The 56,776-nt window shown below is 32.8% G+C and carries 63 protein-coding genes and 1 pseudogene (1 of these 64 cut by a window edge); 47 read left to right on the top strand and 17 right to left on the bottom strand.

Annotation, left to right across the window (positions count from 1 at the left end):
• The 7 genes in view from OQH62_RS05710 to OQH62_RS05680 are tightly spaced (at most 50 nt apart) and all read left to right on the top strand, a layout consistent with a single transcriptional unit that may run on beyond the window.
• Positions 1-508 carry the 3' portion of a polyprenyl synthetase family protein gene (locus tag OQH62_RS05710; protein ID WP_266015073.1) on the top strand. 332 nt of this gene lie to the left of the window's left edge, so the window shows 508 of its 840 coding nt (coding positions 333-840); its start codon lies off the left edge, out of view; it ends in the stop codon at positions 506-508.
• Positions 509-517: 9 nt separating this feature from the next.
• A complete protein-coding gene (gene tkt, locus OQH62_RS05705) occupies positions 518-2,410 on the top strand; it encodes a transketolase (RefSeq protein WP_266015071.1) in 1,893 nt (630 codons plus the stop codon).
• Positions 2,411-2,414: 4 nt separating this feature from the next.
• Positions 2,415-3,530, top strand: coding sequence for an ABC transporter permease (locus OQH62_RS05700; RefSeq protein ID WP_266015068.1), 1,116 nt, complete (start codon positions 2,415-2,417; stop codon positions 3,528-3,530).
• Between the two features lies 1 nt (position 3,531).
• A complete protein-coding gene (locus OQH62_RS05695) occupies positions 3,532-4,254 on the top strand; it encodes an ABC transporter ATP-binding protein (protein WP_266015065.1) in 723 nt (240 codons plus the stop codon).
• Between the two features lie 3 nt (positions 4,255-4,257).
• Positions 4,258-5,148 (top strand): MlaD family protein, encoded by an 891-nt coding sequence (locus OQH62_RS05690; protein ID WP_266015062.1) that lies wholly within the window; start codon positions 4,258-4,260, stop codon positions 5,146-5,148.
• 1 nt (position 5,149) lies between these two features.
• Positions 5,150-5,758: an ABC-type transport auxiliary lipoprotein family protein gene (locus OQH62_RS05685; RefSeq protein ID WP_266015059.1), complete on the top strand. Its 609-nt coding sequence runs from the start codon at positions 5,150-5,152 to the stop codon at positions 5,756-5,758.
• A gap of 50 nt (positions 5,759-5,808) precedes the next feature.
• Positions 5,809-6,315, top strand: coding sequence for a flagellar FLiS export co-chaperone (locus OQH62_RS05680; protein ID WP_266015056.1), 507 nt, complete (start codon positions 5,809-5,811; stop codon positions 6,313-6,315).
• Between the two features lie 3 nt (positions 6,316-6,318).
• On the opposite strand, the gene ung is transcribed toward OQH62_RS05680, so the two are convergent.
• Positions 6,319-7,023 (bottom strand): uracil-DNA glycosylase, encoded by a 705-nt coding sequence (gene ung / locus OQH62_RS05675; protein ID WP_266015052.1) that lies wholly within the window; start codon positions 7,021-7,023, stop codon positions 6,319-6,321.
• A 130-nt stretch (positions 7,024-7,153) separates the two neighbouring features.
• Here ung and aspA point away from each other — a divergent pair, with 130 nt between their 5' ends.
• From aspA to OQH62_RS05520, 31 genes are all read left to right on the top strand, one after another.
• A complete protein-coding gene (aspA, locus tag OQH62_RS05670; protein WP_266015049.1) occupies positions 7,154-8,590 on the top strand; it encodes an aspartate ammonia-lyase in 1,437 nt (478 codons plus the stop codon).
• A 17-nt stretch (positions 8,591-8,607) separates the two neighbouring features.
• Positions 8,608-9,951 (top strand): hypothetical protein, encoded by a 1,344-nt coding sequence (locus OQH62_RS05665; RefSeq protein ID WP_323670646.1) that lies wholly within the window; start codon positions 8,608-8,610, stop codon positions 9,949-9,951.
• A gap of 112 nt (positions 9,952-10,063) precedes the next feature.
• Positions 10,064-10,675, top strand: a complete 612-nt coding sequence (gene lpoB, locus OQH62_RS05660) for a penicillin-binding protein activator LpoB (protein ID WP_266015043.1) — start codon at positions 10,064-10,066, stop codon at positions 10,673-10,675.
• A 131-nt stretch (positions 10,676-10,806) separates the two neighbouring features.
• Positions 10,807-11,115, top strand: a complete 309-nt coding sequence (gene rplU, locus OQH62_RS05655) for a 50S ribosomal protein L21 (RefSeq protein WP_266015096.1) — start codon at positions 10,807-10,809, stop codon at positions 11,113-11,115.
• A 9-nt stretch (positions 11,116-11,124) separates the two neighbouring features.
• On the top strand, positions 11,125-11,379 hold the full coding sequence (gene rpmA, locus OQH62_RS05650) for a 50S ribosomal protein L27 (RefSeq protein WP_266015040.1): 255 nt from the start codon (positions 11,125-11,127) through the stop codon (positions 11,377-11,379).
• A 260-nt stretch (positions 11,380-11,639) separates the two neighbouring features.
• Positions 11,640-12,662: a GTPase ObgE gene (obgE, locus tag OQH62_RS05645; RefSeq protein WP_266015037.1), complete on the top strand. Its 1,023-nt coding sequence runs from the start codon at positions 11,640-11,642 to the stop codon at positions 12,660-12,662.
• A 99-nt stretch (positions 12,663-12,761) separates the two neighbouring features.
• Positions 12,762-13,127, top strand: coding sequence for a hypothetical protein (locus tag OQH62_RS05640; RefSeq protein WP_266015034.1), 366 nt, complete (start codon positions 12,762-12,764; stop codon positions 13,125-13,127).
• Positions 13,128-13,129: 2 nt separating this feature from the next.
• Positions 13,130-13,417 carry a hypothetical protein gene (locus OQH62_RS05635; protein WP_266015031.1) on the top strand — a complete coding sequence of 96 codons (288 nt, stop codon included), beginning with the start codon at positions 13,130-13,132 and terminating at the stop codon, positions 13,415-13,417.
• Between the two features lie 77 nt (positions 13,418-13,494).
• Positions 13,495-14,253 carry a glutamate 5-kinase gene (proB, locus tag OQH62_RS05630; RefSeq protein ID WP_266015028.1) on the top strand — a complete coding sequence of 253 codons (759 nt, stop codon included), beginning with the start codon at positions 13,495-13,497 and terminating at the stop codon, positions 14,251-14,253.
• A 183-nt stretch (positions 14,254-14,436) separates the two neighbouring features.
• A complete protein-coding gene (gene fmt / locus OQH62_RS05625; RefSeq protein WP_266015025.1) occupies positions 14,437-15,354 on the top strand; it encodes a methionyl-tRNA formyltransferase in 918 nt (305 codons plus the stop codon).
• Positions 15,317-15,970 carry a biotin--[acetyl-CoA-carboxylase] ligase gene (locus OQH62_RS05620; protein WP_266015023.1) on the top strand — a complete coding sequence of 218 codons (654 nt, stop codon included), beginning with the start codon at positions 15,317-15,319 and terminating at the stop codon, positions 15,968-15,970. Before fmt ends, OQH62_RS05620 begins: the two co-directional genes overlap by 38 nt.
• Positions 15,967-16,752, top strand: coding sequence for a ParA family protein (locus tag OQH62_RS05615; RefSeq protein WP_266015020.1), 786 nt, complete (start codon positions 15,967-15,969; stop codon positions 16,750-16,752). The genes OQH62_RS05620 and OQH62_RS05615 overlap by 4 nt, the downstream gene beginning before the upstream one ends.
• A 3-nt stretch (positions 16,753-16,755) precedes the next feature.
• Positions 16,756-17,601 (top strand): ParB/RepB/Spo0J family partition protein, encoded by an 846-nt coding sequence (locus OQH62_RS05610; protein ID WP_266015017.1) that lies wholly within the window; start codon positions 16,756-16,758, stop codon positions 17,599-17,601.
• Positions 17,602-17,672: 71 nt separating this feature from the next.
• Positions 17,673-18,098, top strand: coding sequence for a FoF1 ATP synthase subunit B' (locus tag OQH62_RS05605; protein ID WP_266015014.1), 426 nt, complete (start codon positions 17,673-17,675; stop codon positions 18,096-18,098).
• Between the two features lie 10 nt (positions 18,099-18,108).
• Positions 18,109-18,612, top strand: a complete 504-nt coding sequence (locus OQH62_RS05600) for a F0F1 ATP synthase subunit B (protein WP_266015011.1) — start codon at positions 18,109-18,111, stop codon at positions 18,610-18,612.
• Entirely contained in the window at positions 18,612-19,136 is a 525-nt protein-coding gene (locus OQH62_RS05595) for a F0F1 ATP synthase subunit delta (protein ID WP_266015008.1), read from the top strand. The genes OQH62_RS05600 and OQH62_RS05595 overlap by 1 nt, the downstream gene beginning before the upstream one ends.
• Before the next feature lie 11 nt (positions 19,137-19,147).
• Positions 19,148-20,653 (top strand): F0F1 ATP synthase subunit alpha, encoded by a 1,506-nt coding sequence (atpA, locus tag OQH62_RS05590; RefSeq protein WP_266015005.1) that lies wholly within the window; start codon positions 19,148-19,150, stop codon positions 20,651-20,653.
• A gap of 8 nt (positions 20,654-20,661) precedes the next feature.
• Positions 20,662-21,540, top strand: a complete 879-nt coding sequence (gene atpG / locus OQH62_RS05585) for an ATP synthase F1 subunit gamma (protein ID WP_266015002.1) — start codon at positions 20,662-20,664, stop codon at positions 21,538-21,540.
• A gap of 24 nt (positions 21,541-21,564) precedes the next feature.
• On the top strand, positions 21,565-22,962 hold the full coding sequence (gene atpD, locus OQH62_RS05580) for a F0F1 ATP synthase subunit beta (protein ID WP_266014999.1): 1,398 nt from the start codon (positions 21,565-21,567) through the stop codon (positions 22,960-22,962).
• A 3-nt stretch (positions 22,963-22,965) separates the two neighbouring features.
• Entirely contained in the window at positions 22,966-23,361 is a 396-nt protein-coding gene (gene atpC, locus OQH62_RS05575; RefSeq protein ID WP_266014997.1) for an ATP synthase F1 subunit epsilon, read from the top strand.
• A complete protein-coding gene (locus OQH62_RS05570; protein WP_266014995.1) occupies positions 23,358-23,909 on the top strand; it encodes a MotA/TolQ/ExbB proton channel family protein in 552 nt (183 codons plus the stop codon). Before atpC ends, OQH62_RS05570 begins: the two co-directional genes overlap by 4 nt.
• 1 nt (position 23,910) lies before the next feature.
• On the top strand, positions 23,911-24,300 hold the full coding sequence (locus OQH62_RS05565; RefSeq protein WP_266014992.1) for an ExbD/TolR family protein: 390 nt from the start codon (positions 23,911-23,913) through the stop codon (positions 24,298-24,300).
• The gene (locus tag OQH62_RS05560; RefSeq protein WP_266014990.1) at positions 24,301-25,077 is read left to right on the top strand and encodes a TonB C-terminal domain-containing protein; all 777 of its coding nucleotides are present in this window, start codon (positions 24,301-24,303) and stop codon (positions 25,075-25,077) included.
• Positions 25,078-25,100: 23 nt separating this feature from the next.
• Positions 25,101-26,309 (top strand): Tol-Pal system protein TolB, encoded by a 1,209-nt coding sequence (gene tolB, locus OQH62_RS05555; protein ID WP_266014987.1) that lies wholly within the window; start codon positions 25,101-25,103, stop codon positions 26,307-26,309.
• A 77-nt stretch (positions 26,310-26,386) separates the two neighbouring features.
• The gene (gene pal, locus OQH62_RS05550) at positions 26,387-26,887 is read left to right on the top strand and encodes a peptidoglycan-associated lipoprotein Pal (RefSeq protein ID WP_266014984.1); all 501 of its coding nucleotides are present in this window, start codon (positions 26,387-26,389) and stop codon (positions 26,885-26,887) included.
• A 3-nt stretch (positions 26,888-26,890) separates the two neighbouring features.
• A complete protein-coding gene (locus OQH62_RS05545) occupies positions 26,891-27,826 on the top strand; it encodes a tetratricopeptide repeat protein (RefSeq protein ID WP_266014981.1) in 936 nt (311 codons plus the stop codon).
• A 10-nt stretch (positions 27,827-27,836) separates the two neighbouring features.
• Complete coding sequence (locus tag OQH62_RS05540) at positions 27,837-28,385, top strand: FKBP-type peptidyl-prolyl cis-trans isomerase (protein ID WP_266014978.1); 549 nt, start codon at positions 27,837-27,839, stop codon at positions 28,383-28,385.
• 47 nt (positions 28,386-28,432) lie between these two features.
• Positions 28,433-29,308: an ACP S-malonyltransferase gene (locus OQH62_RS05535; protein ID WP_266014975.1), complete on the top strand. Its 876-nt coding sequence runs from the start codon at positions 28,433-28,435 to the stop codon at positions 29,306-29,308.
• The gene (locus tag OQH62_RS05530; RefSeq protein ID WP_266014971.1) at positions 29,305-29,991 is read left to right on the top strand and encodes a 5'-methylthioadenosine/adenosylhomocysteine nucleosidase; all 687 of its coding nucleotides are present in this window, start codon (positions 29,305-29,307) and stop codon (positions 29,989-29,991) included. The genes OQH62_RS05535 and OQH62_RS05530 overlap by 4 nt, the downstream gene beginning before the upstream one ends.
• Positions 29,988-30,734 (top strand): tRNA 2-thiocytidine biosynthesis TtcA family protein, encoded by a 747-nt coding sequence (locus tag OQH62_RS05525; RefSeq protein WP_266014968.1) that lies wholly within the window; start codon positions 29,988-29,990, stop codon positions 30,732-30,734. The genes OQH62_RS05530 and OQH62_RS05525 overlap by 4 nt, the downstream gene beginning before the upstream one ends.
• Before the next feature lie 2 nt (positions 30,735-30,736).
• Complete coding sequence (locus OQH62_RS05520) at positions 30,737-31,258, top strand: cysteine hydrolase family protein (protein ID WP_266014963.1); 522 nt, start codon at positions 30,737-30,739, stop codon at positions 31,256-31,258.
• Between the two features lie 4 nt (positions 31,259-31,262).
• Here the strand turns inward: OQH62_RS05520 and OQH62_RS05515 are convergent, their stop codons facing one another.
• The 16 genes and pseudogenes from OQH62_RS05515 to OQH62_RS05440 form a co-directional block, all read right to left on the bottom strand.
• Entirely contained in the window at positions 31,263-31,949 is a 687-nt protein-coding gene (locus OQH62_RS05515) for a nucleotidyltransferase family protein (RefSeq protein WP_266014960.1), read from the bottom strand.
• The gene (locus tag OQH62_RS05510; RefSeq protein ID WP_266014958.1) at positions 31,937-32,542 is read right to left on the bottom strand and encodes a D-sedoheptulose 7-phosphate isomerase; all 606 of its coding nucleotides are present in this window, start codon (positions 32,540-32,542) and stop codon (positions 31,937-31,939) included. The genes OQH62_RS05515 and OQH62_RS05510 overlap by 13 nt, the downstream gene beginning before the upstream one ends.
• On the bottom strand, positions 32,539-33,852 hold the full coding sequence (locus tag OQH62_RS05505) for a hypothetical protein (RefSeq protein ID WP_266014956.1): 1,314 nt from the start codon (positions 33,850-33,852) through the stop codon (positions 32,539-32,541). The genes OQH62_RS05510 and OQH62_RS05505 overlap by 4 nt, the downstream gene beginning before the upstream one ends.
• Before the next feature lie 36 nt (positions 33,853-33,888).
• Positions 33,889-34,908 (bottom strand): dehydrogenase, encoded by a 1,020-nt coding sequence (locus tag OQH62_RS05500; protein ID WP_266014954.1) that lies wholly within the window; start codon positions 34,906-34,908, stop codon positions 33,889-33,891.
• A 6-nt stretch (positions 34,909-34,914) separates the two neighbouring features.
• The gene (locus tag OQH62_RS05495; RefSeq protein WP_266014952.1) at positions 34,915-35,415 is read right to left on the bottom strand and encodes an FkbM family methyltransferase; all 501 of its coding nucleotides are present in this window, start codon (positions 35,413-35,415) and stop codon (positions 34,915-34,917) included.
• A gap of 20 nt (positions 35,416-35,435) precedes the next feature.
• Entirely contained in the window at positions 35,436-35,738 is a 303-nt protein-coding gene (locus OQH62_RS05490) for a hypothetical protein (RefSeq protein ID WP_266014950.1), read from the bottom strand.
• A gap of 11 nt (positions 35,739-35,749) precedes the next feature.
• On the bottom strand, positions 35,750-36,685 hold the full coding sequence (locus tag OQH62_RS05485; protein WP_266014948.1) for an NAD-dependent epimerase/dehydratase family protein: 936 nt from the start codon (positions 36,683-36,685) through the stop codon (positions 35,750-35,752).
• Between the two features lie 41 nt (positions 36,686-36,726).
• Positions 36,727-37,762 (bottom strand): annotated as a pseudogene (locus OQH62_RS05480) (GDP-mannose 4,6-dehydratase).
• Positions 37,763-37,857: 95 nt separating this feature from the next.
• Positions 37,858-38,013 (bottom strand): hypothetical protein, encoded by a 156-nt coding sequence (locus tag OQH62_RS05475; RefSeq protein ID WP_266014946.1) that lies wholly within the window; start codon positions 38,011-38,013, stop codon positions 37,858-37,860.
• Positions 38,014-38,030: 17 nt separating this feature from the next.
• A complete protein-coding gene (locus OQH62_RS05470) occupies positions 38,031-38,951 on the bottom strand; it encodes a hypothetical protein (protein ID WP_266014943.1) in 921 nt (306 codons plus the stop codon).
• The gene (locus OQH62_RS05465) at positions 38,948-40,000 is read right to left on the bottom strand and encodes a GDP-L-fucose synthase family protein (RefSeq protein WP_266014940.1); all 1,053 of its coding nucleotides are present in this window, start codon (positions 39,998-40,000) and stop codon (positions 38,948-38,950) included. The genes OQH62_RS05470 and OQH62_RS05465 overlap by 4 nt, the downstream gene beginning before the upstream one ends.
• The gene (locus OQH62_RS05460; RefSeq protein ID WP_266014937.1) at positions 39,993-40,559 is read right to left on the bottom strand and encodes a dTDP-4-dehydrorhamnose 3,5-epimerase family protein; all 567 of its coding nucleotides are present in this window, start codon (positions 40,557-40,559) and stop codon (positions 39,993-39,995) included. Before OQH62_RS05460 ends, OQH62_RS05465 begins: the two co-directional genes overlap by 8 nt.
• 21 nt (positions 40,560-40,580) lie before the next feature.
• Positions 40,581-42,620, bottom strand: a complete 2,040-nt coding sequence (locus OQH62_RS05455; RefSeq protein ID WP_266014934.1) for a hypothetical protein — start codon at positions 42,618-42,620, stop codon at positions 40,581-40,583.
• The gene (locus tag OQH62_RS05450; protein WP_266014931.1) at positions 42,580-45,921 is read right to left on the bottom strand and encodes a CDP-glycerol glycerophosphotransferase family protein; all 3,342 of its coding nucleotides are present in this window, start codon (positions 45,919-45,921) and stop codon (positions 42,580-42,582) included. The genes OQH62_RS05455 and OQH62_RS05450 overlap by 41 nt, the downstream gene beginning before the upstream one ends.
• Positions 45,918-47,162, bottom strand: coding sequence for a hypothetical protein (locus tag OQH62_RS05445; protein ID WP_266014928.1), 1,245 nt, complete (start codon positions 47,160-47,162; stop codon positions 45,918-45,920). Before OQH62_RS05445 ends, OQH62_RS05450 begins: the two co-directional genes overlap by 4 nt.
• A gap of 9 nt (positions 47,163-47,171) precedes the next feature.
• Positions 47,172-47,582, bottom strand: coding sequence for an adenylyltransferase/cytidyltransferase family protein (locus tag OQH62_RS05440; protein WP_266014925.1), 411 nt, complete (start codon positions 47,580-47,582; stop codon positions 47,172-47,174).
• Positions 47,583-47,865: 283 nt separating this feature from the next.
• Between OQH62_RS05440 and glf the strand changes: the two genes are divergently transcribed.
• The 9 genes from glf to OQH62_RS05395 all read left to right on the top strand — a co-directional run.
• The gene (gene glf, locus OQH62_RS05435) at positions 47,866-48,960 is read left to right on the top strand and encodes a UDP-galactopyranose mutase (RefSeq protein WP_266014922.1); all 1,095 of its coding nucleotides are present in this window, start codon (positions 47,866-47,868) and stop codon (positions 48,958-48,960) included.
• Positions 48,957-50,309, top strand: a complete 1,353-nt coding sequence (locus tag OQH62_RS05430) for a glycosyltransferase family 2 protein (protein WP_266014919.1) — start codon at positions 48,957-48,959, stop codon at positions 50,307-50,309. Before glf ends, OQH62_RS05430 begins: the two co-directional genes overlap by 4 nt.
• Positions 50,306-50,893 (top strand): hypothetical protein, encoded by a 588-nt coding sequence (locus OQH62_RS05425; RefSeq protein WP_266014916.1) that lies wholly within the window; start codon positions 50,306-50,308, stop codon positions 50,891-50,893. Before OQH62_RS05430 ends, OQH62_RS05425 begins: the two co-directional genes overlap by 4 nt.
• On the top strand, positions 50,880-51,230 hold the full coding sequence (locus OQH62_RS05420) for a hypothetical protein (protein WP_266014914.1): 351 nt from the start codon (positions 50,880-50,882) through the stop codon (positions 51,228-51,230). The genes OQH62_RS05425 and OQH62_RS05420 overlap by 14 nt, the downstream gene beginning before the upstream one ends.
• Entirely contained in the window at positions 51,196-53,364 is a 2,169-nt protein-coding gene (locus OQH62_RS05415; RefSeq protein ID WP_266014911.1) for a glycosyltransferase family 2 protein, read from the top strand. Before OQH62_RS05420 ends, OQH62_RS05415 begins: the two co-directional genes overlap by 35 nt.
• A 7-nt stretch (positions 53,365-53,371) precedes the next feature.
• Positions 53,372-54,184 carry a hypothetical protein gene (locus tag OQH62_RS05410; RefSeq protein WP_266014909.1) on the top strand — a complete coding sequence of 271 codons (813 nt, stop codon included), beginning with the start codon at positions 53,372-53,374 and terminating at the stop codon, positions 54,182-54,184.
• A complete protein-coding gene (locus OQH62_RS05405; RefSeq protein WP_266014907.1) occupies positions 54,184-54,984 on the top strand; it encodes a hypothetical protein in 801 nt (266 codons plus the stop codon). The genes OQH62_RS05410 and OQH62_RS05405 overlap by 1 nt, the downstream gene beginning before the upstream one ends.
• Complete coding sequence (locus OQH62_RS05400; protein WP_266014905.1) at positions 54,977-56,158, top strand: hypothetical protein; 1,182 nt, start codon at positions 54,977-54,979, stop codon at positions 56,156-56,158. Before OQH62_RS05405 ends, OQH62_RS05400 begins: the two co-directional genes overlap by 8 nt.
• A partial coding sequence (locus OQH62_RS05395; RefSeq protein WP_266014904.1) for an N-acetylneuraminate synthase family protein occupies positions 56,139-56,776 on the top strand: 638 nt, incomplete at its 3' end. The genes OQH62_RS05400 and OQH62_RS05395, both read left to right, overlap by 20 nt.

The raw sequence follows: 56,776 nt of genomic DNA, 5'->3' as shown, positions 1-56,776 counted from the left end.
ACAAGCATTTTTTTTGCTTTCGAATTTAAATTTAAAACCGCAAATTATTGTAAATTTAGTGCGAACTTTAGCTTATAATGCAGGACTTAATGGTATGGTCATAGGACAAGCTCTTGATTGTCATTTTGAAAAAAAGAAACTTGACATAGACCAGATTCAATTTTTGCATACTCATAAAACAGCAAAACTTATCGCTGCAAGTTTAAAAATGGGATGTGAGCTTTGTGAGGTTGAAGAAAAGCAAAGTCAGGCTTTGTATAATTTTGGTTTAAAAATTGGGCTTTTATTTCAAATTAATGATGATATAAATGATGCTACCAATATCCAAGCCCAAAGTGGCAAACCGACACAACACGATGTTGATAAGAATTCTTTTGTGAATTTATTAGGATTAGAGCAAGCATACGAATATAAATACAATTTATTTAATGAATGTAAAGAAAATTTATATCAATTTGATGAAAAACTTGCAAAGATGATCGGGGATTTATTGCAACAGTATCTATAAAGGAATATAATGGAGATATTAGAACAACAGGCAAATACTTTACGATTTTTAAGTGCTGATATGATAGAAAAAGCAAAATCAGGACATCCCGGTGCTTCTTTAGGTTTAGCTGATATTCTAACAATTTTAAGCCTCCATCTAAGACATAATCCTAAAAATCCTACTTGGCTTAATCGCGACAGGCTTATTTTTTCAGGAGGACACGCAAGTGCTTTGTTGTATAGTTTTTTATATCTGAGTGCTTATGATATAAGTTTAGAGGATTTGAAGAAATTTAGACAGCTTCATTCTAAAACGCCCGGACATCCTGAAATTACTACCTGTGGTGTAGAGATTGCAACAGGACCTTTAGGGCAAGGAGTTGCAAATGCTGTAGGTTTTGCAATGGCAGCAAAAAAAGCTCAAGCTTTCTTAGGAGATGAACTTATTAATCATAAAGTTTATTGTTTTTGTGGAGATGGAGATTTGCAAGAGGGCATTTCTTATGAGGCGTGTTCTTTAGCTGGACTCCATAAACTCGATTCGCTTGTTCTTATTTATGATAGTAATGATATTTCAATAGAAGGCGATATCAGTCTCGCTTTTAATGAAAATGTAAAGGCTCGTTTCCAAGCGCAAGGTTTTGAAGTACAAGAGATAGATGGACATAATTATAAGGCTATTGACAAGGCTTTTTCGCAAACAAAAGAAACGACAAAACCAAGTCTTATTATCGCAAAAACATTAATTGCAAAAGGAGCTTTAGAGCTTGAGGGAAGTCATAAGAGCCACGGAGCACCTTTAGGCGAGGATTTAATCAAAAGGGCGAAAGAAAAAGCAGGTTTTAATGCTAATGAGAATTTTATTGTTCCAAATGAAGTAAAAATTCGTTTTGAAAGTGCAGTTGAACTTGGGGATTTGGAAGAAGCGAAATGGAAAGATTTGCTTGAAAAATCAGGTAAAAAAGAGCTTTTAAAAAGACTTATAGAACCTGATTTTACACAGCTTTCTTTTCCTGATTTTACAGGTAAAGATTTGGCTACAAGAGAAAGCAATGGAGAAATCATCAATGTTTTAGCCGATAAATTAGAAGGTTTTTTAGGAGGGAGTGCAGATTTAGCCCCTTCAAATAAAACAGAACTGAATAGTTTCGGGGATTTTAGTAAAGGAAAAAATATCCATTTTGGTGTAAGAGAACACGCTATGGCAGCGATAAATAATGCTTTTGCGAGATACGGCTTATTCCTTCCTTTTTCAGCCACTTTTTTTGTTTTTAGTGAATACTTAAAACCAGCAGCGAGAATGGCTGCTTTGATGAAATTGAAACATTTTTTTATTTTTACTCACGACAGTATAGGTGTTGGTGAAGATGGTCCAACACACCAGCCCATAGAACAATTAAGCACTTTTAGAGCTATGCCAAATTTCTTAACTTTTAGACCTGCTGATGGGGTAGAAAATGTTAAAGCGTGGCAAATCGCTTTACAGAATCAAGGGCCAAGTGCTTTTGTGTTATCACGTCAAAAACTCCGGGCTTTAAATTCAAGTATTTTTGGCGATGTTTGTAACGGAGCCTATTTGCTGAAAGAAAGTGAAAATCCAAAATACAGTTTGCTTGCAAGTGGAAGTGAGGTAAGTCTTTGTTTGCAAGTAGCACAAGAACTTGAAAAACAAGATATAGCTTGTAATGTTATTTCTATGCCTTGTTTTGAGCTTTTTGAACAACAAAGTAAGGAATATAAAAACAGAATACTTCAAGGTAAGGTTATAGGCGTAGAAGCTGCACGTTCAAATGAACTTTATAAATTTTGTGATGAACTGTACGGGATAGAAAATTTTGGAGAGAGTGGAAAAGATAAGGATGTATTTGAATACTTTGGTTTTAGTGTAGTCAAATTACTTGATTTTGTATTAAAAAGCTAGAAGTATGAATGCTCAATTCAAATTGCATACTCAAGTTGATGAAGACAGACTTGAAATTTTTGGAGTTTGGGATAAAACTAGTGTAGGACAAAAAAGTGCAAAAGAAATCATTTCTCAACTTTCAAGTAAAAAGCTTTTTTTAGATTTTAGACACTTACAGGATATTGACACAGCCGGAGTAAGATTTTTCCTTGCTTTGGAGTATGATTTAAAACTCCGTAATATTTCTATTCAAAGATTGTTTTTGCATTCTCGTTTCCAAGCGCTTTTTGAGCTCTGTGAAAAAAATTATAAAAGAATTGACACAGCTTTTAAGCAAAAAAAGAATTTCAAGGAATCGATAAATGAATTGACCTTTAGAACTTATATTGATATTTTAAAACAATTTATTTCTTTTGTTGGTGCCTTTTTTTTGACTTTTTTAGCTTGTATAAAAAATCCTCGTCGTTTTCGTTTTATTTCTTTTGTATATCATATCGAAAATTCTGCTTTTAAAGCTCTTCTTATTGTGGGTTTGACAGCGCTTTTAGTAGGGATTGTTTTGGCTTATCAGGCAGCGTATCAGCTTTCACAATTTGGAGCAAATATTTTTATTGTTGATTTGATGGGAATTTCTGCCACGAGAGAGTTAGCACCTTTGATAAGTGCTATTATAATAGCTGGAAGAAGTGCAAGTGCTTATACCGCACAAATTGGTGTAATGAAAATTACTGATGAAATAGCTGCTATGAATACTATGGGTTTTTCTTCTTTTGATTTTATTATTCTCCCACGTGTAATGGCTTTAGTTGTATCTATGCCTTTGATTGTTGTTGTAAGTGATGCTCTTAGTATCGTAGGAGGAATGATTGTTGCAAAGATAAGTCTTGATATTAGTTTTGAGGAATTTTTACGACGATTTAAAGAAGCTGTAGATATAACACATATTTTTATAGGATTAGCAAAGGCTCCAATTTTTGGTTTATTGATAGGTTTGATAGCGTGTTTTAGAGGTTTTGAAGTGAAAAATACAACTCAAAGTGTAGGTACATTTACAACAAAAAGCGTTGTGAATGCTATATTTTGGGTTATAGCTTTTGATGCACTTTTTTCTGTAATGCTTACTCAAGCAGGTTTGTAAGATGGTTATCAAAGCAGAAAATATTACAACTCGTTTTGGCGATAAAGTCATTCACGATAATATAAGTTTTATTGTAAAAGAGAATGAAATCTTTGGAATTTTAGGAGCAAGTGGAAGTGGGAAGTCTGTACTTTTAAAACAAATGTTGCTTTTAGAACATTTTGATAAAGGAGAATATGAAATTTTAGGTTTTAAATTAAGAAATATCAATCAAAAGGATGCTATGATTTTATGTAGGCAATGGGGTGTTGTTTTTCAATTTGCCGCTTTATTTAGCTTTCTTTCTGTTTATGAAAACATAGCCTTTCCTTTAAAAGAGTATACAAAACTTAGCGATGAAGCTATTGCTGAAATAGTGAGAATAAAGCTTAGAATGGTAGGACTTGATGAAAAAGTTTTAGAGTACAGTCCAAGTCAATTAAGCGGAGGTATGCAAAAAAGGGTAGCTATGGCACGTGCTTTAGCTCTTGATAGTAGATTGCTGTTTTTAGATGAACCAAGTTCGGGGCTTGATCCTTACAGTTCTCGAGAATTTGATGAGTTGATACTTTCTTTAAAACATAGTTTCAATTTGAATGTTGTTTTAGTTACACACGACAAAGAAAGTATGAAGACTGTACTTGAGAGATTTTTAATTATAGATGATAAAAAAGTGGCATTTTGCGGTACATATGAGGAATTAAAAATACAAAATGAAAGACTTTTTAAAAGGTTTATGGAGTGATTTATGGAAAACAAGGCAAATTATTTTTTTGTAGGAATATTTGTTTTTGGAGTCTTTTTTGCTAGTGTAGTTTTTATTTTTTGGTTTGGTGGATACTCGCAAAGAGCAGATTTTGAATACTATAAAATTCGCACAAAAGATTCTGTTTCGGGATTAAGTTTAAAAGCTCCAGTGAGACTTTTAGGGGTTGAGGTTGGAAGTGTTGAAAAGATAAATATAGCTTTAAGTGATGATTTGGAAGTTGATATACTTATTAAAGTAGAAAAAGACACGCCTATCAAAGAAGACACGGTGGCAACTTTGGAGCTTCAGGGTATTACAGGATTGAAATTTATCCAGCTTCAAGGTGGATCTAAAGAAGCAAGAAAACTTAGTGAGCTTTCAAAGGATTCAATCCCTGTTATACAATTTAAAGAGAGTTTTTTAACGGCTATTAATAAACAAAGTGAGCATATTTTTTCTCTTGTTAAAACTGCCGATGATAAAACAAAAGAGCTTTTAAGTGAAAAAAATTTAAAAAATTTTGAAGTGCTTTTGCATAATTTGGCTCAAATAAGCACTGATTTTAAAGCCCATTCTAAAATTTTAAATGAAAATATAAATACCTTAACCCTAAAACTTGCAATGGCAACAGATGAATTTATAAATACAACAAAAAATGTGAATTTTATGCTTAGAAATTTGGATACAGCAACCTCGAATTTTTCTTCTTTTTTTAAAAAAGCCAACTCAAAATTTGAAGCTTATGATGAGCTTCGTTCTTCTTTAAGTCAAAATTTGCAACTCTTACAAATTTTGCTTTTAGAGGGCAATAGAGTACTTGTGAGTTTGCAAAGAAGTCCTTCTGATATTTTTTTTAAAGCAAATAAAGCAAAAAATGCTCCTGGAGAATAATATGAAAGTGGTCTTAAAAAGTAGTTTCGCGGTTGCGGTTTTATTTTTCAGCGCGTGTTCTTTTCAAAATCAAGCTATTGATACAACACAATTTTTTTTGTTGCAAAGTAATTATAAAAACTTTCAGAGAGATTTTAAGCCTACACATAAAATTCTTAAGATTGCAACTTTGAATCCGCCTTTGTATTTGAATACCAAAAATATTATTTATACAGAGAAGCAGCGAATGAATGCTTATGCATCTCATTTTTGGGCTGATACTCCAAGCAATCTGTATCGTTTTTTATTGCTGCAAAAATTTGATCAGAGCAAGATTTTTAAAGCTGTTGTAACTCAAGAAAGTTCGGTTGAATCTGATTTTCTTTTAGAGAGTAGGGTAAATGCTTTTGAGCAGTATATAAACGGAAAACAAAATTATGCTTTTATTTCTGTGAGTGTTAATTTACTTGACGGCAAAAAGAAAGGTTTTGTGGCATATAAAAATTTTCTTTTGAAAGAAAATATTGCCCATTTAAATCCTACAAGCGTGTTTGAAGCTTTTGAAAAAGCTTCAAATATATTGGCAGATGAAATAGTTTTATGGGTGGCTTGTGTGTTGGAAGAAAAATAGGAACGATTTTTGCTTTCTTAATTGAAAGTTTCATTAAGAAAGGTGAAAAAATGAACAATGAACTAGACATATTGAAAAAACATTTTGGAGAAATTCAAGGTGTGAGTGAATTTAAAGCTACTCAGCTGTGCTCCCAGATTAATGATATTAATGATTTTGTCGGTGCTTTGCAAGTTTTAGAACTGACTTTAAAAAAAATTCATCAGAGCCTTAGTGAGCGGATTCTTGGCACAAAGCTTGATGATATGCAAAAAAGAAGTATCGATGCAAGTGTTTCACAGCTTATACAAAATTGTTCTTTTATGGGTACTGCTTTGTTTGGAAATATTTTTAATGTTTATGCAGGAAAAGAGCTTTTTGAATTTGAGATCGCAAACCCTCTCTTTATACTTGAAAAAAATGGTTTTGAAGGTGTCGTAGCTTATATTGAAGATAAAAGAGAAGAGATAGTTGCGATTTTATCTAAAATAGCAGAAGCACTTCTTCAAAATGAAAGTGCAAATAATGCGAATATGTATAGCGAAGGAATAGATTATACTAAACTTTTTAGTTTGTAGAATTTAATCAAAACTTGAAAGATCCCAATTTATAGGTTCTTTGCCTAATTTTTTTAATAGGGCATTTGTTTTTGAAAAGTGAGAGCATCCTAAAAAACCTGTTTTGGCAAGTGGGCTAGGATGGGCTGCTTCTAAGATAAAATGTTTATTTGTATCGATAAAAGCAGCTTTGCTTTTTGCGAAATTTCCCCAAAGTAGAAAAATCAAACCTTGTTTGGCAGCGCTTAATTTTGCTATTACGGAGTTAGTAAATTCTTGCCAACCCCAAGTACTATGACTTGCTGCTTTGTTAGCTTCAACACTTAATACAGCATTTAAAAGTAAAACTCCTTGTTTTGCCCAGGGAGTTAAATCTCCATTTTTATGAGGAGTAATGCCTAAATCATTATGAAGTTCTTTGTAGATATTTAAAAGACTTGGTGGAATTGTAACATTTTTAGGAACAGAAAAGCTTAATCCCATAGCTTGATTTGGTTGATGGTAAGGGTCTTGTCCTAAAAGCACAACTTTGAGAGTATCTAAAGGAGTAAGATTGAAGGCATTAAAAATAAGTTTTGAAGGTGGATAAATCACAGCACCTTGATCGCGGGCTTTTATATAGTGTTTTTTAAGATCTAGAAAATAAGTTTTATTGAATTCTTCTTCTAAAAATTCTTTCCAATCTTCATTCATTTTGACATCTTCTTTTTTGATTGTGATTTCTTTCATAGTGTTTTCCTTGTACGTTTGTATTGTACTCTAAAGGTTCTTAAAAGAAAGCAAAAGTTTTGATTAACTTCTTATTAATTGTAAAAGAATATCTTTGATTTTTTTGCAAAGTTTAAAAAAGGGGTATTAAATGGGAAAAAGAAAAGAGCACGATTTTATAGGTGAGCTTGAAATTTCTGATGAAGTGTATTATGGAATACAAACCTTTAGAGCGGTTGAAAATTTTGATATTTCTCACGTAAGATTGAAAGATTTTCCTCGTTTTATTCGTGCTTTTGCAAGAGTAAAAAAAGCAGCAGCTATGGCAAATTATGAGCTTGGTTTGCTTGATAAGAATTTGCAAGATGTCATCATAAAAGCTTGTGATATGATTTTGCAAGGCGGGTACTATGAACACTTTGTGGTTGATATGATACAAGGTGGGGCTGGAACAAGTACAAATATGAATGCTAATGAAGTTATTGCTAATATAGGATTAGAGCTTCTTGGATATAAGAAAGGTGAGTATCAATACCTTCATCCAAATGATCATGTTAATCTCTCTCAAAGTACAAATGATGCCTACCCAACAGCTCTGAGAATGGCTTTGTATGATTATTTGAGCGATTTAGCAAAGGCTATGGAGTATTTGCAAAAAGCTTATGAGAGAAAAGCGCTTGAATTTAAAGATATTATTAAAATGGGAAGAACTCAACTTCAAGATGCTGTACCTATGACTTTAGGACGCGAATTTCAAACCTTTGCTGTGATGATAGCTGAAGATATACAAAGGGTTTTGGGAGCAAGAAAACTTGTTCTTGAGATTAATCTAGGTGGAACAGCCATAGGAACAGGGATAAATTCTCATCCTGATTATCCAAAAACTGTGGAGAGAAAACTGCGAGAAGTAACTGGACATAATTTTAGCGTAGCTAAAGATTTAATAGAAGCTACTCAAGATACAGGAGCGTATGTGCAAATTAGCGGAGTACTCAAAAGGGTAGCAACAAAACTCTCTAAAGTTTGTAATGATTTACGACTCTTAAGCTCTGGTCCAAAATGTGGTTTTAATGAAATTAACCTTCCTAAGATGCAGCCGGGAAGTTCTATAATGCCCGGAAAAGTAAATCCTGTAATTCCAGAAGTTGTCAATCAGGTGTGTTACTGTGTTATTGGTGCTGATGTTACTATAACCTTTGCAAGTGAAGGTGGGCAGCTTCAGCTCAATGTTTTTGAGCCTGTTATAGCGTATAATCTTTTTAATTCTATTGTTATGCTTGAAAAAGCTCTGCACACATTAGCTGATAAGTGTATAGATGGTATTAGTGCAAATGAAAAAGTGTGTTCTGATTTTGTTTATAATTCAATAGGTATAGTTACAGCACTTAATCCTTATATAGGTTATGAGAATTCAGCTTCTATTGCTAAAGAATCGATGGCTTCAGGCAAAAAAGTTTCTGATATAGTTCTTGAAAGAGGACTGTTGAGTAAAGAGCAAATTGATGAGCTTTTAAGTCCCACTTCTATGCTCAATCCTCATATGTCTAAGATTTCAATAAAAAATCAACTTTCCAAAAAAAATACATAGTTAGAGTTTATAAAAGAATAGAGATGAGAGTTGTATTGCTTCTTTATCTTCCTTTTTTGTTTCTTGCCTGCACTAATAATCAATTACAAAATGAGAATTTTGACAAAGCTTTGCTGTATAAACTTTGTCAAGAGGATTTTTTACAACAAAAGAAATCAAAAAAACCAGAGAATGATAGCATTTATTTAGGTTTAAATGTTGCTTTAATAGCAAGAAATTGTGGTGATTTTGTTAGAAGCAATGCTTTGTTAGACAAAGTTGAAGAATCATACAAATATGAGGTAGATTTAGAAAATTTGACTACGAAAAGTGCAAAATTAATACTGAAGACTTTCATTAATGAAAATATTTTTGCTTATCAAGGTTCTTTGTATGAAAGGATTATGGTAAATATTTACAAGGCATTAAATTTTATGAATTTGAATGATTTTACAAATGCGAGAGTCGAAATCAATAGGGCTTTGATGCGTCAAGAAAAGGCTAAAGAATATTTTGCAAAAGAAATAGCCTTAAGTCGTGAAAAATTTGATGAGCTTAAAAGAGATTCAGGTTATCTCAATGAGAATTTTCAAAATCTTTCACAACAGTATGCATCTTTATTTAGGGAATTTCATACAAGCGAGAATTTTATAAATGGCTATGCAAGTTATATTGCTTCTGTGTTTTTCTTTTTAGAAAGAGAATATAAAAGATCAGCTGATTTGCTCAAAGAGCTTGTTTTTGCCCATCCTGAGAATGTAGAATTACAAAAAGAATTTCAAATTTTTGAAAAAAGAGCAAATGCTATAAATGGAGACGATAAAGAAAAATATATTTTTTTAATCTATGAAAATGGTTTGGGTGTTGTAAAAGATTCTTTTGAGCTTACTTTGCCTTTTTTGATTGATGGAAAAATTATTCCTTTGAGTGTAGCTTTACAAACTTTAAAAAAACGAGAAGGGTCTTTTGAATTTTTAGATATTAATGGTATTCTTACAACGCAAATTGTCAATTTAGATGATGTGGTTGCAACGGAATTCCAACTTACTCTCTTGACGATGATTACAAAAGCTTTCATTCAGACTTTAACAAAGGCTTCGCTGAATTTTTTCGTAGCTAACAGTGATTCGAATGGGGCTTTGTTTAACTTTATGGGTGTATTGGCAACAGTGCTGACAAATAAAAGTGATGTACGTTCTTGGAGAGCTTTACCTCAAAGCATTTCAGTAGCAATGCTTAAGAATTCAAAAACCATAGTTCTTAAAAATCCACAAGGTCGTGAAATTTTTAATACAGAACTTGATGAAAAGAAAAATGCTCTTATTATAGTGCGTTCTTTTTCGCCTTTTTCACCTTTGAATGTAAGTATTATCCAAAAGTAGGAATGATAATGAAATCTTATTTGTACGTGTTTTTATAAGATAAAATCTCAATATAGTGTATAAAACCTATGAAAGATTTTCAAAAACGATTTCAATTTTTAAAGGAGAAGAAATGAAGTACACAATTTATCTCATATCTATCGTCGCAGTTTTTTTCTTGAATGCTTGTATGCAAAATGTTTATACCGATGGTAAAGCAAGTCAAACAAAACAAGGTAAAGCATTAACTTTAGGGCTTGATAGAGAGGATTTTGAAAAGACTGCCGAAATAATGATACAAAGTATGTTAAGCGATCCTGCTTTTTCTACTATTCAAAGAAAAGTTGTTGCCATAGGCAGAGTGGTCAATGATACTCCACAAAGAATTGACACAGAAAAGCTTACAGCAAAAATTACTCAAGCTCTAAGAAAATCCGGTAAATTTATCCTTACTTCAGCTGTTAGTGCAGGTGGAGCTCTTGATAGTATGAGCGAACAAATAAGGCAGTTGCGAGAGAATGAAGAATTTGATCAAAATACAAATGCAAAACAAGGGAGTTTGGTGTTGCCCGATTTTTCTTTAGCAGGCAAGATTAGGCAGGACACGGCAAAACTTTCCAAGGGGACAATTCAAGTAGAATACTTTTTTTTATTAAGACTTACTGACTTAAATACCGGACTTGTATTGTGGGAGGAAGAGCAAACTATTGATAAAACAGGTTCTGCTAAATCAGTTACTTGGTAAAAAGTTTTTAGAAAAACTTTAACAAAAAATTAAAGAAAATTTCTGTACAATCAAAGTTTTTTATAGCCACTAAAGCTTTCAAATCCATTTCAAGGTGCTTTATGGTAACTTACCAAATCAAGGAAAAAGCAATGTATGCTATTTTTAAACACAGCGGAAAGCAGTATAGAGTCAGTGTTGGCGATGAGCTTAAACTTGATCGTTTTGAAGCTGAAAATAAATCGAGTATAGAAATAAGCCAAGTGCTTGTGCTCAATGATAAGGACTTAAAGGTAGGTACGCCTTTTATAGAAGGCGCAAAAGTTGTCTTAGAGGTGATAGCTCACGGAAAAGACAAAAAGGTTATTATTTTTAAAAAGAGACGTAGAAAAGATTCAAAACTCAAACGTGGTTTTAGAAGACAATTTACACGTGTTAAAGTTACAAGTATCAAAGCTTAAGGAGTACAAATGGCACACAAAAAAGGTCAGGGTTCAACTCAGAATAATCGCGATTCTATAGGTCGACGTTTAGGAGTGAAAAAATTTGGCGGTGAATTTGTCCGAGCAGGAAATATCATTATTCGTCAAAGAGGTACAAGCACTCACGCAGGTAATAATGTAGGTATGGGAAAAGATCACACTCTTTTTGCTCTTATTGACGGTTTTGTGAAATTTGAAAGGAAAGATAAAGACAGAAAAAAAGTTTCTGTTTATCCTGCCTAATCATAAAAAGACTTAAGTCTTTTTATGATTTTACAACTGCTTTTACTTTTTTTAATTCCATTTCATAGTTTTAGTTATTGCAAAAATAAGAGAATGTAAAAATTACAGTTATCTTTAATGAGAGTTTAATGCTATATCAAATCAGAGTGTTATGAATTTCTTTAAAAACAGCTATGAAAAAAGAATTTTGTGGTATTAGTATCATTGTAACTCTTTTTAGTACAGTAGTTTATAATTTTGGAAACTGTTTGAGGTAAGAGATGTTTATTGACAGTATAAAGCTTGTATTACAATCCGGAGATGGCGGTAAAGGTGCTGTGAGTTTTCGTCGTGAAAAACACGTGCCCTTAGGTGGTCCTGATGGCGGAGATGGCGGAGATGGCGGAGATATATATTTTATTTGCGATAATAATACACACACTTTAGCTCATTTTAAAGGTAAAAAAATACTTTGCGCAGGGAATGGTTGTGACGGGACAGGTCGCAATAAAAAAGGCAAAAGAGGTATAAATTTAGAACTTGTTGTTCCGCAGGGTACACAAATCATCGATTCTCAAAGTGGCGAACTTCTGCTTGATCTGACAAAAAAAGGACAAAAGGAGTTGTTTTTAAAAGGTGGCAAAGGAGGACTTGGAAATACGCATTTTAAAAATTCTATAAATCAAAGACCTGAGTACGCTCAAACAGGGTTAAAAGGTGTAAATAAAGAGGTACGTTTAGAGCTTAAACTTATTGCTGATGTAGGTTTAGTTGGTTTTCCAAACGCAGGAAAATCGACACTTATTTCTGTGCTTTCTAATGCAAAACCTGAAATTGCAGATTATGAATTTACAACACTTACACCAAAACTTGGGTTAGTTAATGTTGATGAGTATCATTCTTTTGTGATGGCTGATATACCGGGTATTATTGAGGGAGCTAGTGGAGGAAAGGGTCTTGGTTTGCAATTTTTAAAACATATAGAAAGGACAAGATTTTTGCTTTTTTTGCTTGATCCTTTAAGAGAGCAGAGTTTAAAACATCAGTTTCTTACCCTCTGCTTAGAATTAAAAAAATTTTCGCTCAATCTTGCACAAAGACCTTTTGGAGTAATGATTTCAAAAAGTGATGTGCGAAATTTTGGTGAGAATTTTGCAGATAAAATTCAGAAAGAGAGTTTGGAATTAAAAGAGTTTTTACAGGATCAGCAACGTTTTGTTTTAGCTGTTTCAAGTCTTGAAAAAACAGGACTGAATGAATTACAATTCAATCTTTTTAATGAATTACAACACATCAAAGTCTAAAATTAAAATCTCTTAGTATCCCCCTTCCCCGCATAGGGCTTGTATTGATTTTGTGATTGTGTTAAGCTTATTATTTATTATTGATAAAAAGGAGAAAAAATGGCTTGTTTTACAGCAGTTATCCCAGAACTTGCCTTAGTGTATGTTATAAAAAAGAAAGTAGAGAAAAAAGAGGCTTTAGAAAATAAAGCTCATACTATTGCTTTAAGCACAAAACTTTCTTGGCTTATTACTATGCTTTGGGGAGGTGTATTCCTTCTTTGTATTGAACATCTTTGGCACGGTGAAATTGTCCCGTGGTTTCCTTTTTTAACAGCGATGCAAAATCCCCAAGACACACAGGCTATGTTTGTAGAGATTCTTACTATAGGAACTTGTATAGATTTGTTTATTCCTTTAGTTTGGTTTGTAGCTTGTTTTCTGATAGAAAAAGCTAATTATAAGCAAACAAGATACGGAGCATAATTATGTGTTTAATGCTTACAACCTTAGCTGGAGTAATTTCAGCTTTATTGTGGTATTTTAAAGATGAAAAAAATATTTACAGACTAGGAACACTTGCTTTAATGTATTTTGGTGCATCGTTAATGTGGTTTGTCGATTCTTGCTTTGCTTTAAGCAAAGGCGAAGCTTTTTTAGATTTGACTGTTGATGATGTTCTACTTGGTTTTGTGATTATAACTTGTGGGCTTTTGATTTATTTTATAATTGTAGTTTTTAAGGGTCCTAAAAGAATTTTTCAATCTCCTCAATAAAACTTTTATTATTAAGGCTTTTATCTCTATTTTAAGTAAAATTGCTTATAATCAAAGTCTTAGATTAAGGACAGGATATGCAAAAAATAGTTGTAAAAGTCGGTTCTCATATCATTAGTGAAAATCATACCATTAGCGAACAAAGAGTGAAGAATCTAGTTGATTTTCTTGTGCTTTTAATGCAAAAGTACAAGGTCATTTTAGTTTCTTCTGCTGCGATTTCTACCGGGCAAACAAAAATCAATTTAAATCGGGATACTCTTGTAAATAAACAAGTTTTAGCTGCTATTGGACAGCCTTTTTTGATGGGAATTTACAATCATTTTCTTGCTAAAGCAGGAAAGCTCGGTGCGCAAATTTTACTTACAGCAAAAAATTTTGATTCTAGAAAAGCAACAAAGCTTGCTAAAAATACCATTGAAGCTATACTTCAACAAGGAATTTTGCCTATTATTAATGAAAATGATGTTGTTGATACAGGAGAGATTATTTTTGGAGACAATGATTCGCTTTCTGCTTATGCAACTCATTTTTTTGAAGCAGATTTACTTATGATTTTGAGCGATATTGACGGTTTTTATGATAAAAATCCTAGTGAATTTAAAAATGCAAAGCTCATTCGAAAAGTTCATTGTATTAAAGAAGAATGGCTAAAATTTGAATTAAAAACAGGCAGTGAGCACGGTACCGGAGGAATCATTACCAAACTTAAGGCAGCGCAATTTTTACTTGAAAATGGAAAGAGAATGTTTTTAACAAGCGGTTTTGATTTAGCCGTTGCTAAGGCTTTTTTGCTTGAAGGCAAACAGCTTGGGGGAACTGTATTTGAAGCTTGATTTTTTTTAAGATAGCTTTTGAAATTTCTATGTTGTGATTTTATAGAATGGCAAATTTTGAGATTAAAAGAGTTTAAAGATGCTGTCTGTATATTCTATTTTGATTCTAAAAAACTTGAAATATACTTTCTTTGATAGAGAGGCGATTGTTTCAATGGATTGGATTTATAATTGGGATAATCAATGAAAAGTATCGTTTTTATGGGAACTCCACCTTATGCTGTACGAATTTTAAAAGAGCTTGTAGATAAAAATTTTCTTATTCAAGCCCTTCTTACTCAAAAAGATAAAAAAGTTGGAAGAAAACAAATTCTTACACCAAGTGCAGTGAAAAGCTTTGCTTTAAAGTATTTACCAAATGTTCCTATTATAACACCAACTTCTCTTAAAGATGAGGAATTAAGACAACAGCTTTGCGGATTAAGACCCGATTTTATTGTCGTAGCTGCTTATGGAAAAATTGTACCAAAAAGCATTTTAAATATCGCTCCTTGTATCAATCTTCACGCTTCGCTTTTACCAAAATATCGCGGTGCAAGTCCGATTCAAAGTGCCATTTTAAACGGTGATGAAACGAGTGGAGTATGTACTATGCTTATGAATGAAGGCTTAGATACAGGAGATATTTTGCAAAGTGTGGAGTATCCTATTAAAAATAAAAATGCCACAGAACTTTTTGAGCTTTTTGGAGATTTGGCAGCAAAATTATGCGTGGATACACTTTTACATTTTGATTCGATTTATCCCGTTGTTCAAGATGAGAATCAAGCGACTTTTTGCAAAAAAATAAAAAAAGAAGATGGTTTGGTAAATTTAGAGGTACAAGGAGCAAAAGAAATTTATCAAAAATTTCTAGCTTTTAGTTCTTGGCCCGGAATCTTCTTAGCAAACGGTTTAAAATTGATTGATATAGAAATTGTTGATGTGCTTGAGTACAGACAGGCTAAGAAAATTGTAGCTTTAGAAAAACAGAGTTTTTTGCTCGGATGCAAACAAGGAATTTTAAGGATAAAAAAGGTGCAAGAAAGTGGGAAGAAAATCTTAGATGCACGAACTTTTTTAAATGGTAAAAGGCTTAAAAATGCAGATTTCTTGTATTGAAACTATAGATTCTACTCATCTTTTTTTATGCAAACAAATTAAAGAGCGTAAAATTGTGGATAATTTTGCACTTTATGCTCTTAAGCAGACAACTGGAGTTGGAAGTAGAGATAATGTTTGGCAAAGTGCTAGCGGAAATGTACATCTTTCTTTTTGCATAAAAGAAAAGGATGTGAGTCCTGACTTACCTTTGGCTTCAGCGAGTATTTATTTTGCGTATTTGTTGAAAGAGTTTTTGGAACAAAAGGGTTCAAAAATTTGGTTAAAATGGCCTAATGATCTTTATTTAGGCAGTTTAAAAGTTGGTGGGGTAATAAGTGCTAAAATAGCTCATTTTATTGTTGGAGGTGTTGGTTTAAATTTGCAGTATGCTCCTCAAAATACTGCTTTGCTTGATATTGACATCAGTATCGAAAAGTGTGTAAAAGGCTTTTTGGAACTTTTAGAAGAAAAAAGAGCATGGAAGGATATTTTTAGCAAGTATATGTTAGAATTTGAAAAGTCAAGGGATTTTAGCGTCCATCACGAAGGCAAAGAATTAAGTCTTCAAGATGCCTTTTTGTATGAAGATGGTTCAATTTTATTAGAGAATAAAAGGGTGTATAGCTTACGATGAGTGAAATTATAACAATAGCAAATCAAAAAGGTGGCGTCGGTAAAACAACAACCGCTGTAAATTTAGCTGCTTCTTTAGCAGTAGCTGAAAAGAAAGTTCTGTTGGTTGATGTTGATCCTCAAGCTAATGCCACAACCGGACTTGGTTTTAATCGTAATAATTATGAATATAATATTTACCATGTTTTTATAGGACGAAAAAAACTTTCTGATATTATTTTAAAAACAGAATTAGCCCAACTTCATCTTGCCCCTTCTAATATAGGATTGGTAGGTATAGAACAGGAGCTTGCTAAGGGTGAAAATAATGAAACAAAAAAAGTACTCAAAAATCAATTAAAAGAAGTCGTAGCTGAATATGATTTTATTATTATAGATTCTCCTCCAGCATTGGGAAGTATTACTATTAATGCTTTCGCAGCAAGTGATAGTGTAATCATTCCTATTCAATGTGAATTCTATGCGCTTGAAGGTGTTGCTATGGTGTTAAATACGATCAAAATTATTAAAAAAAGCATTAATCCAAAACTTAAGGTAAGAGGTTTCTTGCCGACTATGTACAGTTCGCAAAACAATCTTTCTAAGGATGTTGTTGAAGATTTGAAACAGAATTTTAAGAAACAGCTTTTTACTATCAATGGCAATGAAGATGACTTTATTGTTATTCCTCGCAATGTTAAACTTGCTGAAAGCCCAAGTTTCGGTAAGCCTATCATATTGTATGATATTAAATCTCCGGGTTCTTTAGCCTATCAAAATTTAGCCTATTCTCTTTTGGGGTAATGAATGAAAAAAGGTGGTTTAGGAAAAGGACTTAGCGGACTTTTAAGCGACATGGATGAGGTGTATAGCAAGGAGCTTGGACTTGATAAAAATCAAGTTAATGAAATTGCTATCGATAAAATTAAAACAAATCCTTTTCAACCAAGAAAGCATTTCGATGAAGAAGCTTTAAATGAACTTGCTCAATCCATAAAAAAATATGGACTTATTCAGCCTATTATAGTGTTAAAAAAAGGCAATTTTTTCATTTTAGTAGCTGGAGAGAGAAGACTTCGTGCAAGCAAAATCATAGGTTTGAAATATATTTCAGCTTTAGTCTGCGATGTTGAAGAGGAAAAATTACGAGAACTTGCTTTGATAGAAAATATACAAAGAGAGAATTTGAACCCTATTGAACTAGCTCATTCGTATAAAAATTTAATAGAGGAACATAAAATCACACAAGAAAGTTTAGCCTCACTTATTCATAAGTCAAGAACGCAAATAACAAATACTTTAAGACTTTTACATTTAGATGAAAAAACGCAAAAACTTATTATTGAAGGGAAAATTTCGCAAGGACACGCTAAGGTTTTGGTAGGACTTAATAAAAACGATGAAGGATTAGTGGTAGATAGTATTCTTGGGCAGAAATTAAACGTGAGAGAGACTGAAAAAATTGTTCAAAAACTTAAAGTTAAAGACTGTCTTGCTTCAGATGATGTCAATTTCGAATATGAAATGAAAGGTCTGAAACAAATTCTAAATAAATGTGGTTTTGAGTGTAAAAACAATAAACAAGAATTAGTTATTCGTTTGAAAAGTATTGATGAAATAAAGAAATTAGCTCAATTTCTAAACTCGTTTTAATTAAATTTTTAACTTCAAATGATATAATAAAAAGCTTTATCATTTATTCGTTTTCTTGAAAGGGTTTTTTTATGTTTGAAGATATGCATTTTTCTATAATGTTTGCTACTATGGCAATTTTTTTAGCTATGATAGCAATTTTAAATTCTATGTTGTATAAACCTCTTTTGCAGTTTATGGATGAGCGTGATGATTCTATAAGAAACGATGAAAATAAAGTGAAAGAAAATTCACAAGAAATGTTTGATGTGAATGAGGAGCTTGAAAAAATTCATACAGATACAAGAGATGAAATTCACAGAATTAAACAGAATGCTGTGAATGCAGCTAAAGAAGAATCAGAGAAAATATTACGAAATAAAAAAGACGAATTAGATCGTGCAATGGGAAGTTTTTATACAGAACTAGTTGCACAAAAACAAGAGTTGCAAGAATATCTTGCAGATCATTTGTCAGAATTGCGACAACTCTTAGAGAACAATATGAAACGAATTTGAGGTTACATTTATGAGAAAATCAGTTTTACTATTATTTCTATATCCTCTCTCTCTTTTTGGTGTTTCATCAGATTATGATATAGTTCCAAGAACTGTTAATTTTTTGATTTTTATAGCAATATTGTATTATTTTACAGCTCCATCTTTAAAGAGTTTTTATAAAAATCGTATAATAAGAATTTCTTCAAAGCTTGATGAGATTCAAAAAAGGCTTTTAGAAAGTAAAACAAAGAAGCTTAATACTCTAAAAAAACTTGAAGAAGCAAAGGCTAATTCAGTTGCAGCACTCATTTTAGCAAAAAAAGAAGCAGAGATTCTTGTACATAATATACAAATTCAAACTCAAGAAGAATGCAGTTTGTTGGAAAGACATTTTGAAGAACATAAAGAGTATGAACTCCGTAAAATGGAAAAAGAAGTGATTTCAAAGGCTCTTGATACGATTTTTTCAGATGAAAGTTTTATGTTACAACAACACGATATTGTTGAAATTATGATGAAAAAGGTTTCATAATGAATAGACATTTAATCGCTAAAAAATATGTCCAAGCTCTTTTAACAAGAGTAGATCTTGATGAATTTTATACTAATTTATCGCTTCTTAATTCAGCTTTTCTTGTTCCTAAATTTAAAACTATTGTAGAATCAAATCAAATAAAAAAAGAAAAAAAAATTGAATTGCTTCAATCTTTTTTTGAAAAATCTAATCAAAATTTTCTTAATTTTCTTACAATTTTAACTTACAATTCAAGGCTTATTTGTATTCCAGAAATTGTTGAAGAGTTAAGAAAACAAAAATCTCTTAAAGAAAATCTTTTTTTAGGACAGGTTTTTAGCAAAGAGCCTTTAGATGAAGCAACTCTTGAAAAATTAGAGTCTAAGCTTAATACAAAATTTAATGTCAAAATAAAATTAACAAATCAAATCACTCATAATGACGGAGTAAAAATTTCTTTAGAAGAACTAGGGTATGAAATATCTTTCTCTGCTAAAATGCTTCAAGAAAAAATGACTGAATTTGTGTTGAAAATTATTTAAGGAGTTTTATAATGAAATTTAAAGCTGATGAAATTAGTTCCATAATTAAACAGAGAATTGAAGAATTTGATTTGAATTTAGAAATTGAAGAAACAGGAAAGATCATCTCTGTTGCTGATGGAATTGTTCAAGTTTATGGTCTTAAAAATATTATGTCTGGAGAAATGGTTGAATTTGAAAACGGCGAAAAAGGTATGGCTTTAAACTTAGAAGAAAGTAGCGTTGGTATAGTTGTTTTAGGTAAGGGTATCGATTTAAAAGAAGGCGGTTCTGTAAAAAGACTGAGAAAGCTTTTAAAAGCTCCTGTTGGCGATGAGCTTATTGGTCGTGTTGTAGATGCTTTAGGAGAGCCTATTGATGCAAAGGGTCCTATTCTTACGAATGAATATCGTTTTATAGAAGAAAAAGCAAAAGGGATTATGGCTAGAAAAAGCGTTCATGAGCCTTTGCATACCGGAATTAAAGCGATTGACGCTCTTGTGCCTATTGGAAGAGGACAAAGAGAGCTTATTATTGGTGACAGACAAACAGGTAAAACTACTGTTGCAATTGATACTATCATAGCACAAAGAGGACAAGGTGTAATTTGCATTTATGTAGCTATAGGACAAAAACAAAGCACTGTGGCACAAGTTGTTAAAAGACTTGAGGAGCACGGAGCTATGGAATATACTATTGTTGTTAATGCTGGTGCTAGTGATACTGCTGCTTTGCAATATATTGCTCCTTATACAGGTGTTACTATGGGTGAGTATTTTAGAGATAATGCAAGACACGCTTTAATTATTTATGATGATTTAAGTAAGCACGCTGTGGCATATCGTGAAATGTCTTTGATTCTTAGACGGCCTCCCGGTCGTGAAGCATATCCGGGCGATGTTTTTTATTTGCATTCAAGGCTTTTAGAGCGGGCAAGTAAGCTCAATGATGAGTTGGGTGCCGGAAGTTTAACGGCTTTGCCTATTATAGAAACACAAGCAGGTGATGTTTCAGCTTATATTCCTACTAATGTTATTTCAATTACAGACGGACAAATTTTTCTTGAAACAGATTTGTTTAATAGTGGGATTCGTCCAGCGATCAATGTGGGTTTATCTGTTTCCCGTGTTGGGGGTGCTGCACAAATCAAAGCGACCAAACAGGTTTCAGGAAATTTAAGACTTGATTTAGCTCAATATAGAGAGCTTCAAGCTTTTTCGCAATTTGCTAGTGATTTAGATGAGGCTAGTCGTTCTCAATTGGAACGAGGACAAAGAATGGTTGAACTTTTAAAGCAACCGCCATATTCTCCTTTAGCACCTGAAAAACAAGTTGTTCTTATATTTGCTGGTTCTAAAGGATATTTAGATGATATTGCAGTATCGCAAGTGAAAGAGTTTGAGCAAGGTATTTATCCTTTTATCGAGGCAAAATATCCTGATGTTTTTGAACAAATCCGTCTAAAAAAAGCTTTAGATTCTGATTTAGAAGAGAAAATCGGAAAAATTATTAATGAATTTAAAGTTAATCATTTATAAGGTCTTTTATGTCTAATTTAAAAGAAATTAAAAGAAAAATCCGAAGCGTTCATAATACACAAAAAACTACTAATGCTATGAAACTTGTTTCAACTGCTAAATTGAAAAAAACAGAGGAAGCAGCTAAAAGATCAAAGGTGTATGCTCAAAAAATTGATGAAATGCTTAGTGAAATTTCATTGCAAATCAACAAAATTGCTTCTAATGATTCTCGTTTAACTTTCTTTTGTAAAAAAGAACAGATTAAAAATGTTGATATTATTTTTATTACTGCAGATAAAGGGCTTTGCGGAGGGTTTAATATTAAAACACTTAAAATTGTAAATGAAATATTACAAGACTTTACAAGCCAAAATATCAATGTGCGTTTAAGGGCTATAGGAAAAACAGGGATTGAATATTTTGATTTTCAAAAAATACCACTTATAGAGAAGTATTTTCATCTTTCTTCAAGTCCTGATTATGAAAAAGCTTGTACAGTCATTCAAGCTTCGGTGAAAGACTATTTAGAAGGGATGACAGATAAGGTTATTTTAATACACAATGGTTATAAAAATATGATTACTCAAGAATTGAAAATAAATCAATTAATTCCTGTCGAACCTAAGAATATTGATGATGGTTCTTATTCTGCTTTAGAATTTGAACCCGAAGGGACAGAGCTTTTGGAAGATTTGATGAAAACATATTTTGAATACAATATGTACTACGCCTTAATTGATTCTTTGGCAGCTGAACACAGTGCAAGAATGCAAGCTATGGATAATGCAAGCAATAATGCAAAAGCAAGAGTAAAGCAACTTAATCTCATCTATAATAAAGCAAGACAAGAATCCATAACTACTGAGCTTATTGAGATTATTAGTGGTGTTGAATCTATAAAATAAGTAAATTTTAAGGAGAAAAGAAGAATGCAAGGGTTTATTTCACAGGTATTGGGTCCTGTTGTTGATGTAGATTTTAATGACTATTTGCCTCAAATCAATGAAGCTTTGTTCGTTAATTTTGAGAATGAAGGTAAAAAATATAAGCTTGTTTTAGAAGTTGCTGCTCATTTGGGAGATAGTAGGGTAAGAACTGTTGCTATGGATATGACAGATGGCTTAGTCCGCGGACTTGAAGTTGAAGCTTCAGGTAACCCTATCAGTGTTCCTGTAGGAGAAAAAGTTTTAGGCAGAATTTTTAATGTAACAGGTGATCTTATTGATGAAGGCGAAGAGCTTGTTTTTGATAAAAAATGGGCTATACACAGAGATCCTCCGACTTTTGAAGAACAAAGCACAAAAAGTGAAATTTTTGAGACAGGCATTAAAGTTGTAGATCTGCTTGCTCCTTATGCTAAAGGAGGTAAAGTTGGACTTTTTGGTGGTGCTGGTGTAGGTAAAACTGTTGTTATTATGGAGCTTATCCATAATGTTGCTTTTAAGCATAGCGGTTATTCAGTTTTTGCAGGTGTGGGTGAGAGAACACGTGAGGGCAATGATCTTTACAATGAAATGAAAGAAAGTAATGTGTTGGATAAGGTGGCTCTTTGTTATGGACAAATGAATGAACCACCGGGAGCTAGAAATCGTATAGCTTTGACAGGGCTTACAATGGCTGAATATTTTAGAGATGAAATGGGGCTTGATGTTTTGATGTTTATTGACAATATTTTTCGTTTCTCTCAATCAGGTTCTGAAATGTCAGCTCTTTTGGGAAGAATTCCATCAGCTGTTGGATACCAACCAACTCTAGCAAGTGAAATGGGAAAATTTCAAGAGAGAATTACTTCTACAAAAAAAGGTTCTATTACTTCAGTTCAGGCTGTTTATGTTCCAGCAGATGACTTGACAGATCCGGCTCCAGCGACAGTTTTTGCACACTTAGATGCTACGACTGTTTTAAACAGAGCTATTGCAGAAAAAGGAATTTATCCGGCAGTAGATCCTCTTGATTCAACTTCAAGAATGCTTGATCCTAATATTATCGGTGAAGAACATTATAAAGTCGCTCGTGGTGTTCAGTCTGTTTTGCAAAAATATAAAGATTTACAAGATATTATCGCTATTTTAGGTATGGATGAATTGAGCGAGGAAGATAAACTTATTGTTGAAAGAGCAAGAAAAATTGAAAAATTCCTTTCTCAACCTTTCTTTGTGGCTGAAGTTTTCACAGGAAGTCCCGGAAAATATATTAGTCTTAAGGAAACTATCTCCGGTTTCAAAGGAATTTTAGATGGTAAATATGATGATTTACCCGAAAATGCTTTTTATATGGTTGGAAATATCGAAGAAGCTATAGAAAAAGCACAGAAACTTAAAGGCTAAACAATGAATGGTTTAATAGCTTTTGAGCTTGTTACTCCTTTGGGATTGATTTATAAAGGAGACATTCGTTCGGTAACTTTGCCCGGAAGTGAAGGAGAATTCGGTGTTTTAAAAGGACATTCAAAGCTATTAAGTTCTTTAAAAGCCGGGCTTATTGATATTGAAAGAGCTGATTTGAAGCACGAGTTAATAGCTGTTGATTCTGGGCACGCAAAAATTGATGAGGACAAAGTTAGTATTTTGGCTAAGGGTGCAGTTTGGATTTCTGGTTCTAGTGAAAGCGAAATAGAAAAAAACCTTAAACAAGCTAAAGATTTAATTCGTTCTATGGGTGTTGATAATGTTGGCTTAGCTGTAACTTTTTCAAAATTTGATGCTTTAGTAAAGGCAAGTAAATGAATTTTGAATCAATTTTTTCTTTTTTCGGCAATTCAAGTTTTATTACTTATCTTGTTTTGCTTTGGCTTTCTATTTATTTTATTCTTTCCTTTTTTATACTTTTTTCTCGAATAAGTTTTTTACTTGCTTGGAAAAGGAAAGAAAAAGAGAGTTTAGAAACTTTGCTTTTGGGTGAAAAAGATATTAGTAAAACAGATTCTCTTCTAAGAAAATGTACAGATACGAGTTTTACAAATTTAGAAATTTATAAAAATTTAGCTTCTCGTCGAGCTTCTTTGGGGCTTACTTGGTTGAGTATAGTTGCTTCTACCTCTCCTTTTATAGGACTTTTTGGAACTGTAATTTCTATTTTAGAAACTTTTGCAGGACTTGGTACGCAAAATTCTCTAAGTATTATTGCTCCAAAAATCAGTGAGGCTTTAGTGGCAACAGGTTGTGGAATTTTAGTCGCTATACCTGCTTATACTTTTCATCTCATTATAAAAAGACAAGCCTTTGAACTCTTAAGTGTTATCGATAGTGAGATTAAAGTTTTAACGAAAGTTTAAAATGCCTTTTGATGATGAAAAACCAGAGCTCAATATTACCCCTTTGGTTGATATTATGCTCGTTTTACTTGCAATATTAATGGTAACAGCTCCAAGCATTACCTATCAAGAGAGTATTAATCTTCCTCAAGGTTCTCAACAAACTGCAAGCTCTCCTACAATAAAAAGTCTCATTGTTACAATTAATGCTAAAAAAGAAATTTTTCTTAATGAAGACAAATATGATTTTATAAGTTTTGCTGACAATTTAGCTCAAAAAAAATTCCAATTTGATACCAAAGAACCCGTTTTTATTAGAGCTGATAAGACTTTGCAATATGATGATGTGATTTTTGTTTTAAGAAGTATTAAGAATTTAGGTTTTACTAAAGTTGCTTTGCAAACTGAATAGATGAAAAATGATGGATTAAGTAATGTAAGTTCTTTTTTACTTGCATTAGGAATGTATTTTTTTGTTGTACTTTTTGTTTTCTTTAGACTTGTTCTGTTTGATGAAAATGCTTTACAATATACAGATTTAAAAGATAATGTTATTGATATTGAATTAAGCGCACCTTCAAAAAAAATTATTGTTCAAAATAACACTAATAAAGTTCTCAATTCTAAGCAAGAGCTGGATATAGAAAAACTTTTTGAACAGACTACAAATAAAGCCGTAAAAACTGATACTTATCAACAAGAGGCAACAGATTTTAATGCTCTTTTTGGTACTGTAGAAGACATTCAACAAGAAAAGGATACAAAGGTACAATCTTCTGCACAATCTGCAAATAAAAGCTCTTCTCTTAGCGCTAGTGAGCTTGTAAAACAACTCAATGATAGTCTCATTCCAAGCCAGATACACACTAGTGGTGAAAGCTTTGAAAGTCAAAAATCCGGGATTTATGATGAGTTTTTAGGAAGGGTTACAAGAGTTATTACTGAACGTTGGAAACAGTATTATCCTAATGATGAAATTGCTGTTAAGGTAAAAATTGTTATTGATAGTGAGGGAAAATTTAGTTATACTTCAGTAGAAAAAAGCAACAATGCTCTTTATGATGCTAAAGTTGCAGAATTTTTAGAAAGCCAAAAAGGAAAGTTTATAGCATATCCACCAAAAGGACAGGCTTTAAATATAACAATGAATTTACGAGATGATTTAAAAACTAGTGCAGTTGTGCAATAATGTTTAAATAACAAGGAGAAATAATGAAAAAAAATTTACTATTCTTGTCAGTTTTTTTTGGAATTCTTTTGGCTGAAGATCCTGTGATTGATATTGTCAATAGCGGAGTAGTGCTTCCAAAAATTATAGTAAAAGATAATTCAAATTTAAATGATGTGAATTTACAAAGAAGTTTTTATAATATAATTGTTAATGATTTAAAAGTAAGTTCGAATTTTGAAATTGTAAGCGAGGCGAATGAGGAATCAAACTATACTTTTGAATATACTTTAAACAAAAATGCTGAAAAACTTAATCTCAATGTAAAAATTAAAGCAGCAGATATAGAAAAGTCAAATCAAAATTATACTATTAACGATGTTGCGCAGTATCCTTTTTTAGCTCATAAAAGTGTTAAAGAATCTGTCAATTTTTTAGGACTTGCACCTGTTGAATGGATGGATCATAAAATTCTTATTTCAAGGACAAATTTGTCCAAAAGAAGTCAAATTATTATGACTGATTATACTTTAACATATCAAAGAGTGGTGATTGATGGAGGGCTCAATTTATTTCCTAAATGGGGAAATAAAAGTCAGACAATGTTTTATTATACTGCTTATGATCACGAGGTTCCAACATTATACCGTTATGATTTAAATGCTAACAAAGCAACAAAAATTCTTTCAAGTACAGGTATGATTGTAGCCAGCGATGTCAATGAAGATGCAGATAAGTTACTTATTACTATGGCTCCAAAAGACCAGCCTGATGTATATCTGTATGATATAAATCTTAAAAGCCTTGCCCAGCTTACTAATTATTCAGGTATTGATGTGAACGCAAACTTTATAGGAGAGAAACAGGACAAAATTGTTTTTGTGAGTGATCGTTTAGGCTATCCAAACATTTTTCTTCAAGATTTAAATAGTGCTTCAGCTCAACAGATTGTTTTTCACGGAAAGAACAATTCAGCAGTTTCTACTTATAAAGATTTCTTAGTGTATTCTAGTCGTGAATCAAATCAAGTTGGAGTATTTAATATTTATTTAATGTCGATGAATGCTGATTATATCAGGCAACTTACTGCAAATGGCAAGAATTTATTTCCTCGATTTTCAAGTGATGGAGGAAGTATAGTTTTTATAAAATATTTAGGACAACAGAGTGCTTTAGGTGTTATTCGCGTAAATGCAAATAAAGCTTTTTATTTTCCATTGAAAGTCGGAAAGATTCAATCTATTGATTGGTAAAAATTCAATTTTAGGTTTCAATTAATTAAAATTTAGTTATAATGCTGACTGATATATTAACTTTGAAAGGTTGTTCGATGAGAAAAATTCTTTTTGCTTCAATTGCAATTCTTGCAGTTGTTATCAGTGGTTGTAGTACAAGGAGTGCTAGTGTGAGTAGTGATAGTAGTGTTGATTCCAATCGTGGCACTGGAGGTGCTGATTCTTTTGGAGGTGCTGATTCTACAATCAACAGACTCAATGACACTTTAGCAAAAGTGTATTTTGACTTTGATAAATTTGATATTAAATCTGATATGCAATCAGTAATCAATACAAATGCTTCTATCTTCAACACACAAGTAGCTGGTGTAGGTATCACTGTTGAAGGCAATTGCGATGAATGGGGAACAGATGAATATAATCAAGCTTTAGGTTTAAAAAGAGCTAAAGCTGTTAAAGAGGCTTTGATAGCTCAAGGTGTGAATGCTGATAGAATTAGTGTAAAAAGTTATGGAGAAACAAATCCTGTGTGCACTGAAAAAACAAAAAATTGTGATGCACAGAATCGTCGTGCAGAATTTAAATTAGCAAGATAATTAATGAAAAAACTCATTGTAGTAGCTCTTTTTGGAGCTACTTTACTCTACGCAGAAGATTCTGCTTTTGATGCAGGGAATTTAACAAGTGATTCTGCTTATGGCTTGACTTCAAATGAAAAATTATTCAAACAAAAATTAGATTCTTTAAATGATACTTCTTCTCAGCTGAATGCTAAAATAAATCAATTAAATGAAAGAATAGAAGGTTTGCAAAGTATGCTTGAGGGAATTAACTCTCAATATTCTAAGTCAAATTCTCGATTAACTCAACTTGAAACTTTTAGTGAAATTCGTGAAAATAATATAACTCAAGAACTCAAAAATCTTCGAAATTCGATTCAAGCAAATAAAGAAATTCAAGAAGCTAATAACAAGCAATTTAAAGCTGTTTTAGCACAATTGAGTTCTTTAGTTGATTCTATTAATGCAGATTATGTTTCTAAAGATCAATTAGAAAATAAAACTCTTAATACTCTCGTAGCTTTCAATCATATTAATGATGATGTTAATGCTACATTAGAACAAAATCTTACAAGTGATACTAAGCAGCAAGAAAAACTCAATGATGAGAGTTGGAAAAAGAAAAAACATAATGAAATTTTGGATCTAGCATTGAAAGATTTTCGCGATGACAAATTTCAAGATTCAAGAGCAAAACTGCATTTTCTTATAGAAAAACATTATAAACCAGCAAGGGCAACTTTTTGGCTTGGTGAGATAGAATACAAGCAACAAAATTATAATCAGGCTATTCAGTATTATAAGCAAAGTTCTTCTATGAGTACTAAAGGAGATTATTTTCCTAAACTCTTATATCATACTGCTATATCCTTAGACAAAATAGGTGATACTAAAAGTGCCAATAATTTTTATAAGGCTTTAAAGACAAATTATTCAGATTCCCCAGAAGCAAAAGCTTCGCCAAATCGTAAATAAAGGAGTACAAATGGCAATAGAAAAAAATAGTGTAGTTTCAATGTTTTATGAGCTTAAAGATGCAAATACGAATGAAGTTTTAGAAACAAATCTTTATGCACAGCCTATTTCTTTTATACTTGGAAAAGGACAGGTTTTAGAAGGCTTAGAAGAAGAGATTATGAAGCTTGATTGTCCTAGCAATGCTGATATTATAATCAAAAAAGATAAAGGGCTTGGAGAATATGATTCTAATGCCGTGCAAACTCTACCAAAAGAACAATTTGCAGGGATTGAACTTAAAGTTGGAATGGAGCTTTTTGGTGAAGGTGAAAACGGAGAAACCGTTCGTGTAAGTGTCAAAGAAATCAATGAAAACGATGTTACTGTTGATTACAATCATCCTTATGCTGGACGTGATTTGCTTTTTTCTTTAAATATTGTAGAAAGTAGAGCCGCAAGTGAAGATGAAATTCTTACAGGAATTATAGCCGGAAGTCATAGTTGCGGTTGTGGCAGTGGGCACGGACATCATCACAGCGGCGGTTGTTGTGGCGGCGGCGGTTGCGGTTGTCATTAATGACTTGTGCGTTTTTATTTCCGGGTCAAGGCTCTCAAAGATTTGGTATGGGCAAGGATGTGTATGAGAACTCTTTGAAAGCAAAAGAATTCTTAGAAAACGCAAGTGAAATATGTAAAATAGATTTTAAACATTTGCTTTTTGAGCCAAATGAAGATATTGATAAAAGCGAATTTACACAACCTGCCATAGTTTTAAATTCTCTTATGATCTATCTTGCTTTATGTGAAAAAGAAACAAATATAGAAGTAAAATGTATGCTAGGCCACTCTTTGGGTGAATTTACAGCTTTGTGTGTAAGCGAGGCTTTTTCTTTCTTTGATGCTTTGAATCTAGTTCATAAACGTGGAATTTTTATGCAAGAGGATTGTGTTGATATTGAAGCTGCGATGATGGTAGTTTTAGGACTTGATGATGAAAAAATTCAAGAACTCTGTGATCAAGCGCGCAGCGATGGTAAAAGTATTTTTGCAGCAAATTATAATTGCAAAGGGCAAGTTGTTGTAGCTGGTTTGAAAAATGACTTATTGAGTTTTGAAGAGAAGTTTAAACAAGCAGGTGCAAAAAAAACTATGCTTTTAAAAATGAATGTAGCAAGTCATTGCCCACTTTTAGAAAATTCTTCAAAGAAACTTTGCATAGAGCTTGAAAAGGTTTTGAATGCGAATTTTAAACCGGTTGTTTCAAATGTGAGTGCTAAGCCTTATACAAGCAAAGAAGAAGCATTGCAGTTGCTTAGATTGCAGCTTATCTCACCTGTGCTTTATAGACAAAGTATTGAAACGATACAAGATGAAGTAGATTGTTTTGTTGAATTTGGTGCAAATGTACTTAAAGGTCTTAACAAAAAAATAAGCTCCAAACCGACTTATAGTTTAACTCAATATAATGAAATCGATGAATTTTTAAAGGTTGCAAAATGAAAATAGCTCTTTTAGGTGCGATGCAAGAAGAAATCACTCCTTTACTTGAATTTTGCAAGGATTATAAAAAATTAGATTATGCGAATAACAGCTATTATTTTGCTTCATATAAAGAACACGAACTTATCATCGCGTATTCAAAGATTGGAAAAGTAAATTCAGCTTTAAGTGCTAGTGTAATGATAGAAAAATTCAAAGCCCAAAATGTACTTTTTACAGGTGTTGCTGGTGCTTTGAATCCTTCCTTGCAAATCGGTGATTTGTTGTATGCAAGTAAGCTTGTTCAATATGATTTAGATATTAGTGCTTTTGGACATCCTTTGGGTTTTGTTCCGGGTAATGAAATTTTTATCAAAACAGATGGAAAGCTTAATTCTTTAGCTTTGGAAGTTGCTAAAGAATTAGGAAAAAACTTGCAGGAAGGGATTATAGCAACAGGAGATGAGTTTATTTGTGATGAAAGTAAAAAAGCAAAAATTCGTCAAATTTTCAATGCTGATGCTTGTGAAATGGAAGGCGCAAGTGTAGCTTTAGTCTGTGATGCCTTAAAAATACCTTGTTTTATTTTGAGGGCTATTAGTGATAAGGCTGGAGAGAAAGCTGAAATTGATTTTGATGAATTTGTAGTTCATTCGGCAAAGACTTCTGCTCATTTTGTTTTAAAAATGTGTGAAAAATTATGATACAGCTAAGTAAGAAACTTATTCGTCAAGTTGCACAGGCAAATGCACAATTTAAGCTTATAGAAAATGGTGATAGAGTGCTTTTGGGTTTAAGTGGAGGAAAAGATTCTTTAACTTTAGCTCATTTGTTAAGTCGTATGCAAAAACACGCACCTTTTCAATTTGATTTTGAAGCTGTAACATTAAGTTATGGTATGGGAGAGGATTACTCAAAACTTCATTCACATTGCGAACAGCACAGCATAAAACATCACATTTTAGACTCAAATATTTATGAAATTTCAGGTGATACTATACGAAGAAACTCTAGTTTTTGCAGTTATTTTTCAAGAATGAGACGCGGGGCTTTATACACTTATGCACTTGAGAAAGGTTTTAACAAACTTGCCATAGCTCATCATTTAGATGATGCGGCTGAAAGTTTTTTTATGAATTTTATTCATAATGGCGCATTAAGAACTTTGGCTCCTATTTATAAGAGTCAAAGAGGAGTGATTGTTATACGCCCTTTGATTTTTGTACGTGAAAGGCAACTTCGAGACAGCGTTAATTTTAATAAACTTGAAGTTATAGGCAATGAATTTTGTCCGGGTATGCGTTTAAGTGAAAAAAATGTCAAATTTCCTCACGCTAGAGAAGAAGCCAAACAGCTTTTATATGATTTAGAACAAAACAATACCAAGCTTTTTACAAGTTTAAAAACAGCATTTGCTAATGTACATCATAAAAGCTTTTGGACTTGAGAATGAAAAAAGCTTTTGTGCTTGTTGATTATCAAAATGATTTTATTGATGGAAGTTTAGGTTTTCAAAAAGCAAAGCTCATTAAAGAAAACATTTTAGAAAAACTTTCAAGTCTTGATTTTCAAACAACACATTTATTTATCACTTTTGACACTCACGATGAGAGATATTTTGAAAGTAGAGAAGGCAAACATTTATACACTTTACATTGTCAAAAAAACACACAAGGTTGGCAAATGCCCAATGAATTTGAACCTTTTTTACAAAAGGCTACAAAGATTTTTTATAAAAATACTTTTGGAAGTTTAGAATTAGCCAATTTTTTACAAGATTTTGAATATGAAGAAATAGAATTTTGCGGACTTATTTCGCATATTTGTGTTTTTCATACTCTTATTTTAGCTTTTAATGCCCTGCCTAAAACAAAATTCATTCTGCATAAAAACTTAACGACAAGTTTTGATGAAAGCTTGCAAAATTCTGCTTTTGCTCTTTTAGCTTCTTATGGGGTAGAGCTTCTTTAGTGCTCTATAATTTGTTCTGATTAAAGAGAGTTTGAGCTAAAAAATACTCATCAGGCACTCCAATATCTATAAAAAAATTATCATACACCACAGCCTTAGCTTTTAAAGTCTTAAAATGTGTTTGTATGAATTCTTCAAAGCTAAAATTTTCTTGCAAATTAAAGTTTTCAAAAATATCTTTTTGTACTAGATAGCTTCCTGCGTTGATAAAACCTTCCTTGCAGAATTGCTTTTCTTTAAAAGAGCTTATAAAGTCTTGTTTATCAATGATAACATTTGCATATCGTTCAAAATTATACATTTTTTTTAAAGCTAAACAGAGTTTGCAGTCTTTGTCTGTTTGGAGATTTTTCAAAGAAATAGCAAAAAAAGTATCGCCATTACAAACAAAACATTTTTCATCATCAATAAATTCTAAGGCTTTTTTAACAGCCCCGCCTGTTCCAAGTGGTTTTTCTTCTATGCTATAAACAATTTGTAAGCCTTTGAAATTCTCCTTGAAATATTCCATAATCTGTTCTTTTTCATAGCATACACAAAGTACGATTTTACTTATTCCTTGGCTTTTCAAGTGTTCTAAGATATATTCTAAAAAAGGTTTGTTTGCAACTCTTGCCATAGGTTTTGGAGTGTTTTGGAGTACTTCTTTGAGTCGCGTACCAAATCCACCAGCTAAAACTATACTTTGCATTCAAAGCCTTTACCAAAGAGTGCTTCTTCAACTATTGCACAAATGATATGACCGATTACAATATGACTTTCTTGTATGCGTGGGGTTTCATTTGATGGTACTTTAATGCAAATATCGCATAACTCACTCATATTCCCGCCACTCAAACCACTCAAACCAACAGAAAAAATTCCTTTTTGTTTGCAAAATTTTAAGGCTTCAATGATATTTTTACTATTGCCACTTGTTGAAATTCCTATAAAAATATCACTCTCGTTTGCATTTGCTTCAAGCTGTCTTGCGAAGATTCTTTCATAACCATAGTCGTTTCCAATAGCAGTAAGGATACTTGTGTCTGTTGTTAATGCTATGGAAGTTAAGGCAGCTCTGTCAAAATAAAACCTGCTTACAAATTCTGCTGCAATGTGTTGGGCATCGGCTGCTGAACCACCATTTCCTGCAAGTAAGGTTTTGCCACCTCTTTTATAGACTTGTATGCATTTTTGCGCAACTTGTTCGATTTGAGCTAACAAATTTTCATCTTGGACAATTTTTTGTTTTGTTTGTATGGATTGTTGGATTTGATTTTGAATATACAAGTTCATTTTTTTCATTCTTTTCCTTTAGCACTTTTGTTTCTTTTGAATTCTTTTTTTATCCTAGGCAGACTGCAAAAAAGAAATTTCATAATACCCCCCCCCATTGTTAGAAAATTTTTTCCTTTGCAATCTTTGATTAAAGCAGAGCCAAGTCGATAGGAGAGGTGCTGTTGCACTTTTAAAGCCTCTTTGTAATCACTTAATTTTTCTAGTGTTCTATAATGCAATCCTTGTTCTTTGAAAATTTTTTGCCTGTGTTGATGAGCTATCTTTAAGCAAAGTAAAAGAAAAGGGAGTTTGAGAAGTCCTAAAAGGCTTTTTGAATGACGCACCATAGCAAAACCAAGCTGATATGAAAGGTGATTGATAATTGCATTTTTTGCACTATAAAGAGAATTTGAGGCTTTTAGAAGTGATAATTCTTTAGAATCCTGTTCCAAAGCTTTGTATTTTTTTAAGAAATTGTCTACGTGGACAGTTGAATGTCCTGATTGAAAAATTGTAAAGAGAGAAGAGAAATAATTTGTTTCTTTGACATTATTTGAGAGATAAATTTTATTGCGTCTGCATAATAAAGGCTTATTAAAGCGATCATCATAATACTCAACGCCAAAATTAGCTATCTTGTATTTGTAAGCTAAAATGCCTAAAATGGATTGGTCGTGCAAATTTTTTTCAAAGTCTTTATTAGGAAGACAAGAAGGACTATCATCAACAAAATTATAATGATGTGTAAAAATTTCAAGCCATTCTGTGATGATTTTTTGAGTTTTGAGGGATTTTTTCATAAAAATCATTCCTCCTGCAACTTGCTTTGAATTTAAAAATTCTTCATCATCTAAAAGTCCATAATAGGCTAAAGTATCACCTTTTTGGTATTTTCTATGGGTTATATTGTGTAAAACTCCCATAAATTCATTTGTATTGACTTTTTCAAACATTGCTTGTAATTCATCTTTTTTTTCTGTATTAAATTCAAAGCCTATATCTAAATACAAGAGCAAATCACCATCTAAAATCTGTTCTAAAACCATTAAAATCACTTGTGGCTTCCAGCACCAATACCCAAAACCACGACTCGGTACCAAATCATTTAAACCACTTGATTTGCCTGCGTTGTAGTGAAAAACCTGTCCGCTATCTTTTTTAACATACAATTTGTCTTTAAATTTTTCTTTAAAACTCAAAGGCAAGCTTGATTCTGTATAGATGAAAATATCATCAAAAATTTCCATAGCTTGGGCTTGTTGTTGAAATCTTAGCGCACTAATGCCTAATCTTTGATCAGCAAAAGAAACAAGATATATTTTTTGTTTTTGAAGCATTTTTTTCCTTTTTATAGTATGGTTTTTTAAAGCAAATCAAAGAGTCCAAGATTTTGATCCTTCTTTTGTAAATGAGAATTCTTCAACCCAACCTTGTTGGTCGTTTAGAAGTTTGATGAGTTCGTATTTTTTTGTCGGTTCAACCATAAAAAACATAAACCCTCCAGCCCCAGCTCCACTTGTTTTTCCGCTGTAAGCACCGTGTGTTACGGCGAGATTGTAAATTCGTTCTAACTCATCATTACTGACAATATCACTAATGATTTTTTTACTTTGCCACGATTTGCCTAGAATTCGTGCCAGATTCTTAAAATCTCCTTTAAGCAAAGCCTCTTTCATATCGCTTGCATCTTGTTTTATCGAATGCATAGCCTCTAAGCTTTTTTTATCTCCTAATCTTCCTTTTTTGTGTTCTTCTATATCTTTTGCTTGTCTTTGTATGTTTGTAAAGTACAGCACGATTTGTTCTTCAAGTTCGCTCATTATCCAATTGCGAATGCGTAAAGGATTGACTATAACTCTTTTGTCTTTGTAAAATTCCATAAAATTAAAACCACCAAAGGTCGCAGCATACTGATCTTGTGCGCCTCCAACTATTCCTAAATCCTCTCTTTCGATCTCATAAGCAAGTTTTGCTATATCGTATTCGCCTAGAGGCAGATGAAGCCACTCTACAAATGCTTTTAAAATGCCAACAACCAAAGTCGAACTTCCTCCAAGCCCACTCCCACTAGGTACATCAGAATAGGTATAGAGTTCAAAGCTTAAAGCTTTTTGAGTAAAATCTTTTACAATACGATTATAAATGCTTTTATAAATATCCATAGTGCCATCAAGTTCTAAGATTTCTTTGCTTTGGTATCTTGTTTTTGAATGGGTATCAGGCGAGCAAAAGACAATGGTATTGTTATTTGTAATCCTTAATGTACAATGGATATATTTTGAAATGGTCGCATTAAGCACATAGCCTGTATAGGTATCGCAGTAAAGATTTATATCCGTACCTCCACCGGCTAAACCAAGTCTTAAAGGTGTCATTGTTCTTATGATTTTCATCTTGCTTTAAACCCAATCTAAAAAGATGTTGTCTGTTTTGTGTTTTTTAATCAAATTCGAAATCTTTGCGAGTTTTTTTTCTGACTCTTCAAACATATATTCGTGTGTTTCACACGCTATGTATTTGATGGCTTTATACAAACCTTTTTGTATTAGTTTTTCCATAAGTTCAAATTCAGCCCCTTCAATGTCAAGTTTTAAAAAATAAATACTCTCATTCTTTTCTAAAAGCGTTTCAATAAACTCACACAAATCAATCACTTCTACTTCATAAGCCTCACTTGTTTCTTTATCTTGCAGACTTGAGACTATGCGGTTTCCTTGTGAGAGAATGCGACCTTGAAAGGTTAAGAATTGAGTGTAGAAATTTTTATGTCCTACTGCCTTATTAAAAAGTTGTATCTTTGTGTTTGCTTGATATTTTTTCTTCAAAAAGAAATTTAAATAGCGGTTTGGTTCAAAACTATACACAAAAGCCCCGCAATGAAGTAAAATATCGCTGATCAATCCCGCGTGGGCTCCACAATCTATACAAACTTGATTCCCCCCCCCAACATTTCATAAAAAATGTCGTAGTATTTTTTTGGAACGCGTGCATTTTTAAGCATTAGATTTAATTTTCCTAGTCCCAATGGGTCGCAAATAGCCGAATTTAAGAGTTCTAAATTTTCAAGCACTTTTGTTTTAAATTCAAAATCTTCTTTTGCACTCGCTTCACTTAAAAGTTTTTTGACTTCATAGATAGGCGTTTTACTTTGCTGATGGTTTTGTATTTGATGTAAAAGGCGTTCTAAAGCTTTTTGTAGCGATATAATGTCTTCTTGATTCATCGATTCTCCTTTTAAACATTAGCGAAATTGCTTACTTTCATCATTGAAAAAGCACGAATAAGTTCTTCTATACCCATATCCAAAGTATTTTCCGCACTCCAACCTGTCTTTTCTAGTTTTTCATTAGACACCAAATAATCTCTTTTGTCAGGGTCCTCTCCTATTTGGGCTGAATGAATGTAAAAATCAGGTAGGTATTCTTTGATTTTTAAAGCGAGTTGTTTTTTTGTAAGATTTGCTGAACTCAAACCCATATTAAAAGCTTCTCCTTTCATCTTTTCATAGTGCTCTATACCCCATAGAAAACCTTTAACCACATCTCTTATATGAATGAAATTTCTCCTAAAATGTTCTTCAAAAAGCACAATAAACCTGTCTTTATACGCCCTATATACAAAGTCATTTACAAGCAAATCAAGACGCATTCTTAAAGAGCTTCCAAAAACAGTGGCAAGGCGAAAAGTAACAGCATTGCCTTTATTTAAAAGATAGTTTTCAGCTTCAACCTTATCTTTGCCATATTGTGAGAGAGGACGAAGTGGGGAATTTTCATCACACATTTTTTCTTTTTCTCCTATGCCATAGCCGCTATTTGTGTTTGGATAGATGAAAATTTGAGAGCTAGAGCTGCAATCGCTAAGAATTTTAATTTGTTCAAAATTGACCATTCTTGCAAGTTTTGGACTTCTTTTGCAAAGGGGCGCTCCAACAAGTGCAGCAAGAGGTATTATAATATCAGCTTTTTTAGCCTCTTTTTCAAGCAAAGATTTGTCCAAAACATCTCCTAAAATGAACTCATAGTTTTTATTGTGTGCTAAACTTAAAAGTGGAACTTGATTAAAAAATAAATTATCAATCACACTTACCTTAAAGCCTTTTTCAAGCAAGGCTGAAACTAAAATAGAGCCTATATATCCAGCTCCTCCTGTTACTAAAATCTTTGTCATCTTTTTCCTTTAAATAGTCTTAAAGCCTTGAATTTAAAGTTTTAACGATTGAGTGGAATCCTCCCCATTTTTATTTGATGACGCCAGTGTTCTAGTAGGTCTTTTAACATCGTTTTAACGGGAATTTCAGGCTTCCAGTCGATAAAACTTTTTATTTTTGTATTGTCAAACATTTGGTAATTTGCATCAATAGGACGCAGTCTATTTTCATCTACGCATATTGCAATCCCCCCCCCCCATAGTGCTATAAGAGAGCAATATATCGATGATTTGTGGCAACTTGAAAGCTTCTTCACCTGCTATATTAAAGCATTCTCCGTTTGGAATTTTTCCCTTTTCACACTCAAGTGCAAGCAAATAATAAGCCCTTACAGCGTCTCTTGCATCTTGAAAAGTTCTTGTGCTTTCCAAATTTCCTACTTTTATAACAGGATCTTGCAATCTTGCTTCTATTAGTGCTATTTGTTTTGCAACAGTGCTTTCAAAAAACACATCGCTTCTTCTTGGTCCGCTGTGTGTTCCCATACGCGTTACAAAGGTGCGAATTCCATAAGCCTCTCCGTAAAATTGTCCTAAATAATCTGTGCCTATTTTGCTTAGACTATAAGGACTTGCGGCGTGAAATTGTGTTTCTTCATTTAGTTTAGTGCCTGTTTTTGCTCTACCATACACTTCGCTTGATGAGCAAATATGAACTACTGGATTATAGTTTTCTTTTTGTTTTAGAATTTTTATGTTTTCTAGTATATTTGCAGTGCCTATGATATTTGTCTGCAAGGTTTCAAGAGGTATATCAAAGGAAGTTTTTGGAAAACTTTGTGCGGCTAAATGAAATATAAAATCCGGTTTCTTGCTCTCAAAAAGCTTTTGTAAACTAGAATAATCATTTAAATCCCCATAAAAAATTTCTATTCCCTCTTTTTTATTTATACGCTCACTTAAATGATAAACATTGTCCATACTTTCCTGCCAACGCATAAGGCAGATCAAATCTAGATCTGAATTTGATAGTAAAAAATCAGCCATTTGTGAGCCGACTTGTCCTGTAAAACCAGTAATTAGTGCCTTTTTTCTCATCTTTTTCCTTCTGTTTTTAATATTACACCTTGCTTGTAAAAAGCACATCATCTACGCTCATCTTTATCAAAGGCGTATTTGATTTAGTACAAAGTTCATCGCTTAAGCTTTATGTCTAAATCACTCTTACAAAAGCTCATACCCCTCCCATTTTCAAAAGCTTTTTGTTGTAGTAAGGCTACTGAAATAAAGGCATTTTTAGCATTAAAAAGCTCTTTTGTTTTGGTGCTAAAACATAAATTACAATTCATTTTTATCCTTATAGTTTTTAATCAACAAATCTCACAGGTATTTCTGGGTTTGGCAAATAGGTAGGTGAGTTAAAAACGCTTTCACCATTTTCTTTTAGTTTTGTATTTGTTGGCATTAAATCCTTTCTTACAAAACTTACTTCTATAGTTGTGCTAAAGAACAAAGCTCTGCTGTAAAAAATCTTGCCGTGATTGTTAAAATGCGTATAAATAGGAACAAAATTTTCGCGCAGTCTTAAAAGTTGTTTCATTCTTTGTTGAAAACCATCTGTTTCTTCAGGATTGCACCCGTGAAATTCAAAGATTACTTGAGTAAAGTATTTCTTTAAAAGGTTTATATCGATACTCTCAAGCATTTCCCACTCATAGTTTTCTATATCGCATTGCAAAATATTTGCTTGATTTTCATCTAGAGTACTTTCTTTGATAGCTTGTTCTAAAGTAATATGCAAGTCATCATTATGGCAAGCTATAAATTTTTTATGAAAGACTATATTTTTATGCTCATAAGGAGATTTTTCAATACTTGCATCATATTCTATGACTTTAAAACCAAGCTCTGCCATTTCTAAATCCCAAGGCGAATATTCACTTACTCCTAAAGAAAGGGCTTTTGCATTATGATTCTTTTTCAATTCCCCCCCCCCATTAAACATTACATAAGATCCATCATTTTCACCGCCCCTTCGCACAAGCAATTCTTCTTTTAAATCAAGAGGTCTTAAAACATTTAAATAAGAACAAATATTTTCATACACTTGTTTATTATGATTGATACGTACATAATTTCTGTCTCTTTCTTGTAAAAGCAAAAGCAAAAGTTCTTTATCCTTTGCATTGATATTTGAGTTAATGATGATATTTGACATAAGAATGTTGTAGCTAAGTCTATTATTTAAGATGAGTTTTTCTTCAAGTGCAGCAAGTTTTTCTTTCATTTGTTGTTTTCTCCTTTTTTCTTATAATGCTCATACATCATCATAATTCCTTCTTTAAGGTTGATTTTTGCTTTCCAGCCTAAAGCTTTGATTTTAGAAATATCCATAAGTCTGTCCATAGAGCTGTCAGGTTTGTTTGTGTTAAAAACGAGCTCTCCTTTAAAGCCGACAACTTCTTTCACAAGTAAAGCAACTTCTTTGATTGTGTAGTCAATTCCTGTGCCCACATTAATATGAGAGTTTTTTATTTTGTTTGTTTCTTTGTGCAAATCTTTAAAATCCACATTTTCCATTACAAAAATGCTTGCCTTAGCCAAGTCCTCACTATGTAGAAATTCGCGTCTTACTAAGCCACTACCCCAAATTTCAACACTTTTTTCACTAATTCCAAAGGTTTGAAGATATTGTTGTGCTTGTTTTTTGTGCATTTTTAAATCCTCTAGCAGCTCTTTTTCTTTTCCCTCACTTAAAAGCTTTGCGAGATGGAATTTTCTTAGTAAAGCAGGAAGAACTCTTGCTTTTGAAAGGTCAAAATTTGCTGTTTTGCCATAAAGATTGTTTAAAGCAAGGCATAAAAAATTCGTGCCATATTGCAAGTTGTATGATTCACAAAGCAAAGCAAGGGCTATTTTTGCTGTACCAAAAGAAGCAGCACCCCATTCAAGCTCTCCTTGTTGGAGGTATTCTTCTTTAAGAGGATTGTTTGCAAATTCAGGATACATATAGCCAGAACCATAGCACACAAGCTTTTTCACTCCATTTAAAAAGCTTGAATGCAAGACATTATTTTGTATCATCAAATTCTCATATAAAAAATCAGCCCTCTGTGCAACATTTGCAGCCCCACAAGGAAGTACCGCACATAAAAAAACACATTCGATTTTTTCTTTTGCAAAGAATTCTTGCACTTTGGCTTGATTTGTAAGATCAAGCTCTTGATGATTTTGAGTGATGAGATTATGAAAACCTTGTTTTAAAAGCTCTTCTACCAAAGCACTTCCTGCTGTGCCTTTATGTCCGGCGACAAATATTTTTGAGTTTTTATCCATTGCTATCCTTTTTTGTGGAGGAAGTTCTAAGAGCTTGTTTGTCTCTGTCTGAAAGTATTGGGTTTTCAATACCCCAATCCACTCCTATATTGGCGTCATTGTAGGCAAGGGTAAATTGTTCAGGCGCGTCCAAATACTCACCTTCATAGGCAAGTTTATAGTAATACACAGCTTCTTTTGAAAGTACCAAATGCGCATTGCCCATATTTGGCGGAAGTAAAATGAGTTTTTGATTTTTTGCACTTATATCCCAACTTTGCCATTGCAAATATGTAGGGCTGTCTTTTCTTGCATCAACTACTACTTGTCTAACTTCTCCATAAACGCAAGTTACAAGTTTGTAGGTTTTATAATCGCCGTGAATCCCGCGTAAAACATTGCGATGAGAATTGATAAATTTGTCGTGTTTAAACTCTAATTCACTAGGGATTAGAGTACTTAAATGTTCTTTGGTAAAAGCTGTCCAAATATCGCCTCTTACATCACTAAATTTATTTGGTTCTATGACGAAAACGCCTTGTAAAATTTTGCTTTCATTGATGATAAATTCCATAGCCATTAGCACACTCCAAAACCTGATTTATTCTGTTTCATTACTCTTCCTTTTTTGTTTTTCTTTGAATTCTTTTTGTATCTTAGGCAGGTCATACAAAAGAAATTTCACAAAACCCCCTATGTATCTGTATTTGTAAGCTTTGATTAGGGCAGAGCCAAGCTGATAGGAGAGGTGTTGTTGCACTTTTAAAGACTCTTTGTAGTCAGCATACTCTTTGAGTGGAGCTTGTTTGTATTTTTTTTCCTCGCTAAAAATCACTGCTTCATTCATTAGCTTGATACACAATTTGCAAAAGTCTTTTAAATTGTTCTTTTTTGCTTGAATACAAAGTCGCCCTAGTCTGTATGAGAGGGTATTTTGTACTCTTAAAGGTGCTCCTAAAAGAATTTTTGAAGGACTAATTTTTGCAAGATTTTTTAAGAAAATTTCGTTGTTCTTTTCTTTTTTGAGGCAGAGCTCAAGACTTGCTAAAGCAAGCTCAGGATTCTTTTCAAATTCATAGATTTTTGCTGCAACAAAAGAGATATAAGGATATTTTGAATCAGCATACTTTTTATAGAAGTCAAAACATTCTTGATGTACTCTGTGTTTGCCCCAAAGCACTGCTAAGAGTGAGGAGAGAAATTCTTCAAGCCTCTCGCACAGAGTGATTTTGAGATAGTTTTCTGCTCTTTGGAGAAAACCTGCTTTAAAAAGTTCATTGATAAACATTATTCGAAAGCAGGAATTATTTACATCAAATTCTAAAGCAAGTTGTAAAATTTGTATTCTTTTTTCAAAACTCTTTTCATTTTTCAAACTTAGTAGATACATAAAGGCAAGTGAAGCCGCTTTTTGTATATTTGAAATTTTTAAAAAATCCTTGCTTTTAGTGAGAATAAAAGCATTGTAGAGTGTTTTTGAATCAAAATAAGTGGTGAAATTAATGAGTTCTGTTTGTCCAAGCGCAGCAGCAAATTTTGAGTAGGTGGAGTGGTTGGCTATGATTTTTCTCGCCCTACTTAAGAGAGTGATTTCAAAAATTTGTGCTTGCATATCGTTTAAATTGCTGTGAAAATCACTTGCTAAAAAGAAACTTCCACAACAAACCTCATCTTTGAGATACATTTTTATAGCCATATTTGCTTCAGTATCAGCTCCAAATAATACGACTTTAAAGCCTTCTTTGATGAAATGTTTTGCGCTAAAGATGGCTAAATCCACAGGAAAGATGTATTTATAGATGATGGGAGAGAATAGCAATCTTCTATAATGGGTTGTTTCTATGCTATCACCTCCTCGCATATGCAAAGCAACGAAAGGACCTATTGATTTTGCTTGTGTTATGGCATTTGAAATTTGGTTTTTGTATTTTGTTTTAAAAGGCAAATTGTTCCAATTTGCCCATAAAGAATCCAAGTATTCTTTCTCGTCTAAATCACTTAAATGTTGGGTATTTAAGATGTAGTAATTCATCACCCAAGTACCCCAAAAGGCAGATTTGTAAGGATTTTCTTGTAATTCTTTGAGAGATGAAAAACAAAGAGTATTTCCATCTCCTCTTAGTGGTAAAACATTAGAATAGTCGTGTTCTTTTAAGAATTCTTTTTCAAAGAGTTCTGCTGCACTCTCTATAAAAGCTACTCCTTTGTCTTTATCTAAAGTGTCCCACACAAAAGCAAATTTGAAATGGAATTTTTTACTCAAATAAAGGGCTGTTAAAAAGGCACTCATTCTTGACCCTAAAGCGTCAGCTCTCCCACATACAAGCAGAGCTGGATTTTTTCTTTTAAAAGCTGTAACTTGAAGTTTGGCATCGCTAATGAATTCAAAATGAGTAATGGTGCATTGACTTTTTAAATTGATGAGAAAAGGTGTTTGGTTTGTTTTTTGAAATTCGTGTACTTGCTCATCGTTGATTTTAAGTTTGAAACTCTCTGTATTAACTTCATTGAGAATTTGTAAAACTTCAATTTTATTAGGTTCTTTGAGTGTAAAAACATTTCCTTCTTGTTTGAGCTCTAAATTTTCTAAATCGCAGTCTTTAAAAATCATTTTCTTTTCCATACACTTTGATAAATTCATTTAAAACTTCTTGATTGTAAGCCTTTGTGTCAAAGTCTTTGAATTTGAGTTCTGGTTTTCGTATAGCGTGTAATCCTTCGTAGAGTTTTTCATCTTCATAAACAAGACCAAATTCATTATTTGAGCCAAGAAAGTCTTTCGCGCAAGCGAAATTAGAGCAGAGGATTTTTTTCTTTAGAATCATCGCTTCAGCAAGCACGAGGGGCAAGCCCTCGTGCTTGCTTGAGAGTACAAAATAATCACTTTTTTTAAGAAAATTATAAGGATTTGCGACGAAGCCAAGCAGAAAGATATATCTTTCTGCTTGGCAGCTCTTAATTAAGTGTTTTAAATTCTCTTTCAAAGGACCATCACCTAAAATCAAGAGTCTTGCCTTAGGCACTTGCTTGTGAAACTCTACAAAAGCTCGTATTAGGGCACTTTGATTCTTTTCCACAGAAAGTCTTGCGATATTGATAAAAACTTCACCTTTAAAGTACTTTTGATATCCTTTAGCAAGGGGCATATCGCTTTTTAAAAGCACTTCTTTTGCATTGATAAAATTGCGTAAAGTTTGGAATTTTTCTTGTGGAATTTCATAACTTAAAGCAAGATTGTCTTTGTTTTGAGCATTAGTCATTTTTGAAACACTAAGAATCAAATCAAATCTTTTATAAAGATAAAAAATTCCCCTAAGATAGGGGAATTTTTTATAAAACTCGCCCTGCATATCATTGTGTGCGTAAATGATTTTTTTTGCCTTTATCGGTGCATAGGCAAAAAGGTAAGAAAAATAGCGATTATACCCATCATATTGGACTATAAAATCAAAAACACTTTCCCCATAAAGCCTTTTCCATTCCCTAGCCCAAGCACTAGCAAAAATCTGCTCCATAGTTTCATTGTGTCTTTTTTCAAAGAATTCTTCAGTGCTTAAAAGCTCGTATTCTTGCAGATTCAAATTGAAACTTCCTATTTTAGGTAATACAGCAATGTTTTGACCCAATTCTTTAAAAAGCTGCATTCTTTCAGGGAAATTGTGGATAGAGTTTTGTTCAATAGCTATATGAAGATTGCAATTTTCTAAATCGATACTAGCAAGCATATTTTTAAAAGCCGAAGTAATACCATTTGGCATAAAAGCACCAGCAAAGAAAAGCATTGAAGCTTTTTTCTTTGCTGTTTTATAAAGCAGTTTTTCATCAAAGTGGTTAAAAAAGAAAAAGTCTTTCACTCTTTTGCTTGAATTTCCATCTTCAAGCGGGAAGAATTTGTCTTTTAAATGGGTGAATCTGTCTTTTTGCTCTAAGAAATTCCTCTCATTCAAAAGAGTTTTGATCTCCTCTACACTCTTACAATAATTTAAGCCCAAATCTTTAAAGTCAAAATAACACCCTCTTTCTTTTTTATAGTCCTCATAATCATAACAATAATAAATAATAGGTTTGTCTAAAGGCATAAAATCAAAAGCTATACTTGAATAATCAGTAATTAAAACATCAACTATGCTTAAAAGCTCATTCGTATCAAGCTCTCTGTCGTTAGCATCGCAAATTTTTAATTCTTCTTTTTCTATATATTTTAGAGTTTCGTAATGCCCTTTAAAAAGGATTTTAAAGGGCATTACAGAAAGCTCTTTGATGAGTTTCGTGATGGATTCGTACTCAAAGTTTGCTTTACCAAAATGCCCTCTAAAGGTTGGAGCATACAAAAGTACTTTTTCTCCTTCTTTGATTTTCAATCTTGCTTTGAGTTTCTTTTGTAAAGCAGTATCTGTACTAAGAGTAAGATCGACTCTTGGATACCCGCTAAGAAGACATTTTCCATTATAAAGCCCAGCAATATCATAATCCTCTAAAAGCACCTTACTCATAAAAGTGTTAGGGCTTAGTAGATGTGTTGTTTGGAGGAAATTTCTTTGAGTGTTGTTGTGTTGCATAAAACCTGTTTTGATGTATTTGCCAAGAGTTTTAAAAGCTGTACCGTGCCAAGTGTTAAGATAGAATTGTCCTCTTTTGCGTATGAAATAATAATCAAAGGTGGTGTTGTTGATGAGGTATTTTGCACTTGCGAGGTATTGAAGGTAGAGTTGCGAATTTCTTTTTACGATGATGAGATTTTTCATTGTTTTATACTCATCTTTCATAAAATGAGCACTAGAAAGTACCCAAATGTGCGTAAAATCTTTAAATCTCTCATCTTTAATAAGGCTTTTAAAGAGAGCATAAGGATTACAACTCATCAATCTTCCGTGAAAACTCTCATACAAAATAGTCTTTTCATCTATTTTTAAATTCTCATAAAAATGCGTATAGATTGCTTTTTGAATAAGAATTTTATTTTTATCACTGCCAAGTTTTTGTAGTAAATCTTGTATCTCTAAAAATACTTCATTGACTCTTTTTCCAAGTGTATTGAGGCAAAAAACAAGTTTGTGAAACCATTGTATTTCAAAATTATTTTTTCTTTTAATTGCCTCTTCGTAAGAAAGAGCGGCTTTTTCAAAATCTCCAAACGTTTCATACATCAGTGCGAGTTTAAAATGCGTATAGGGTCTGTGATAGTTATACTCCAAAGCTTTTTGGTAAAAAATACTTGCTTGTTTGTATTCATAGAGTTTTTCAAAACTCAATCCAAGTTTAAAGAGAAACTCATCATTTTTTTGCAATGCTTGTTTTTCTTCAAAACTTTTTAAAAAAGCACGGTTTGCATAAACAAAACGTGCTTTTTTCCAGTGAAAAACTCCTATGCCATAGAGTTTGCTTTGTAGGATTTCATCGTGATTTATAGCTTCTTCATACGCTTTTTGAGCAAGGGCTTCTTTGGAGCTTGATTCATAACAAAAACCCATTTCATAATACAACTGCGCTAATTTTTGAGTCTCCTTGCACAGACTAATAGCTTTTTCATAATTCTGTGCAGCTTCAAAAAAACGGTGCATTTTTGCTAAAGCTTCGCCAAGTTTAAGATACTCAAGGAATACTCCACCTTTTTTTATAGCTTCTTTTAAGTCCAAAATATCCTTCCACCAAAGTTCCTGTGGTTTGATGATGGTAAGGTCATTGTGTGCTGTTGTTTCAAGCTGTTTTTTCCAGTTTTCTTTTGTACTATCAAGATCTAATGCTTTTTGCATAAAAGTACTTGCTTCATAGTACTTTCGCATTTTATGGTAACACATTCCTATTTTGAAATAATTTTTAGCGTGATGTGGGAGGAATTTACTTGCTTTTTCATAGTACTTTAAAGCCTCTTTGTAGTCTTTTTTTTGATGATAGCTTCTCATTGCCCTAAGGTAAAAGAAATAAAAAAGCACTCTTTTCATAGCTTCTTTCCTTTGTACAATTCTTTGTATTCTTGTACAAATTGTTGCTCACCTTGCATTAAAAGGGCTGTGAGTATGCGCTCTTCATTGTCTTTTGCAAATTCGCTTTTAAGGAGTTTCATTAAACAAAGAATATACTCCTCTTTGTTTGTAATCTCCATATTTGGAGTGTCTAAAAAGGTGTTGTACTCTTTTGAATTCTTGTTTTTTCTCCACTCTTTTCCATAATTTTCACTCAAATACAATTCAAAATCTTTTGGCATTAGAAAATGTGATCCTAAAAATTCGCGCCGTTCAAGTTCAAAAGGGCTGTTTTTCCATCTCACAAAATCCCCATCGTGATACAAAAAGCCATTTTCTTCATAGTGAAAAAACACATCAACATACACGCCATTACTATGGTTTGCTTGTATGCCACCTTTATAGCGCGTGTTTTTGAGTGTCCAAACAGGAGAGCTACTGAAGATATTTTGTAGAGTTTCTAAATTCATAGCATCAATTCCAACATCTAAGTCATAATCGTGTTTTAATATGTTTTTTTCCCTGATGGCGCCCAAAAACAAGCCACTGATTAAAAACATTTCAATGCCATTTTTTTCTAAAAGTACAGCCAAATCTCTTAAAGCTTCTTTTGCGTCTTTGTAACGCATAGGAAGTTTTTGAGTAGTCTTTTGTTTAAGAAATAAACTTTCTTTTGCATACTGCTTTGCTAGAGCGTAGTTTTTGGCATTTTTAGCTGCGTTTGAGAGTTCGTTTTTTATTATTGCTTGATTGTTTTGAAATTTGGCAAAATTATTTTCATTAGCTTTGGTAATATCAAGGAATTGTTGCAATTCTTTTTCATTTTCTACCAACGCGGCTGCTTCTATGAAAGTTTTGAGTCTGTTTGAGTTTTTCAGGCAGAGTTCAAAGGTTTTTAAAAATTCTTTCCCTTTTTTTAAAAACACTAAAAGACGCATTTTAAGATACAAAGCATCGACATTATCAGGTTTTGTTTGTAAATAGCTTTCAAGCAAGTTGAGGGCTTTTGAGTATTGGGCATCGAGATAGGCAAGTTTTGCAAGATAAAAATAGGCTATTTTTTGTTTTAAAATTTGTAAGAAAGTTATGAGGAGTCTAGCCCTTTGTCGTGTTTGAAGACTTTGAGCATAAAATTCAATCAAAATACAAAGCAAACGAACAGGTAAAATACAATTTTTTGTTTGCAAAAAAGCAAGTTTAGCACTTCTTGTAAATGTCATTAGCACTCTTTAAAAATCATTTCTAATTCTCTGTAAAAGTTCTGTGGTTGAAATATTTTTTGTGCGCGGTACATACACAACCTCACACAAATCTTTCAACTCATCAAAACGTCCACTCCAATCATCACCCATAACTAAAACATCAGCCTCATAACGCATCACATACTCCCTTTTAAGCTCAAGACTTTGTTCTAAAAACACACTATTGACACATTTTAAAGAAGCTACTATATTAGCCCTTTCAAACTCGCTCATAATGGGAAAGCGCGATTTTTTGGCAAAATTCAGCTTGTCTGAACTAATGCCTACAAAAAGTTCATCTCCAAGTTTTGCCGCCCGCTCTAAAAGTTTTAAATGCCCAAAATGAAACAAGTCAAAAGTTCCAAAGGTTATAACCCTTTTGCGTTGTAATTGAGGCATTTTTTAAAATCTCCTTAAAAAATTGTTTGAAAATAGTTATTTTCAATACAAAATGAATTCAATAAAAATTGAATTAAACTCTTAAAAAATGGAATTAAAATAACTAGAGGAGAAATTGAAAAAAAGCCTTTTTTAAAAAATGTTTAAAGATATTAAGATTACAATTCAATCCTGATTTACATTAATGAAGCAATGATATAATTTAGTTTTCTTGTTGAATGTTAGAAAAAGAAAAAAGTTTGAAAATAACTATTTTCAAACTTTATCTAAAAAAGGCTGTTGAATGTTTCATTACTGCATAGCTGGGAGTGGATTGTTTGGAAGTGTTTTTGCTTATGAGGCAAGCAAGAGAGGAAAAAAATGTCTTGTACTTGAAAAAAGACCTCATATAGGCGGGAACTGCTACACTCACAATGAAGAAGGTATCAATGTCCATAGCTATGGTGCGCATATTTTTCGCACGAGTGAGCTTGCAATTTGGAATTATATGCAGTGCTTTTGCGAATTTAATCACTTCATCAATTCCCCTCTAGCTAATTATAAAGGCGAAATTTATAATTTACCTTTTAATATGAATACCTTTTCAAAACTTTGGAATATACGCACTCCCCAACAAGCAAAAGCTATCATAGAAGAACAGAAAAAAGCCTGCCCACACCCAAGCAATCTTGAAGAACACGCTCTGTCTCTAGTTGGAACTGATGTGTATGAAAAATTTATTAAGGGCTATACTCAAAAGCAATGGGGTAGGAGTTGTAAGGACTTGCCAAGCTCAATTTTACGCCGCATACCTGTACGTTTTATCTATGATAATAACTATTTTAACGACCCCTATCAAGGCATACCGAAAAGAGGCTATACGCGTATTTTTGAAAAGCTGCTTGAAAAATGTGAAGTGCGACTCAATACTGACTTTTTAGAATATAAGCAAAAGTATAAGGATTGTTGTGAGAAAGTCATTTTTACAGGTACTATTGACAGCTATTTTGACTTTTGTTTGGGTACTCTTGAATATCGTAGTTTGAGGTTTGAACAAGAATATTTAGAATGTGAGAATTATCAAGGAGTTGCTGTGGTGAATTATACAGACGAGCAAACGCCTTTTACAAGAATCATAGAACACAAGCATTTTGAATTTGGCACACAAAAACACACTATTATCTCAAGAGAATATCCGCAAGAATACAGCATTGACAAAGAAGCGTATTATCCTATCAACGATGAGCGTAATACTGCCTTGTATGAAGAGTACCGAAAACTTGCCCATAGAGAAGAAAAAGTCATTTTTGGGGGCAGACTTGGTTCGTATCGTTACTATGATATGCAAGATGTTATCAAAGCAGCTTTAGAGCTTGTGAGTGTGGAGTTTAGAGAATGAAAGTAAAGGTGTCTGTAATAGTACCAAGTCTTCATTGTGCTTTGTATATAAGAGAATGTTTGCAAAGCATACAAAATCAGACTTTTAAAGACATTGAGGTGCTGTGTGTTGATGCGAAAAGTACTGATGGGACGCTTGAGATTATACAAGAATTTGTAGAGCAGGATAGTCGTTTTAAACTGATAATAAGTGAAAAAAGAAGTTATGGGTATCAAATGAATTTGGGTTTGGAGGCAGCAAGAGCTGAGTATGTAGGCATAGTTGAAAGCGATGATTGTATAAAAAATAATATGTATGAGAGACTCTATGAAGTAGCCAAAACTCACAATGTTGATATAGTTAAAAGTGATGTATTGAAGTTTCATACACAGAACAATCAAAAGAATCTTACATACTGCCCTTTAGCCTATGATAGTGCTTTGTATGGAAAAAAACTTCTGTTTGAATCAGCCGAGCCTCTGTGTTGTGAAAATCCAAAACTTTTAAGCAAAGAACATATCTTAAAAAATACTTGGAATATGAATCAGCCGAGCCTCTTTAGCCTTGCTTTCCTTAGAAAGCAAGGCTTGAAATTCAATGAATCCGCCGGAGCCTCTTATCAGGATACAGGATTTTGGTTTCAAAGTATAGTGCTTTGTAAAAGCTTACTCTTTGTCAATGAAGCCTTTTATCTGTACCGACAAGACAATGAAAACTCATCGTGCAATGCTAAAAATAAGGTGTATTGTTTGTGTGAAGAGTATGATTTTATGAGGCTTTTTTTAGAAGAAAGAGGGCTTGTGAAAGAATTTGGCAGTGTTTTAGAGTACCTTCGTTTTGGCGGGTATAATTGGAATTTAAACCGAATTGCAGATGAATTTAAACTTGAATTTTTAGAGAGGTTTCGTAAGGACTTTAGCAGATTTTCAAAAGAAGAGCTTGATGACTTGAGGCTTGAAACTTGGAAAAGAGAGATTTTAGATGCTATTTTGCATTCGCCGAGTGATTTTTATTTTAATGTACTTTGTAAGCCTGTTGGGGCAGTTGAGAGGGTGCAAAATCACCTAGCTTTTAAGCTTGGAATGGCTTTACTTGAGGCAAAAACTTTGAGTAAAGCATTGAGGCTTTTTTATACTCTTTATACAATTACAAAAAAGCATCGTTTTGAACAAAAAGTATTGCAAGTGCTCTATAAAAAAATGCCCCATTTAAAACCTTTGTCGCTTGAGTTATACAGGGATTATTCTAGAGCTTTGGCGGTGAAAAAGTATTTAAGTTATAGACTTGGTGAGGCTTTAGTGAAAAATCCTTTGAGTTTTGCTTTTAAAATTTATCCTATTTATAAAAGTTATAAAAAGGAAAGAAAATGAGTTTATACACACAAATGCGTAGAATATACAGATTAATTAGAGACAGACACGAATATTTTGCTTTAAGACAATTTTCCAAGATAGCCCCTATAGGGCATTATGAAAGCCCTTATCCTAGTGAGATAGAACTTGTACAAAAATATGAGCAGTTTTCTTTAAAAAAAGAGCTCTATGCTATAGATTTAAACGAACAAGCTCAGCTTAATTTGTATGAAAATTTTAAAAATTATGTTGATGATTGTCCTATGGCTGACAAAGAAAAAAATCAAAAGTATCGTTTTTATGACTTTGACGATAATGTTTGGTTTGGACGTGATGATGCACGGCATTTGTATGCCCATTTGATGTATTTTAGACCTAAAAATGTTATAGAAATAGGCTCAGGATTTAGTACAGCTTTAATGCTTGATACAAATGAAATTTTAAACCACCAAATGAATCTTCTTTGCATAGAACCACGTGCACAGAGATTAAAAGCCTTACTCAAATCAAGCGATAATCTCAAACTTATAGAAGAAGATATGCAAGATATAGATAGAGAAGTTTTTTCTAACTTAGGGGGGGGGGGATATGCTTTTTATTGATAGCTCTCATGTGTCTCGTCCTTTTAGTGATGTTAATACGATTTATTTTGAAATTTTGCCAAAATTAAAAAAAGGAGTTCTTGTGCATATACACGATATCATTTATCCTTTTGAATACCCTAAAATTTGGACTTTAGAACAAAGAAGAGCGTATAATGAAGCCTATCTTTTAAGAGCTTTTTTACAGTACAACACTGATTTTGAAATACTCTTTTGGGCAAGCTACTTGTGCCATTTTTCAAAGATTAAAGATTATGGTCTTTGTGGTGGGGGCAGTATTTATTTAAGAAAGAAAACTTGGAATGAAAAAAGTTGCAATAGTTGTACCTCTCTTTAATGTAGAGCCGTATTTAGAAGAGTGTTTAGAAAGTATAGTGAATCAAAGCTATGCAAATATAGAGATTATTTTAGTCAATGATGGCAGTACAGATAAGAGTTTGGAGATAGCGAAGCTGTATGCACAAAAAGATACAAGGATTACTATAATAGACAAAGTAAATGCAGGGCTTAGTAGTAGTAGTAGGAATGTTTCTATTAGCTTTTTAAGTGGAGAATATGAATTCAACTTTCAAGGTGCATTAGAGAATCTGTATTCTTTTAGCGTCAAAAATGACAATCCTTATAAAATCATACAAGTTTTAAAGTCTCAAGCGGCGTTTGAAAACTCTATCGCAAATCCTGTTTTTGAACTCTCTAAGATTGATTATATTGAATTTGTTGATTCTGATGATTTTATAGAACTTGACTGCGTTGAAGAATGCCTCAAGCGAATGCAAGGATGTGATTTGTTGTTTTTCAGTGCCAAAGCTTTTTTTGAAGGTGTTAAAGACAATAAATGGGTTAGTACTCTTGAATGGCTAGGATATAAAAGTGAGCAAATCATTAGCAAGGACGATTTTTTAACAAGGATAGAAAAAACAAAACTGCATTTTTTTTACTATTCTTGGCAGGGTATGATTGACTTTGCTTTTTTGAAAAAAACAGGCATAAGGTTTATCGATTCTATTATTAAAGAAGACGATTATTTTGGAATATGCTTGTTTTTTAGCGCACAGAGTATCTATGTGTATCCTCGAAGAATGTATCATTACCGCATACGAAAGAATTCTTTGATGAATTATTCAGGTGATATTTCCAAGCAAACTATTTCACCCTATTTTCAAAAGTACTTACAGGATTTTGATAATGATGCCAATGCGACAAAGCAGTATTTAAACTTAAGTTCAGCAGTTATAAGTGCAAAAGCATTGTGCATTTTTTATAATACCCTTCAAGATGAGTACGCTAAAGAGGTACTGAAAAAGTTTTTGTTGCCAAGTTATATTAATGAAGCTCTTTTTATCCTTTGTACCGCGGCTGACCCGCTTGATGTGATGAAAAATTTAGAGTGTTTTAAACCTTTTTTAGAAAAAGAAAGCGCCAAAAGAGGTATTGATACAAGAGTAAAAAATGAGATAGTGTATAAAAGCGGAGCGTATGTGCTAGGTTTGAAAAAATTTAAAGATTTTTTGCGCGCTCCTTTTGTACTCATAAAGATGATACGCAATGCGAAAAAATCTCAAGCAAAGATGAGGGAAAATTGTAAGCTTTATCCTTTTGTGCATATTCCTAGCCTCAAAGAATATAGCGATTATGCCCAATATCTTGCTTTAAAGAAGCATTTGAGTTACCAGCTTGGAGTGGCATTTGTAAGTGCTTATAGGTGGTGGTTTCTTGTACCATTTTTACCTTTTTGGATTCTCTTTATTGTGCTACGATTTAAAATACAACGTTCAAAACAGGAAGAAACAGCCTTGTTTTTAAAGCAGAGTATGCTTTTAAATACAAAACTAAGTTCTTTGGAGTGGCATTTATACAAAAGTGCAAGGAGTGTGAGTGAGGTAGGTTTTTCTTTGCGTCAATTCACAAGTTCTCTTTACAATCAGGGTCTTGATTCCTCTCAAAGTGCGCTTTTTTATCAACTTCTTGTAAAAAGTCGTCCCGTGTGTGTGGATTTTGTCCCAAAGGAGAGTGAAAATCTCTACAAGCATTTACAAGAGAGAGCTTTTGTTTATGTTTTTGCCTCAAAAACGAAGTTGTTAGAATTCTTTTTCAACAATCCCAACTTTCATATACAAAATGCTGCTTTAGTATCAAAAAAAACAAAACAAAGCCTTGAGTTAAGTACAGAAGATGGTTTTGGTTTGCCCCCGCATTTGTACTTTGTAAAGCAAGAGCAAAATTATGTGTATCTTGAAGATATTCTAACTTCACACTTCGCTAAAGAAGAAAGGCTGGATTTTTTACAGCTTGAGATTCATTTTAGAAATTACAATGTACTTGATGAGCTTTTAGAGAGTAGCTTTTTAGACAGAATCGATTGTATCGTGCTTAGAATACAAAAGATTTTTAAAGAAAGTGCCATTTTTAAACAATATTATGAAAGCAAGCTTGCCATCATTTCTAAAATCCTTTGCATAGGGTTAGGATAGGACTTTTATGGTTATAGAGAATTTTCTTACAAAATGCAAGAATTTAACACAGCACAAATTAGAGCTTTATCCTTATGAAGAAAAAGAATGCGAGCTTGCTTTATCTCAAAGGTGTTTTCATACGGGAAATTATAATTCACAGGAACTTAGTGCAATGTGGAGAAAGGTTTTTCACAGTCCAAATTTTGAACTCCACCATCCTTTTTACACGGATATACTCACAAGGGCTGTTAAAAGCCATAATCCGGGTGGTTTGAGAATTTATACTTTTTTTATCGATGAACAGCATAAGCATCCTTGGATAATGCTTTCAAGTTATGATATGGGAAGTTTCATCATCACCCTAGAGCATTATTTTATGAATAAACGTTATGCAAACAACAATGAACACGACAGGTGGATTCGTTGGGTGGTGCCTGTGGATATAAAAAAGATGATAGAAGAAGGTGTTTTGAGTAAAGAAACTTTTGTTTTCAAAGATTCGCCTTTTATGCTTGATATGTCCAATCAACGACCAACTCATTATTTTGTAGATACCCTCTACTACTACTACATGCTTTGCTTAGAAGATTTTAAGGTAAAAAAAGAGAAGTTATTTTTTATACCGCGGAGTGCGAAATTGCATTTTTGTGAAGATGATTGCGGACTTATCACTATACCATTACGATGCGGATTCAACCAAAATACATTTGAATTTGTTGTTAAAGAAGCTCTTGAAGAATTTAATACCCTTGTAGATAAAGAGGATATTTTTGATACCTATGGCGTATATAGCTTGGACTCTAAAGAGCTTTTAAAATTACAACAGGAAAAAGCGTAATGAATCTTACTTCAATAGAACTTTTTCTTTCCAAACTCAAACATTTACATAAGAGTTATGGTATCAAAGGTTTAAAAGTTCAAAGTTATGAATACACTGATTATGACAATGAGATTTCCTTACTTCATTGTTGTATAGACAAAACAGATATTGAGAATGAAAAACTCAAAACTACTTTTAAGACTCTTTTTGAAAAAGAGTATTTTGAACTCTTACATCCCACTTTAAACATACCAACAAGGGCAGTTTTTAGTTGTGATAATGAGCTTTGCGGATTTAAAGATTACAATAAAATACTCTTTTTTATTGATGAAAACAACGAACATCCTTGGCTTTTGGTACAAGAAAATGTTTTTGCTTATATCCTCATCACTCAAGATGAATTCTTAGGACTGAAGTATTTGAATGAACCTTTGACAGAACACTATAAATGGATACTATGGCTTTGCTTGAGCAATCTTCCAAAAATAGTACAAAATATCACAGCAAAAGACCTTGTTTATCAGGATAGAAAATTTGCCCTCTCTTTTGCAAATCCTAGACCATATCATTATTTTATGGATGATTTGCTTTGGTATGAAAGGCTTTATTTGCAAAACGCTTTAGTGCTTGATGAACCTATGTTTTTAAAACACCCTGCTATGAAGTGCATACAAGATACAAGCAGGCTAAAAATTCGTCCAGCTCTTTTTATTTCAAGATCTAATGACTTTTTAGAAACTCAAATTACTTCTTTCCAACAAACAGGTTTTAAAACTTTATTGAACACTGAATGGGGGGGGGGATTTAGAAATGTTTGATCTCACCCTTTGGCTTGGACTTCCCGGTGAAAGGAGAGTTTGGCTTGAGCAATATGAGGGAGTTGCTCTCATTCTTAAAAATTTCAGCCTTTATTTTCCGAGCATTAAAATTTATGTTGATGGTTTGACTGCTTATGATGGAGAGCGTATAGAGGTAGAGCAAAATCTCAAAGCCTTTTGGCAAATCGTATATAAAACCCAAAGCTTTTTTGATGCCAAGCTTTCAAATAGTTCTACAAATTCAGTCATTCTTCAGGGTGCAAAAGGAGAAAAGATAGCGTTTAAGTCTTTAAGCGGTTATGATTATAGGACTAAAATTTGCTACTGCACAATGTGTGATATGGCTATAAGTGATGTTTCAACTACGGCATTAGTCCCTTTTATCTTTTGCAAACTTCCCGGTGTAGCCTTTGCTTCTTGCGAGAATCATTTAAGAATAGACAGGCACAATCTTGCTTTTGAAAATCGTCATTTTATAGAAGAGCAGTACTTGATGATGGATAATGTTCAAGGCGTCTTTTTGTATGATTTTCATATTCCTCCAGAACATATTTATAATCTAGCAGCAAATGCTTTAGAACAACTTTGTATTCAGGGAAAACTTAGCAAAAATTTAAGGTTACACCGACTCGATGTGCCTAAGGTAGAATTGTATAAGAAAAAATATCAGCTTGAAAAGACAACAAGCTTGAAATTTTCACTTGAGCAAATTGCCATAAATGAAGACTTCAAAGAATCATTAAAAGCACAATTTAATGAGAATGCAAACAATAAAACAAGCGTTTCTAATAACACGATGCAAGAAAAGCTTATAAGTGCAGTGTTTAGAATACGTAATTCCCTTTCTTATAAACTTGGGCAAGCCATTATTTTTAATTCAAAATCTTTCATTGGCTACCTAAGAATGCCTTATGTTTTATCTTATATCGCTGCACTTCATCAAGAAGAATTAAAAAAACAATCCTCATTAAAACTTCCTCCTTTAGAGTCTCTTGCTGATTATAAAGAAGCTTTGAAAATGAAGGAGCATTTAAGCTATAAATTGGGTGAGGCTTTCATTGTAGCTTATAAAAATCTTTGGCGGGGCGGAGTTTTGAAATTTGTGTTTTTTGAGAGTAAGAGGATACGAAAAGAATTTAGAGAAAGAAGAAACAATGAAAAAAATACAGATTGAAAATATCAGCATTTCTTATCAAGATGAACCTTTGGTAGTTCCGGAAATAGGCATTAATCACAGCGGTTCTTTAGAGCTTGCAAAGCTTATGGTTGATGCTGCTAAAAGAAGCGGGGCAAAAATAGTTAAACATCAGACTCATATTTGTGATGATGAGATGAGTTTTGAAGCCACGAAAGTGATTCCGGGTAATGCGAAAAAAAGTATTTATGAGATTATGAAGCAATGTGCTTTAAATGAAAAAGATGAGAGAGCGTTGAAAGAGTATGTTGAAAAATTAGGACTTGTGTATTTGAGTACACCTTTTAGCAGGGCAGCGGCAAATCGTTTGGAGGATATGGGAGTAAGTGCTTATAAAATTGGCTCTGGTGAATGCAATAATACGCCTTTAATCAAACATATCGCAGCCTTTAAAAAACCTATGATAGTAAGTACAGGAATGAATAATCTTGAAAGTATAGCCCAAAGCGTGCGAATATTAAGAGACTTTGAAGTGCCTTTTGTGCTTTTACACACGACAAATTTATATCCAACTCCAAAGCATTTAGTACGTTTAAATGCTATGCTTGAACTCAAAAAAGAATTTGATTGTTTGGTAGGACTAAGTGATCATACCAC

This window comes from Campylobacter sp. MIT 21-1684, assembly GCF_026241315.1.
Lineage (GTDB): Bacteria > Campylobacterota > Campylobacteria > Campylobacterales > Campylobacteraceae > Campylobacter_D.
Note: the sequence above shows the minus strand (reverse complement) of the source record. Positions and strands in the feature narration are given on the sequence as shown.

Excerpts from the sequence above, each read along its gene's own strand:
- OQH62_RS05520 (WP_266014963.1), top strand. The coding sequence starts at position 30,737 with ATGAAAAAAGCTTTTGTGCTTGTTGATTATCAAAATGATTTTATTGAT.
- obgE (WP_266015037.1), top strand. The coding sequence starts at position 11,640 with ATGTTTATTGACAGTATAAAGCTTGTATTACAATCCGGAGATGGCGGT.
- OQH62_RS05680 (WP_266015056.1), top strand. The coding sequence starts at position 5,809 with ATGAACAATGAACTAGACATATTGAAAAAACATTTTGGAGAAATTCAA.
- rpmA (WP_266015040.1), top strand. The coding sequence starts at position 11,125 with ATGGCACACAAAAAAGGTCAGGGTTCAACTCAGAATAATCGCGATTCT.
- proB (WP_266015028.1), top strand. The coding sequence starts at position 13,495 with ATGCAAAAAATAGTTGTAAAAGTCGGTTCTCATATCATTAGTGAAAAT.
- OQH62_RS05455 (WP_266014934.1), bottom strand. The coding sequence starts at position 42,620 with ATGAATTTATCAAAGTGTATGGAAAAGAAAATGATTTTTAAAGACTGC.
- OQH62_RS05540 (WP_266014978.1), top strand. The coding sequence starts at position 27,837 with ATGGCAATAGAAAAAAATAGTGTAGTTTCAATGTTTTATGAGCTTAAA.
- OQH62_RS05615 (WP_266015020.1), top strand. The coding sequence starts at position 15,967 with ATGAGTGAAATTATAACAATAGCAAATCAAAAAGGTGGCGTCGGTAAA.
- OQH62_RS05410 (WP_266014909.1), top strand. The coding sequence starts at position 53,372 with ATGGTTATAGAGAATTTTCTTACAAAATGCAAGAATTTAACACAGCAC.
- OQH62_RS05685 (WP_266015059.1), top strand. The coding sequence starts at position 5,150 with ATGAAAGTGGTCTTAAAAAGTAGTTTCGCGGTTGCGGTTTTATTTTTC.
- atpC (WP_266014997.1), top strand. The coding sequence starts at position 22,966 with ATGAATGGTTTAATAGCTTTTGAGCTTGTTACTCCTTTGGGATTGATT.
- OQH62_RS05430 (WP_266014919.1), top strand. The coding sequence starts at position 48,957 with ATGAAAGTAAAGGTGTCTGTAATAGTACCAAGTCTTCATTGTGCTTTG.
- OQH62_RS05545 (WP_266014981.1), top strand. The coding sequence starts at position 26,891 with ATGAAAAAACTCATTGTAGTAGCTCTTTTTGGAGCTACTTTACTCTAC.
- OQH62_RS05695 (WP_266015065.1), top strand. The coding sequence starts at position 3,532 with ATGGTTATCAAAGCAGAAAATATTACAACTCGTTTTGGCGATAAAGTC.
- OQH62_RS05565 (WP_266014992.1), top strand. The coding sequence starts at position 23,911 with ATGCCTTTTGATGATGAAAAACCAGAGCTCAATATTACCCCTTTGGTT.
- OQH62_RS05425 (WP_266014916.1), top strand. The coding sequence starts at position 50,306 with ATGAGTTTATACACACAAATGCGTAGAATATACAGATTAATTAGAGAC.
- glf (WP_266014922.1), top strand. The coding sequence starts at position 47,866 with ATGTTTCATTACTGCATAGCTGGGAGTGGATTGTTTGGAAGTGTTTTT.
- atpA (WP_266015005.1), top strand. The coding sequence starts at position 19,148 with ATGAAATTTAAAGCTGATGAAATTAGTTCCATAATTAAACAGAGAATT.
- OQH62_RS05490 (WP_266014950.1), bottom strand. The coding sequence starts at position 35,738 with ATGAATCAAGAAGACATTATATCGCTACAAAAAGCTTTAGAACGCCTT.
- OQH62_RS05440 (WP_266014925.1), bottom strand. The coding sequence starts at position 47,582 with ATGCCTCAATTACAACGCAAAAGGGTTATAACCTTTGGAACTTTTGAC.
- OQH62_RS05485 (WP_266014948.1), bottom strand. The coding sequence starts at position 36,685 with ATGACAAAGATTTTAGTAACAGGAGGAGCTGGATATATAGGCTCTATT.
- tkt (WP_266015071.1), top strand. The coding sequence starts at position 518 with ATGGAGATATTAGAACAACAGGCAAATACTTTACGATTTTTAAGTGCT.
- OQH62_RS05700 (WP_266015068.1), top strand. The coding sequence starts at position 2,415 with ATGAATGCTCAATTCAAATTGCATACTCAAGTTGATGAAGACAGACTT.
- OQH62_RS05500 (WP_266014954.1), bottom strand. The coding sequence starts at position 34,908 with ATGAAAATCATAAGAACAATGACACCTTTAAGACTTGGTTTAGCCGGT.
- OQH62_RS05600 (WP_266015011.1), top strand. The coding sequence starts at position 18,109 with ATGAGAAAATCAGTTTTACTATTATTTCTATATCCTCTCTCTCTTTTT.
- tolB (WP_266014987.1), top strand. The coding sequence starts at position 25,101 with ATGAAAAAAAATTTACTATTCTTGTCAGTTTTTTTTGGAATTCTTTTG.
- OQH62_RS05515 (WP_266014960.1), bottom strand. The coding sequence starts at position 31,949 with ATGCAAAGTATAGTTTTAGCTGGTGGATTTGGTACGCGACTCAAAGAA.
- lpoB (WP_266015043.1), top strand. The coding sequence starts at position 10,064 with ATGAAGTACACAATTTATCTCATATCTATCGTCGCAGTTTTTTTCTTG.
- atpG (WP_266015002.1), top strand. The coding sequence starts at position 20,662 with ATGTCTAATTTAAAAGAAATTAAAAGAAAAATCCGAAGCGTTCATAAT.
- ung (WP_266015052.1), bottom strand. The coding sequence starts at position 7,023 with ATGAAAGAAATCACAATCAAAAAAGAAGATGTCAAAATGAATGAAGAT.
- aspA (WP_266015049.1), top strand. The coding sequence starts at position 7,154 with ATGGGAAAAAGAAAAGAGCACGATTTTATAGGTGAGCTTGAAATTTCT.
- OQH62_RS05510 (WP_266014958.1), bottom strand. The coding sequence starts at position 32,542 with ATGAAAAAAATGAACTTGTATATTCAAAATCAAATCCAACAATCCATA.
- fmt (WP_266015025.1), top strand. The coding sequence starts at position 14,437 with ATGAAAAGTATCGTTTTTATGGGAACTCCACCTTATGCTGTACGAATT.
- OQH62_RS05610 (WP_266015017.1), top strand. The coding sequence starts at position 16,756 with ATGAAAAAAGGTGGTTTAGGAAAAGGACTTAGCGGACTTTTAAGCGAC.
- OQH62_RS05415 (WP_266014911.1), top strand. The coding sequence starts at position 51,196 with ATGAAAAAAGTTGCAATAGTTGTACCTCTCTTTAATGTAGAGCCGTAT.
- OQH62_RS05535 (WP_266014975.1), top strand. The coding sequence starts at position 28,433 with ATGGGCAAGGATGTGTATGAGAACTCTTTGAAAGCAAAAGAATTCTTA.
- OQH62_RS05595 (WP_266015008.1), top strand. The coding sequence starts at position 18,612 with ATGAATAGACATTTAATCGCTAAAAAATATGTCCAAGCTCTTTTAACA.
- OQH62_RS05470 (WP_266014943.1), bottom strand. The coding sequence starts at position 38,951 with ATGAAAGAAAAACTTGCTGCACTTGAAGAAAAACTCATCTTAAATAAT.
- OQH62_RS05460 (WP_266014937.1), bottom strand. The coding sequence starts at position 40,559 with ATGGCTATGGAATTTATCATCAATGAAAGCAAAATTTTACAAGGCGTT.
- OQH62_RS05465 (WP_266014940.1), bottom strand. The coding sequence starts at position 40,000 with ATGGATAAAAACTCAAAAATATTTGTCGCCGGACATAAAGGCACAGCA.
- OQH62_RS05450 (WP_266014931.1), bottom strand. The coding sequence starts at position 45,921 with ATGAAAAGAGTGCTTTTTTATTTCTTTTACCTTAGGGCAATGAGAAGC.
- OQH62_RS05420 (WP_266014914.1), top strand. The coding sequence starts at position 50,880 with ATGCTTTTTATTGATAGCTCTCATGTGTCTCGTCCTTTTAGTGATGTT.
- OQH62_RS05475 (WP_266014946.1), bottom strand. The coding sequence starts at position 38,013 with ATGAATTGTAATTTATGTTTTAGCACCAAAACAAAAGAGCTTTTTAAT.
- OQH62_RS05635 (WP_266015031.1), top strand. The coding sequence starts at position 13,130 with ATGTGTTTAATGCTTACAACCTTAGCTGGAGTAATTTCAGCTTTATTG.
- atpD (WP_266014999.1), top strand. The coding sequence starts at position 21,565 with ATGCAAGGGTTTATTTCACAGGTATTGGGTCCTGTTGTTGATGTAGAT.
- pal (WP_266014984.1), top strand. The coding sequence starts at position 26,387 with ATGAGAAAAATTCTTTTTGCTTCAATTGCAATTCTTGCAGTTGTTATC.
- rplU (WP_266015096.1), top strand. The coding sequence starts at position 10,807 with ATGTATGCTATTTTTAAACACAGCGGAAAGCAGTATAGAGTCAGTGTT.
- OQH62_RS05570 (WP_266014995.1), top strand. The coding sequence starts at position 23,358 with ATGAATTTTGAATCAATTTTTTCTTTTTTCGGCAATTCAAGTTTTATT.
- OQH62_RS05400 (WP_266014905.1), top strand. The coding sequence starts at position 54,977 with ATGTTTGATCTCACCCTTTGGCTTGGACTTCCCGGTGAAAGGAGAGTT.
- OQH62_RS05530 (WP_266014971.1), top strand. The coding sequence starts at position 29,305 with ATGAAAATAGCTCTTTTAGGTGCGATGCAAGAAGAAATCACTCCTTTA.
- OQH62_RS05505 (WP_266014956.1), bottom strand. The coding sequence starts at position 33,852 with ATGCTTCAAAAACAAAAAATATATCTTGTTTCTTTTGCTGATCAAAGA.
- OQH62_RS05405 (WP_266014907.1), top strand. The coding sequence starts at position 54,184 with ATGAATCTTACTTCAATAGAACTTTTTCTTTCCAAACTCAAACATTTA.
- OQH62_RS05640 (WP_266015034.1), top strand. The coding sequence starts at position 12,762 with ATGGCTTGTTTTACAGCAGTTATCCCAGAACTTGCCTTAGTGTATGTT.
- OQH62_RS05690 (WP_266015062.1), top strand. The coding sequence starts at position 4,258 with ATGGAAAACAAGGCAAATTATTTTTTTGTAGGAATATTTGTTTTTGGA.
- OQH62_RS05525 (WP_266014968.1), top strand. The coding sequence starts at position 29,988 with ATGATACAGCTAAGTAAGAAACTTATTCGTCAAGTTGCACAGGCAAAT.
- OQH62_RS05620 (WP_266015023.1), top strand. The coding sequence starts at position 15,317 with ATGGTAAAAGGCTTAAAAATGCAGATTTCTTGTATTGAAACTATAGAT.
- OQH62_RS05445 (WP_266014928.1), bottom strand. The coding sequence starts at position 47,162 with ATGACATTTACAAGAAGTGCTAAACTTGCTTTTTTGCAAACAAAAAAT.
- OQH62_RS05605 (WP_266015014.1), top strand. The coding sequence starts at position 17,673 with ATGTTTGAAGATATGCATTTTTCTATAATGTTTGCTACTATGGCAATT.
- OQH62_RS05560 (WP_266014990.1), top strand. The coding sequence starts at position 24,301 with ATGAAAAATGATGGATTAAGTAATGTAAGTTCTTTTTTACTTGCATTA.